We start from the raw sequence: 56,604 nt of genomic DNA, 5'->3' as shown, positions 1-56,604 counted from the left end.
GGCTGCATATTTTATTCACGTGAAACGTTTGCGGATACGATATTCATTAACAAACTTTCTTTAATATTTCGATAATTTCAGTTAAATCAGACGATATTTGGCGGATATTTTAATTTTGAAATACCTGGCGATACGGATGCGGGGCAAAACGTAACGTGTTGCTACGGGCGCGCTCGTAACGACACGACGTAACGTCCCGTTACGCGCGTAGAATCGTCCGACGAAAGCGCAGGTTCCCGGCTTGTGCACCGGAAACATCCCTCTACGCAATTCGAGTGAACGGACTTCGGGAGCACCTATGTCATCTCGCACGTATCTCGTCACCGGCGCATCGCGCGGCATCGGCTTCGCGGTCAGCGCATGGCTCGCGCGGCGCGGCCATCACGTCATCGGCCTCGCGCGGAATGCGCAGGGCATCGACTTTCCCGGCGAATTGCTCGCGTGCGACCTGGCCGATGTCGAGCAGACGGCGGCCATCCTGGCACGCATCGGTGAGCGGCACGATGTCGACGGCATCGTGAACAACGCCGGCATCGCGTTGCCGCAACCGCTTGGCAAGATCGACTTCCCCTCGCTGCAGGCCGTATTCGATCTCAACGTGCGGGCCGCGATCCAGGTCACGCAACACTTTGCGGATGCGATGAAGGCACGCGGCCACGGACGTATCGTCAATATCTGCAGCCGCGCGATTTACGGCAGTCTCGATCGCACCGCGTATTCCGCCGCAAAGAGTGCACTCGTCGGCTGCACGCGCACGTGGGCGCTCGAACTGGCCGACCATGGCGTGACCGTCAACGCGGTGGCGCCGGGGCCGATCGAGACGGAACTGTTCCGGCAGACGCGGCCCGTCGGCAGCGACGCCGAACGCAAGGTGCTCGCGACGATTCCGGCGCGCCGGCTCGGCACGCCCGACGATGTGGCCGCGGCGATTGCATTCTTCCTGTCGGACGAGGCCGGCTTCGTCACCGGGCAGGTGCTGGCCGTGGATGGCGGCGGCAGTCTCGGCGGGCGCAGTTGAAGCATCGGACGCCGAAGATGCCGTAGGCACGCGGCCCGGCGGCGGCCGGTTTCGGCGCGCATCGCGGGCGCGCGCATATGCGTGTGCTGATGGCTGGCATTCGTCCGGCGCGCATATTCCGCCACTCCGTTAGCATGTGACGAATCGGACTTTGGGTGCTGCGCGCCCGACGCTAAGATCGCCGATCCCGTAGATCGAGCGTTCCAGAACAATGAAAAAGTCCGCGTCGCCGTTGCATGCTTTTCGTTTCCGTGTCGTCTGCGCCGCGATTGCCGGCGCGCTGTCGCTCTCATCGTGCGGCGGCGTCGACAGCGATACGCCGTCGCCACAGACGAACACCACGCCGCCGCTGGCCGCGAAACGCCCGAACATCCTGTACATCATGGCCGACGATCTCGGCTATTCCGACATCCATGCATTCGGCGGCGAGATCGACACGCCGAACCTCGACGCGCTCGTCGCGTCGGGCCGCATCCTGTCGAACCATCACACGGGCACCGTCTGCGCGATCACGCGCGCGATGCTGGTGTCCGGCACCGACCACCATCTCGTCGGCGAAGGCACGATGGGCGTACCGACCGACGAACGGCGCGGGCTGCCTGGCTACGAGGGCTACCTGAACGATCGTGCGCTGTCGTTCGCACAACTATTGAAAGATGCCGGCTACCACACGTATATCGCCGGCAAGTGGCACATCGGCTCGGGGATCGTCGGCAGCGCGACGGGCAGCGGGCAGACGCCGGACCAGTGGGGCTTCGAGCGCAGCTACGTGCTGCTCGGCGGCGCGGCGACGAACCACTTCGCGCACGAGCCGGCCGGCTCGTCGAACTACACGGAAGACGGCCGCTACGTGCAGCCTGGCCAGCCCGGGCAGCCGGGGGGCACGGGCGGCAGCCCGGCCGTGTTCTATTCGACCGATTTCTATACGCAGAAGCTGATCTCGTACATCGATTCGAACCAGCGCGACGGCAAGCCGTTCTTTGCGTACGCGGCCTACACGTCGCCGCACTGGCCGCTGCAGGTGCCCGATCCGTGGCTGCACAAGTACGCGGGCGTGTACGATGCCGGCTACGACGCGATCCGCAACGCGCGGATCGCGCGGCAGAAGGCGCTCGGCCTGATCCCCGCCGATTTCAAGCCGTTCGACGGCCTGCCTGAAACGACGGCCGCGTCGCCCGCGACCGCGAACAACGGCACGGCCGGTGCGAAATACATCAGCGCGGTGCATTCGGCCGCGGACGGCTACAGCGACTACGGCCCCGGCAAGGTCGACAAGCTGTGGTCGAGCCTGTCGCCGGCCGAGCGACGTGCGCAGGCGCGCTACATGGAGATCTATGCGGGGATGGTCGAGAACCTCGACTACAACGTCGGCCGCCTGATCCAGCATCTGAAGGACATCGGCGAATACGACAACACGTTCATCATGTTCCAGTCGGACAACGGCGCGGAAGGCTGGCCGATCGACGGCGGCGCCGACCCGACGGCGACCGATACCGCGAACGGGCAGGCGCCGATCTATTCGACGCTCGGTACCGACAACGGCAAGCAGAACGCGCAGCGCCTGCAGTACGGGCTGCGCTGGGCCGAAGTGAGCGCGTCGCCGTTCCGGCTCACGAAGGGCTATTCGGCCGAAGGCGGCGTATCGACGCCGACGATCGTACGCCTGCCGGGCCAGACGCAGCAGTTGCCGACGCTGCGCGCATTCACGCACGTGACCGACAACACGGCGACCTTCCTCGCGGTCGCGGGCGTCACGCCGCCGTCGCAGCCGGCGCCGCCGCTCGTCAACACGCTGACGGGCGTCGACCAGAACAAGGGCAAGGTGATCTACAACAACCGCTACGTGTATCCGGTCACGGGCCAGTCGCTGCTGCCGGTGCTCACCGGCACGGCGACGGGCGAGGTGCATACCGTGCCGTTCGGCGACGAAGCGTACGGCCGCGCCTACCTGCGCAGCGCCGACGGCCGCTGGAAGGCACTGTGGACCGAGCCGCCGCTCGGGCCGCCCGACGGCCACTGGCAGCTGTACGACCTCGCGTCGGATCGCGGCGAGACGACCGACGTGTCGGCGCAGAACCCGTCGGTGATCAGCACGCTCGTCGACCAGTGGAAGACCTACATGGGCAACGTCGGCGGTGTCGAGCCGCTGCGTCCGCGCGGCTACTACTGAACCGGAGCGACACGATGCGGTTCCGGTTCTGGACGATCGGCGCGGCGCTGGCCGCCACGCTGTTCGCCGCCGCGTTCGCGGCCGGCTATGCGAATCCCGTCGCGCCGGCGGGCGGTGCCTTCGACGACGCGAATCGCGGCCGTGCGCTCGTGCCGCTCGGCTCCGAGCGGCAGTGCGAGCGCTATTCGGGGCTGCCGGCCGGGTGGCGCGATGACCCGAAGGCCGGGATGGTGCACTTGCGCGGCGGCGCGTTCGTGTTCGGCAGCACGCGCGGCTACGCGGACGAGCGCCCGGCGGGCGACGGCCGCACGCGTGTCGGCGGGTTCTGGATCGACCAGACCGACGTGACGATCGCGCAGTTCGCCGCGTTCGTGCAGGCGACCGGCTACGTGACCGAGGCCGAGCAGCAGGAGGGGGCGGCGGTGTTCCATGTGCCGACGCGCGACGAAATGAACGCGCGCGACCTGGCGTGGTGGACGTGGGTGAAGGGCGCGTCGTGGCGGCATCCTCGCGGGCCGGGCAGCGGCATCGACGGGCTCGGCAACCTGCCGGTCACGCTCGTCACGCAGCGCGATGCGCTCGCGTATGCACGCTGGCTCGGCCGCGACCTGCCGACCGAGGCCGAATGGGAATACGCGGGCAAGGCCGGCCGCGACGACGCATCGCTCGACGCGGCGCCGCGCGACGCGCAGGGCAAGCCGGCCGCGAACTACTGGCAGGGCGTGTTCCCGGTGCTCGACACGGCCGAGGACGGTCATGCGGGGCTCGCGCCCGTCGGATGCTATGCGGCGAACGGGTTCCGGCTCTACGACATGATCGGCAATGCATGGGAATGGACCAAGGACGCCTATACAGGCCCGCACCAGTCGCATACGAACGGCGACACGGCGGCCGTCGCGCCGCCCACGCGAAAGCACGATACGCCGATGGTCATCAAGGGCGGCTCGTTCCTGTGCTCGCGCGATTACTGCGTGCGCTATCGCGCGTCGTCGCGCGAACAGCAGGAAGCCGATCTCGGGGCGTCGCATATCGGGTTTCGCACGATTCTGAGGGATGCAACATGAGGCGCGTCGTGCAGGGCGTGGGCGCGTGGCTGGTGGTCGCGTGCGCGGTCGTTCATTCGGGTTGGAGCGTTGCCGCCGAATCGGCCGCGCCGGCCGTGCGCGTCGGCGTGACACGCGGCGTGCATGCGCAGATCCTGGACGAAGTGAAGCGGGTCGCCGCGTCGCGAGGATTGGGCATCGATGTCGTCGAATTCGCCGATGCGACGCGCATCGACGCGGCGCTGGCCGACGGCCGGATCGACGCAGCCAGCTTCGAGGACGCGCAGCAGCTTGCCGCGACACGCGCGCAGAAACGCTACGCACTGACCGAAGTCGCACCGACGGTCACGCTGCCGATGGCGCTCTATTCGCGCAAGCTGAAGAGCCTGAACGACCTGCAGCCCGGTGCGACGGTCGCGATTCCCGCCGATCCGCGCGGGATGGCGCGCGCGCTCGTGCTGCTGCAGAACGACACGCTGGTGACGCTGCGCGAGCGCGTCGGCCTGCATGCGACGCTGCGCGACGTGACCGGCAACCGGCTCGGGCTGAAGCTCGTCGCGCTGCGTCGAGATCGTCTTTACGCGGCGCTCGACACGACCGCGTTCGTCGCGATCGACAGCGACGATGCCGCGCGCGCCGGGCTGCAACCCGCACGCGACAGCATCAGCATCGAGGATGCGCGCTCGCCGTATGCGAACGTGCTGACGGTGCGCGAGGCCGATCGCGCGAAGCCGTGGGTGACGCAGCTCGTCGCCGCGTATCACTCGGACGACGTCGCGCGCTTCATCCTCACGCGCTACCAGGATTCGGTGCGGCGGCCGTGGTAGACACCTGGCTGCTTGCGTGCAATGCATGCGGACGCTGCTGCAACAGCGCGCCGACGTTGTCGCTGCGCGAACTGTTCCGGCATCGGCATCGCTTCGTGGGTGCACTGACGATCCGTCGCGTGCCGAAGCGGCGGATCGGCGAGCGCTGGCGTGCGGGCGGCCGCGAGCACGTGCTCGATGCGGACGATGTCGCGGCTGCCGATGCGCTGGCGGAGCGGTTGTTTCATCGCAGCGGCGGTGCGGGTGCCGAATGGATCGCGCTGACGCTGCAGGGCTACGACTATCCGTCGCTCGGCCGCTGCGCGGCGCTGGCCGACGATGGCCGCTGCAGCGTGCATGCGGACAAGCCGTCGATCTGCAGCGCGGTGCCGCTCGATCCGATGCTGCCGGATCGCTTGCAGTCCCGCGTGCTGGCCGCGCGGCGCGACGATGCGGCGTGGCTCGGTGCGAACTGCATCGTCGAAGCGGGGCCCCCACACGCTGCCATTGCATCGTCATTTCCGATTCCGCTGGTGACGGCCGGACAGATCGCAGACCGTGCGGCGCTCGACGCGCATCGCGATGCGCTCGTGTTCGAGCGCGCGGTGTGGCGGGATGCGGTGTTCGCGTCATGGGTCGGCGGCGGGCAGGACGTGCATCGCGCGTTGTCGCGGGTTGCGCCCGGCGGCTACCTGACCGTGTCGATCGTGCCGGTCCTGCTGGCCGTTGCATCGGTGTCCGCGCATTGCCACGCGCTGTGCATGGCATTCATCGACGCGCAACGCGCGTTGATCGGTACGAACATTGACGCAGCACTCGCGCGCCGGCACGCCGACGACCGGCCCGCGACGCGCGAGTTGCGCGGCTTCGCACAGGCGCTTGAACGTGCCCGGCACGCACTGGTCGCGCTGCCGGCGCCCGCGGCCGGCATGCGTGAAGACGCACCGCGCATCGACGCGTGGCTCGCCGACCGGCCCGACCTCGATACGCTCGCCGCGTAACGATTGCGGCCCACCGCGCGTGCCTTACAATCGGCGCTCTTTCAATCGCTTTCGATGGAGCGGGCATGTACGCGTCGACCTTCATTTTCCGTGCCGGGCAATACGACGACGAATTCCACCGGCTCGACCGGCAGATCGCCGACATGGCGCGCGCGACGCCGGGCTACCTCGGCGAGGAAACGTGGGAGAACGCCGAATCGGGGCTGATCCAGAACGTCTACTACTGGGAGTCGGAGGCGGCGCTGCAGCAACTGATGCAGCACCCGGCGCATCTCGAGGCAAAGGCGAAGCAGGCGCGCTGGCTGGACGGCTATCGCGTCGTGATTTCGAAGGTGTTGCGCGAGTATGGTGACGGCAAGCTCACGCAGCCGCACGCGGGCCAATCCGCGTGAATGCCTGTCTGATTCATTTCTTTCGCATTACGGATAAATAACAAGGTGCCGAGCCTGGAAACCCGCGTACGCACGCGGGTTCCCGCGGCATCGCGTGCAATCAATTCTTCATCAAGCATGGCTAAGGTGGCGGGGCTTCACGTCGTCAGTCTGTCCACCAACAACGTCCTCACTCGATGTCGTACGGAGCCTTGTCCATGCCGAATTTCGCCTTGTCCGCGAAGCGCCGCCGCGCGCTGCGCGATCGTGCCGTTCCCGTCTTTGCACTCACGCTGATCGCCGCGAGCATCGGCGCGCAGGCTGCCCCGCATGACAACGACGGCGACAGCCGTTTCGAGCCGGGTTTCGTGCCGGGCTTCCTGGTCCTCAGCCGCAGCGTGTACGACAACGTGTCGAGCAACGTGCAGCCCGGCGCGATCCTGCCGCCGAACTGCGCGAAGACCACCGGTGGGTGCGGCACGGCTGCTGGCGCACCGAACGACGGCACCTATCCGTACGTGTGGAACAACGACCGTTACGACGGCAGCTTCGGCATTACGTCGCGCATCTTCCTCGACCAGATCACGCCGGCCGGCGGCGTCGTCAGCACGCTCGAAGTGCCGAACAGCCTGCACAAAGGCTTCGCGCACGACCAGATGGTCACGAGCTTCAGCTCGAAGTCGGAACTCGGCCTGCACCTGTCGCTCGACGGCAGCTACCTGACGTTCATGGGCTACGTCGCGCCGGTCAACGCGATCGACGTGTCGAACTCGAACACGCCGCTCGCGGTCGATACGACGAATCCGGACGGGCAGAACGTCTATCGCACGATCGCGCGCGTCGATCGTCACGGGCATTTCCGCTTCACCGAAACGAATGCGTACAGCGGCAACAACGGCCGCGCGGCGATCCTGAACAACCGCGACGGCCATGACCTCTACTACACGTCGGGCAACGCCGGCAACGGCTCGAATCCGCAACCGGACAACGTGATCCTCGGCGCGGGCGCACAGCTCATCGACGGCGCGAAGCATCACGAAGCGCAGCAGGATCCGGGCGTGCCGACGCCGCTCGCGAGCTTCTCGGTCACGGAACTCGGCGCGAAGGCCGACAAGATCGGCAAGGACGACAACTTCCGCGGCATCGCGGTGCACGACAACGTCGTGTACTACACGAAGGGCAGCGGCGGCAACGGCGTGAACACCGTGTACTTCGTTGATACGACCGGCACCGCTTGCCCGTCGGGCGTCGGCGTGCCGTCGCCGAAGGCCGTGCTGCCGACGGCGCCGCTCGCGTACAACGCGGCCACGCTGCAGACGGCGGGCCTGCCGAACAACATGTGCGTGCTGGCCGGCTTCCCGACCACGCCGAACAAGACCGCGACCACGCTCTCCTATCCGTTCGGGATCTGGTTCGCCGACGCGAACACGCTGTATGTCGCGGACGAAGGCGACGGCTACACGGGCGGCGCGGACCTGTACACGCATGCCGCTGCGCAGACGACGGCGGGCCTGCAGAAGTGGGTCTACGACGCGGCCGCGAAGCAGTGGAAGCTGGCTTATACGCTGCAGAACGGCTTGAACCTCGGCCAGCCGTATTCGGTCGCCGGCTACCCGGCGGGCAACAACTCGGCGACGGGCCTGCCGTGGGCACCGGCGACGGCCGGCCTGCGCAACCTGACGGGCCGTGTCGAACGCGACGGCACGGTGACGATCTGGGCGATCACGTCGACGGTCAGCGGCAACGGCGACGTCGGTGCGGATCCGAACCGGCTGGTGGCGGTGCGTGACGTGCTGAAGAACACGAGCGCGACGACGGCTGCGCACGAGCAGTTCGCCGTGCTGCGGACTGCGAAGTTTGCGGAAGTGCTGCGGGGTATCGAGTTCGCGCCGGGCACGGATACGGGGCGGTGGCACTGAAGAGGGTGAGCGCCCGGCTGGCTGACGCCGGGTGACACAGGCACGGCCACGCGTTTCCGTGGCCGTGCCCTTCGACTTTGTCGTGGCGCGGATTCAGTCGGTGCGTTGCGCTTCGCCGTCTTTCGCATCCACCTGCGCCGTGCGCTGCCAGATCGGGAACATCGCATTCTTGACCGACGTCTGCGCGTCGATGACCTTGCGGTGATCGATGCCCGGCAGGTCGAGCAGCCGGTCGACCGCCGCTTTCGCGCCTTCGGCGTCCTGCGGGAACCCGCACGCGAACTGCTTGTTCGTATCGAACAGGATCCACCAGACGGACGACATGTACGGCCCCTGGTCGTTGGTTTCGATCACGACCGCACCGAGGTCGGACAGTGCGATTCCGTGCGTTGCGCCGTTGTGATCGGTCGCCTCGATACGCGTATCGGTCGCGGTCACGGCCCAGTGGTCGGGCGGGATGGGCGAAACGGGCGGTGACGGCGCGGAGTCGGCAAGCTCGGCGGCGTCCATCGCATCCATCGGATCAATTGCGTCCATCGGATCGATCGCATCGACCGGGCCATCCGGCGCCATCACGGCCACCGGCGCGACCGCGTCCTTCTTCCCGCGCCCGCCGATCCACGGCAACGCGGCACCGCCGGCCATCGCCGCCATCCACAGGTAGTACCCGAGGCCGAACGCGTGGATCGGCTTGAAGTCCGGGCCGGTCGGTATCGTGTGCCATCCGAGCGCGAAGGCCGCGGCCACGGCGAGCAGCGCGGACACGATGCGGTTCGGCTTGATCAGCGCAACGACCAGCAGCGGGTTGCCGAGCCACGCGAATTGCAGATCGAGGATCGCGAGCGGGCCGATTACGAGCACCATGTAACCGCGCCACCAGTGCACCGCGCCGATCGCATTCGGCGGTTCGGCGGCGGCCGGCAGCAGCAGTGACGCGACGTACAGCGCGACGATGACGGCGCGCGCGAGGTTCAGGCGAGCGGAAGCGGGGCGAGTCTGCATGTTGCCTTCTTGTTGTGCAGGGGCGTGCGAAGCGGTGCATGCCGGACGGCCGTGCCGGCATTCACGACGCGCGGGGCGCACGCGTCGCAGGCGATTGTGGGCGATTCGCGCGGCGATGTCGAATGCGTACCGGAAACCCGGCCTCGGCCTCCGCCGGCCCGCACCGCATCAAAGCGCTTCGACCAGCAACCGCTTGCTCTTCTCGCAATACTCGTGACACGCGGCCCGCGCCGCAATCGACGCGCCATGCACGAATCGCGGCGCGTCGGCCCGCCGCGACATCGACACGACGATCGACGGCGGCGACGGCTGCAGCGGCAGCTCGACGACTTCGCCGCTTTCGATCAGCGCATCGACGAACAGCACCGGAATCGCGGCCACGCCGAAACCGTCGCGCACGAGCTGCACGATCACCGAGATCGACGGCGACCCGGTGATGCGCGTGTCCGACAGCGGCACGCCGTGCGCATGCGCGAGCGTGCGGACGATATCTTCCAGCGCACGATGAGGCGCGGTACCGCGCCCGTAGGTGAGAATCGGCTGGCGCAGCACCTGCCTGGCGAGCCCCGTGCGCGTGTTCGGCAGCAGCCCCTTGCGCGCGATCCAGCGCACCGGATAGTTCGCGAGCGCATCGCACACGACCGACGCCTCGTCGCTGCCTTCCACGCGGATGATCAGGTCGAGCTCGCCGGCCATCAGCCGGCGCTGCAGCACGACGCTGACGTCGACGGTCAGGTCGATCTCGAGCTGCGGATAGTCGGCCGCCAGCCGCCGCATGTAGTGCGGCAGCCAGCTGTGCACGACGGTCTCGATCACGCCGAGCCGCAGCTTGCCGCGCAGCGCGCTCTCGCCGGACGCGGCGGCCTGCAGCTCCTGGGTCGCCTCGACCACGGCTTTCGCATAGCCGAGCAGGTATTCGCCGTTCGGCGTGAGCCGGAATTCGCGGCTGTCGCGGTCGACGAGTACCGTCTGCAGTTCGTCCTCGAGCGCCTTCAGGCGCTGCGAGATCGCGGCCGGCGTCGCGTGCAGCGCGGCGGCCGTCGTGCGGAAGTTGCGCAGCTTCGCGAGCGTGACGAAGGTTTCGAGAAAACGTGTGTTCATGGCGGTCGGACGGAGGGGGGTGGCGCACTTTGCCGGTGAGGAAAAGTGAACGGAGCCGGGGAAAACCCCAAGATCCGTTAAGAAATTCTATACACGAAGCGCAAAAAAACTCGTTGGCGACAAAATTTTTTCTTTTCTATTCTTCGCCGTATCCGATGACACGCCACCGTCATCCTGCCGACACACCGATCTGCCACAAGCCTTGACCACCATGACGCCTTCCGAATTCCGCCAGTCCGTGCGCCACGGCGCGTTCCGCGGCCCGACCGCAGGCCACTGCGGCCCGTACGCGCAAGCGAACCTCGCGATCCTGCCCGACGCGTATGCGCACGATTTCCTGCGCTTCTGCCAGGCGAACCCGAAAGCCTGCCCGCTGCTGGGCGTCGGCGAACCGGGCGCGTTCCGGGTCGACGCGCTCGGCGAGGATCTCGACATCCGCACCGACGTACCGAGCTACAACGTCTACCGCGACGGCCGCCTGACCGAGCGCGTCGAGTCGCTGGAAGCACTGTGGCGCGACGATTTCGTCGTGTTCGCGATCGGCTGCTCGTTCTCGTTCGAGGACATGCTGGCCCGCGAAGGGATCGGCCTGCGCCACGTCGAGGAGGGGCGCAACGTGCCGATGTACCGCACGTCGATTCCGAACCGCCGCGCGGGGATCTTCGGCGGCCAGCTCGTCGTGTCGATGCGGCCGATGCGCGGCGCCGACGCGATCCGCGCGGTGCAGATCACGAGCCGGTTCCCGGGCGTGCACGGCGCGCCGATCCATCTCGGCGATCCGCGCGAGCTGGGCATCGCCGATCTGAACACGCCCGAATTCGGCGACGCGGTGACGATCCGCGACGGCGAGCTGCCGGTGTTCTGGGCATGCGGCGTGACACCGCAAACCGCGCTGATGGACGCGAAGCTGCCGATCGCGATCGCGCATACGCCCGGCCACATGCTGATGACCGACATCACGAACGCGTCGCTGGCCGTATTCTGAGCCCGGACGACGACGATCAGCACCCCATACCGCACGCACGATCGCCCTTTGACGGCGCATAACGACAGGAGCACCACCATGGAAAGCAAGACCCTCGCGGCGAATGCCGCGGAGCCCGCGAGCCCCGAGCGTAACGGCCTGTTCTCGTGGTACGCGGACGCGCAGCCGCGCGAGCGCCGCGCGTTCTGGAGCTGCAAGGTCGGCTACATGCTCGACGGAATGGACACGCAGATGCTGTCGTTCGTGATCCCGACGCTCGTCGCGACCTGGGGCATCTCGCTCGCGGACGCCGGCTTCATCGGCACGATCACGCTACTCGCGTCGGCGCTCGGCGGCTGGATCGCCGGCATCCTGTCCGACCGGATCGGCCGCGTGCGCACGCTGCAGCTCACCGTGCTGTGGTTCGCCGTGTTCACCGCGCTGTGCGGGCTCGCGCAGAACTACCACCAACTGGTCGCGGCGCGCGCGCTGATGGGCTTCGGCTTCGGCGGCGAATGGACGGCCGGCGCGGTGCTGATCGGCGAGGTGATCCGCGCGCGCGACCGCGGCAAGGCGGTCGGCCTCGTGCAGTCGGGCTGGGCGATCGGCTGGGGGCTGTGCGCGCTGCTGTATGCGCTGCTGTTCTCCGTGCTGCCGGCCGAGCAGGCGTGGCGCGCGCTGTTCCTCGTCGGCCTCGCGCCCGCGCTGCTGGTCGTCGCGATCCGCCGCTACGTGAAGGAGCCGGACGTCTACGAGAAGGAGAAGGCCGCGCAGGCGAAAGTGGCCGATGCGCCGCGCCTCACCGAGATCTTCGCGCCGAAGCTGATCACGACGACGCTGCGCGCGGCGCTGCTGACGACCGGCGCGCAGGGCGGCTACTACGCGATCACGACGTGGCTGCCGACCTTCCTGAAGACCGAGCGCCACCTCACCGTGATGGGCACCGGCGGCTATCTCGCGATGATCATCTTCGGCTCGTGGGTCGGCTACCTGGCGAGCGCGTACCTGACCGACCGCCTCGGCCGCAAGCCGAACTTCATCCTGTTCGCGGTCGGCTCGATGGTGATCGCGTTCGCGTACACGTCGCTGAACCTGACCAACGCGTCGATGCTGTGGCTCGGTTTCCCGCTCGGCTTCTTCGCATCGGGCATCTTCTCCGGAATGGGCGCGTTCCTCACCGAACTGTTCCCGACCCGCGTGCGCGGCTCCGGCCAGGGCTTCTGCTACAACGTGGGCCGCGCGATCGGTGCGCTGTTCCCGTTCCTGATCGGCGCGCTGTCCAAGCAATACGGGCTCGGCATGAGCATCGGCATCTTCGCGGTCGCCGCGTACGGCGTGGTGATCGTCGCCGCGCTGACGCTGCCCGAGACACGCGGCCGCGAACTCGACGCCGCATAAGCGGCGAGGGCGGCCGGCCCTTCGTTTTTCTTCCCCTTTGATCGACCCCGTGACACGGCGCGCGACGCGCGCCGTGCGGCGGTGTTCGTCCCTCGACTCAATGACGCATCGACCCGACATCATGACTGACCGACACCTTTCCCCCGTTCCCTCCGACGCCGCACGCTGGCAATTCTGGATCGATCGCGGCGGCACGTTCACCGACATCGTCGCGCGCCGGCCCGACGGCACGCTCGTCACGCACAAGCTGCTGTCGGAGAACCCCGAGCAGTATCGCGACGCGGCCGTGGCCGGGATCCGCCACCTGCTCGGCCTCGCGGCCGGCGAGCCGATCACGCCCGAGCGCGTCGACATGGTGAAGATGGGCACGACGGTCGCGACCAACGCACTGCTCGAACGCAAGGGCGAACGCACCGCGCTCGCGACCACGCGAGGCTTTCGCGACGTGCTGCGCATCGCGTACCAGAACCGGCCGCGCCTGTTCGACCTGGACATCGTGCTGCCCGACGCGCTGTACGAGACCGTCGTCGAGATCGACGAGCGCATCGGCGCGCACGGCGACATCGTCGTGCCGTTCGATGCGCAGGGCGCCGACGCGTCGCTGCGCCGCGTGTTCGACTCGGGCGTGCGCGCACTCGCGATCGTGCTGATCCACGGCTATCGCTACACCGCGCACGAACGTGCACTGGCGGAGCTGGCGCGCCGCATCGGCTTCACGCAGGTCTCGGTGTCGCACGAGGTGTCGCCGCTGATGAAGATGGTGTCGCGCGGCGATACGACGGTGGTCGACGCGTACCTGTCGCCGATCCTGCGCCGTTATGTCGAGCAGGTCGCGCGCGAAATGCCGGGCGTGAACCTGCAGTTCATGCAGAGCAGCGGCGGGCTGACGCGCGCCGACGCGTTCCAGGGCAAGGACGCGATCCTGTCGGGCCCGGCCGGCGGCATCGTCGGGATGGTGCGCGCCGCGCAGGCGGCCGGCTTCGAGCGCGTGATCGGCTTCGACATGGGCGGCACGTCCACCGACGTGTCGCACTACCACGGCGAGTTCGAGCGCGTGTTCGAGACGCAGGTGGCCGGCGTGCGGATGCGCGCGCCGATGATGAGCATCCATACGGTGGCCGCGGGCGGCGGCTCGGTGCTCGGCTTCGACGGCGCGCGGCTGCGCGTCGGGCCCGAATCGGCCGGCGCGAACCCGGGGCCGGCCGCGTACCGGCGCGGCGGCCCGCTGACGGTGACCGACTGCAACGTGATGCTCGGCAAGATCCAGCCCGATCACTTCCCGCGCGTGTTCGGCCCGCAGGCGGACGAACCGCTCGACCGCGACGGCGTGGTCGCGAAGTTCGCCGCGCTCGCCGACGAGATCCACGCGGCGACCGGGCGGCGCGAGACGCCGGAGGCGCTTGCCGAAGGCTTCCTGGAAATCGCGATCGGCAGCATGGCGAACGCGATCAAGAAGATTTCCGTGCAGCGCGGCCACGACGTGTCGCGTTACGTGCTGACGACGTTCGGCGGCGCGGGCGGCCAGCACGCGTGCGGCGTGGCCGACGCGCTCGGCATGACGCAGGTGTTCGCGCATCCGCTCGCGGGCGTGCTGTCCGCCTACGGGATGGGGCTCGCCGACCAGACCGCGATGCGCGAGCGCGCGGTCGAGGCCGTGCTGTCGGACGATTCGCTGCCGGCGCTGAATGCCGCGCTCGACCGGCTGGCCGACGAGGCCGTCGGTGCGCTGCTCGAACAGGGCGTGCCGCCGGAGCGGATCGCGACCGAGCGGCGCGTGCACCTGCGCTACCAGGGCACCGATTCGGCGCTCGACGTGCCGGCCGGCAGCGTCGTGGCGATGCAACAGGCGTTCGAGGCCGCGTACCGGCAGCGCTACGCGTTCCTGATGCCGGGCACGCCGCTCGTCGCCGAACTCGCGTCGGTCGAGGCGATCGGCCGCTCCGACGCGCCGGTGGAGATCGCGCCGCTCGCGCCGCGCAACGAGGGGAGCGGCGACGACGCCGCGCTGCGCGCCCATTCCGCGGTGCGCTTCTATTCCGGCGGCCAGTGGCACGACGCGGCGCTCTACGTGCGCGACACGCTGCTCGCCGGCGACGGGATCGACGGCCCGGCGATCGTCGCGGAGAAGAACGGCACGACGGTCGTCGAGCCCGGCTGGCGCGCGCAGATGACCGCGCAGGGCAACCTCGTGCTGACACGCACGACGCCGCTGCCCACGCGCCGTTCGCTCGGCACCGATGCCGACCCGGTGCGGCTCGAGATCTTCAACAACCTGTTCATGTCGATCGCCGAGCAGATGGGGCTGCGGCTGCAGAACACCGCGTACTCGGTGAACATCAAGGAGCGCCTCGACTTCTCGTGCGCGATCTTCGACGGCGACGGCAACCTGATCGCGAACGCGCCGCACATGCCCGTGCACCTCGGCTCGATGGGCGAGAGCATCCGCACGGTGATCGAGCGCAACCGCGGCCGCATGCGCGACGGCGACGTGTTCATGCTGAATGACCCGTATCACGGCGGCACGCACCTGCCGGACGTGACGGTCATCACGCCGGTGTTCGCGGACGGTTCGGACACGCCGCTGTTCTACGTCGGCTCGCGCGGCCATCACGCGGACATCGGCGGCACGACGCCGGGCTCGATGCCGCCCGATTCGACGCATATCGACGAGGAGGGCGTGCTGATCGACAACTGGCAGCTCGTGTCGGCCGGCACGCTGCGCGATGCGGACACCCGCGCGCTGCTCGCGTCGGGCCGCTACCCGGCGCGCAACGTCGAGCAGAACATGGCCGACCTGCGCGCGCAGGTCGCCGCGAACCAGAAGGGCGTCGACGAGTTGCGCCGGATGGTCGCGCAGTTCGGCCGCGACGTCGTGCTCGCATTCATGGGGCACGTGCAGGACAACGCGGAAGAAGCGGTGCGGCGGGTGATCGGCGCGCTGCAGGACGGCGCGTACCGCTACCCGCTCGACAACGGCGCGGAGATTCGCGTCGCGATCCGCGTCGACCGGGCGGCGCGGCGCGCGGAAATCGATTTCACGGGCACGTCCGCGCAGCTCGACAACAACTTCAACGCACCGAAGGCTGTCTGCATGGCCGCCGTGCTGTACGTGTTCCGCACGCTGGTCGGCGACGACATCCCGCTGAACGCCGGCTGCCTGAAGCCGCTCACGGTGGTCGTGCCCGCGCGCTCGATGCTGAACCCCGAGTATCCGGCGGCGGTCGTGTCGGGCAACGTCGAGACGTCGTCGGCGATCACCAACGCGCTGTACGGCGCGCTCGGCTGCGTCGCGTCGAGCCAGGGAACGATGAACAATTTCACGTTCGGCAACGATCGCTACCAGTACTACGAGACGATTGCGGGCGGCAGCGGCGCCGGCGACGGCTTCGCGGGCGTCGGCGCGGTGCAGACGCACATGACGAACTCGCGGCTCACCGATCCGGAAGTGCTCGAATGGCGCTACCCGGTACGGCTCGACTCGCACCGGATCCGCGCCGGGTCGGGTGGCGGCGGGCGCTGGCGCGGCGGCGACGGCGCGGTACGGCGAATCCGCTTCCTCGAGCCGATGACTGCGTCGATCCTGTCGAACAACCGGATTCATGCGCCGTTCGGCGCGGCGGGCGGCGAGGCCGGCTCGCTCGGCCGCAACACGATCGAGCGCGCGGACGGCACGGTCGAGGCGCTCGACCATATCGGCCGCGCGCAGATGGCGCCGGGCGACGTGTTCGTCGTCGAAACGCCGGGCGGCGGCGGATACGGCGCGGCGGGCTGAGCCGTCCAACCGGCGCGGACGGCATTGCAACGGACAATGGAATAAAGTCGCGCATTAACGCACGAAAGGAATCAAAATCGACAGAAAGTCGGGTCGCCGGAACGCGATCCGACCCTGTCGCCACGGTCTTGTAACAGGGCTGTCCCGGAATCCTGGAATCAGCCGCAAACGCCCGCCTGGCGGGGCGCTCAGCCCATCTCGCCGAACCCGTTGCGCACCGCCGCAACCGCGATTGAGCCGTCTGCCAATCATGAAAAATCCGGCTTGCCAATCGAGTCCCGATTCCTTGACACTCCGCTCTAAATGTGAGTGCCAATCCTGATCGTCATTTGATAAGATGGCTCTCATCATTCGTTAGGCAGCACCTGCGCGCATCATGCGCGAACGCCGGGTCGCATTAGCTGGAAACAAGTACGGGACGAGGCCCATCATCACGGCAATCACGGCCGCCCTGCCGGGCGCGCGCGACGCGCGCGGTCGGCCGGGCAGCCGCGGTCGGCCGGCTCGCTCCGTCTACACTGTGCGTTTTTTCTGGATCGGGGCGTCTCCATGGATGACGAAAACGATAGCGCGGTGCTCGAGGCGCATGTCGGTACGCGCAGCCCCTGCTGGCGTCTCGGCAGCGACAGCAATGCCCTCGAACTGGCGGCCGTCCGCGGCCTGACCAACGTCGCCGTTGCGCTGACGGGCGAACAGGCCGCGTGCATCCGCGCGCTGACCGGCGTCACGTCGCACCTCGTGCTCGACATCACGCTGTTCGGCGAACCGGTCAAGCTCCACCTCGTCGGCAGGAAGATCGACACGACCGACTGGGCCGGCACGGCTTGCGCCTATTCCGATGCCGAATCCGTCGCGGGCGATCTCTCGCACGGGCTCGCGTTCGCCGAGCAGGTCGTGTCCGAAGTGAATTCGCTCGTCGTGATCCTCGACCGCAACGGGAGGGTGCAGCGCTTCAACCGCCTGTGCGAGGAAGTGACGGGCAAGCGCGAGGTCGACGTGATCGGCCGCAGCGCGTTCGAGCTGTTCATGAGCCCGGAGCAGGGCGAGCAGTCGCGCACCAACATCACGGGCTTTTTCGCGAGCAACCACTCGTTCGCGGTCGAGCGCTACATCAACACGGTCAACGGGCCGCGCCTGTTCCAGTTCCGCAACAAGTTCGTGCAGAGCGGCAGCGGCGTCGAAGAACAGTTCCTGATCTGCTCGGGCATCGACATCACCGAGGAGCGCCGCGCGCAGCAGCGGCTCATCGAGCTCGCGAACACCGACGTGCTCACCGGGCTGCCGAACCGCCATGCGATCAGCGAGCGCATCCACGCGGCGATCGCCGCCGAGACCGCCGCGACGCGCGGGCAGGTCGGCATCCTGTTCCTCGATCTCGACAACTTCAAGCGCGTCAACGATCACTACGGGCACATCACCGGCGACCGGTTGCTGCAGGACGTGTCGAAGATCATCAGCGGCTGCCTGCCGTCCGGCGCGACGCTTGCGCGGCTCGGCGGCGACGAATTCCTCGTGCTGTTCGAGCACGGCACGCGGCCGCTGCTCGAAGCGACCGCGCAGATCATCCTCGAACGGCTGCGCACGCCGATTCATCTCGGGCTGATGGAGGTCTACACGAGCTGCTCGATCGGCATCGCGATGCATCCGCAGCACGGCGATTCGCTCGAGACGCTGATCCGCAGCGCGGATACCGCGATGTACGTCGCGAAGGAAGAGGGCAAGCATACGTACCGCGTGTTCTCGCTGGAGATGAACCAGAAGGTCGCGAAGTACATGTGGCTCGACACGAACCTGCGCAAGGCGCTCGAAGAAGAGCAGTTCGTGCTGCACTACCAGCCGGTCGTCGATATCGCGACCGGCGACGTGCACGCCGTCGAGGCGCTGATCCGCTGGCAGTCGCCCGACCGCGGGCTCGTCGCGCCGGTCGAGTTCATCCGCTTCGCCGAAGAGTCGGGCCTGATCGCGCCGCTCGGGCGCTGGGTGATGCGTACCGCGGCCGCGCAGGCCGCTGCGTGGAAGGCGAAGGGGCTCGGTATCCGGATCGCGGTGAACGTGTCCGCGCGGCAATTGCAGGACATGAACATCGTGCACCAGTTGGCGTCGATCCTCGATGCCGCGGGGCTCAAGCCCGGCCTGCTCGACATCGAGCTGACCGAAAGCTGCTTCATCGAGGACGAGGATTCAGCCAACGGGCTGATGCGGCAGTTCCGACAGCTCGGCGCGGAGATCCATCTCGACGATTTCGGCACCGGCTATTCGTCGCTGTCGCAGTTGTCACGCCTGCCGCTCGACGTGATCAAGCTCGACCGCAGCTTCATCACGGGCATCGACCGCAATCCGCGCTCGCAGGCGCTGGTGCGCTCGGTCGTGTCGCTCGCGAAGGCGCTGAATTTCGCGGTGGTTGCCGAGGGCGTCGAAACGCATGCGGAAGCCGAGTTCCTCAAGCAGCTCGACGTCGATCATGCGCAGGGCTACTACTACGCCCGCCCGATGCCGGCACAGGCGTTCGAGGCGTGGCTCGCGGAGACGAGAAAGCTCAGGCTGATCGCCTGAGCTTCGTTCACGAACGGGCGCCGCCGGCCAGCGGTGGCGCCCGTCGCATTACACCGTGCGCAGCTTCGACACGCGCCGGTTCTGCAGCATCACGAGGCGTTCCATGTACGCGAGATCCTTCGGCTCGATCGTGAACGCCGCATGCACCCACGCTTCCGTGATGTCCATCAGCTCGGAGCGCGTCAGCTGGAACACCCGCTCGCGCGCGCGCAGCATCGCGCGCACGCCGTTCAGCTTCGGCTTCATCACGTCGATGAAGGTGCGCGTCGCGAGATACGCGTCGCCCGCGTCGAACGTCTGGTCGATCAGGCCGCGATCCTCGTACCACTCGGCGGCGTGCGCTTCACCGGTCGCGATCAGTTGCTCCGCAATGCCCCGATCGGCCTTGCGCGCGACGAGCGAATAGCCGCCCATGCCCGGGAACAGGTTGAACGCGATCTCGGGAAACCCGAGCTTCACGCCCTTCTGCGCGAGCATGTAGTGATGCGCGAGCGCGGCCTCGAAACCGCCGCCGAGCGCGCTGCCCTCGACCATCGCGATCGAGATCGCCCCGGTGCCGAAGCCCGTGTAGATCTCGTACACGCCGTCGATGCAGGAACGCGCATAGGCCATCAGCAGGTCGCGCTTGCCGCTGCGGATCGCGTCGACGAAGAAGCTCAGGTCGCCGCCGACGTTGAACAGCTCGGGAACGAGCGAGCCCGTCACCCAGAAGTCGAACGGCAGGCCCGAGTCGCGTGCGACGCGTGCGAGATGGATGATGTCGGTAACAAGTTGCTGGTTGAAGCACGGCCGCGGCTCCGATCGCAGCATCATCCACATGACATTACGGCCCTCTTCGTAAAAGGCAGTCAGTTGCGTGAGTTCGCCGGCTTCGTAAAACGGGCGGCACGCGGGATGGGATTGGAGTTGCATGGTATGTCCTCGTGAGATGTGGTTTTTGAAGACCGTCGCGCCCGGTGCCGTGCGGGAGGCGAGTGACCCGCCGGGCGCCGCGCGCGAGGCATCGCCATTGTTGCGCGCGCACATTCGGCGTATCTGTGGAGTGGGTCACCGGAAAGCCGCGCGGGCCCATGCAGGACGGCGGTCGAGGACAAACGGCCGACGCGCGGGGAGCGCCCGGCCGGGCCGGTATCGCGGCGTTCCGGACGCGACGACGGAATGCGGGCATGCCGCATGACGGCAAACAGGCGAACGGCGCGGCAATGCCGCGTGCGACGCAGGCAGTCGTAACCGCGCATTGGCAATGCGGGGAGCCTTTTGCGACCGCTCGCCGTGCAGGGTATTCACGGGTGCCGACGGGTATCCGGCAAATTTTTTGCGGCGTTAGAATCGCGCGCCCGTTCATATCTGCGCGCCCCGTTCCGCATGCAGGGACGCAGATCTCCTCCGCGGCAGGCATCCGACGGAACTTGCCAGAGTCGGTCGGCTTCGGCCAACATTCGCATCCGGCACGGCCGCGCGTTCCGAGCGTGGCCGGCATGGAGGAGAACACGCATGTCAGATAAACATCGGGTCCTGGTGCTGGACGACGATCCGGAAGTGCGCGCCTGGTTGAGGGTCGTGCTGGAAGAGGCCGGGTTCGACGTATCGACCGCCGATAGCGCGGCGATGATGCAGCAGCAACTGGCCGCCGCGTCGCACGCGCTGGTCATCCTCGACCTGAAGCTGCGCGGCGAGGATGGCCTGACGGTGGCGCGCGAGCTGCGACGCCGGTCCGACGTATCGATCATCATGATCAGCGGGCTGGGCGACGAGACGGACCGCGTGCTCGGCCTCGAAACCGCGGCGGACGATTTCATCACGAAGCCGGTGTCCGGGCGCGAGCTGATCGCGCGCGTGCGCGCGCAGCTGCGCCGCACGACCGAGCTGTCGATGCCGCGTCCCGCACCGAACGGCGGCGGCCCGCGCTTCTGCTTCGACGGCTGGACGCTCGATTTCGCCGCGCGGACGCTGACGCACGGCGGCAATCCGTGCGCGCTGACGCAGGGCGAATTCGAGTTGCTCGCCGCGATGGTGCAGCAGCCGTCGCGCGTCTGGTCCCGCGACCAGTTGCTCGAACATACGCGCGGCTTCGGCATCGACGTGTACGACCGGACGATCGACGTGCTGATCCTGCGCTTGCGCCGCAAGATCGAGCCGAACCCCGAGCAGCCGACCTATATCCGCACGCAGCGCGGCATCGGCTATGTGTTCGCGGTACCCGTCGTGCGCGTGTGACGCGATGCGGACGACGTTCAGGCTGTTGCCGCCCTGGAGTGTCCGGGCCAAGCTGATCGCGACGTTCCTGCTGCTGTTCGGCATCACGCTCGCGGTCGTGGTGGTCGGCGTGCTCGGCATGCGCGCGAACCAGAACGCGCTCGACGAGTATGAAGCGAACGTCGTGCCGGAGATTGCCCGCGCGCTCGAGTTGTCGGACAAGGTCGCGCAGCTCGCCGCGGTCGCGCCGAGCATGATGCTGACCGATTCGCCGGACTTGCTTCACAACGACACCGAGCTGCTGCGCGGTCTGCTCGGCGACATCCGGCGGCTGTCGCCCGGCTTCGGCAAGCAGCCCGGCCCCGCCGCGAAGGCGGGCGAACAACTCGCGGTGATCGACGATCTCGACGCGATCGACCAGGATCTCGCCCGGCTGCTGATCGTGTCGGGCCGGCAGCGGCAGCTCAAGGAGGAGTTGAGCGACCTGCGCGTCGCGAACGACCGCATCGGCGACAGCATCGCGCGCGACAAGAGCGTGATCGCGCAGCGCGCGCCGACGCTGCTCGAGATCTGGGCACGCACGGCCGGTGCGCTGCAGGCGGCGAACGCAGCGGAGCTCGGTAGCGCGGAAAGCGACAACGAGGCGCTGTGGCTGCGCGTGCGTGAACGCGGCGAAGACCGTCGCCAGCCGGCGCTTGCCGACGCGCTGCAGCGCCTCGATGGCGGCGCGCGCAACGCGTTCGCGGTGCGCCGCGAGTTTTTGTCGAGCGAAGCGCAGACGGGCTATCTCGTCACGCTCCTGCGCGGCCACGCGGATCACCTGAGCGGCAAGTCGGCGCGCTACGTCGAGCGGTTGCGGCAGATCGCCAGCGAGCGCAGCGACAAGGTGCGCAAGGTCGCGGTCTCCAGCCAGTCGGGCCTGTTGCTGCTGGCTGTCGCGGGCGTCGCCGTGGCGCTGCTCGGCGTCGCGTATGCGAGCCGCATCCTGCACAAGCTGCAGGCGATGACGCGCGTGATGACGCGACTCGCGAAAGGGATCACGTCCGACCAGATGCCGTCGACGCATCGGCCGGACGAAATCGGCGAGCTGGCGCGTGCGTTCGAGGTGTTCCGCACCAACCTGATCGAGAAGGAGCAACTGACCCAGGGGCTCGAGTCGCAGCGCCGCCTGCAGGAGTCGGTGCTCAACTCGATGAACGACGGGGTGTCCGTCCACGACACGCACGGCAGCTTGATCGCGTGGAATCCGACCTTCGCGACGCTGCTCGGGATCGACCCGGGCGCGCTGCATGCGGGCCTGTCGCTCGCGACGCTGCGGCAGGCCATGCATCAGCCCGCGCGCTGGCGCCAGGTGTCGCGCGAGACCGCGACCCAAACGTCGGACGGCGCGCGCATCGCCGCATCGGCCGAGCTGCACCTGCGCGACCACCGGACCCTCGAATTCCACTGCCAGCCGCTTCCGGACGGTGGATGGGTGGCGGTCTGCCGCGACCTGACGAGCCGGCGCGCGGTCGAGGCGGAGTTGCGCCAGGCGCAGAAGATGGACGTGCTCGGCCAGCTGACCGGCGGCGTCGCGCACGATTTCAACAACTTCCTCGTCGCGATACTCGGCAACCTGGAGCTGCTGCTGCCGCGGCTCGACGGGCAGCAGGACGCGCAGACGATGGCCGAGCGGGCGCGCCGCGCGGCCGAACGCGCGTCGAGGCTCACGCGGCGGCTGCTCGCGTTCGCGCGGCGCCAGCCGCTGCAGGCCGAACGCGTGTCGGTCAGGGCGATGCTCGCGGAGATGCTCGATCTCGTCGAATACTCGGCGGGCCAGCGCGTGGCCGTCGTGCTGGAGCCCGCCGCCGACACGATGTGGGTGAACGTCGACCGCGGCCAGCTCGAGAACGCGATTCTCAACCTCACGCTCAACAGCGCCGCCGCGATGCCGGACGGCGGGACGCTGGCGCTGGCCGCGCGCCGCGAACCGGCGGCGGACGGTGCCGCTGCGCCGCATGCGATCGTGTTGAGTGTCACCGACACGGGCTGCGGAATCGCGCCGGTGCTGCTCGACAAGGTGATCGAGCCGTTCTTCACGACCAAGGCGGCCGGCGAGGGGAGCGGCCTCGGGCTCAGCAGCGTCTACGGCTTCGTGCGCCAGAGCGGCGGCGATCTGCGCATCCACAGCGAGGTCGGCCAGGGAACGCGTGTCGAACTGTGGCTGCCCGAGTGCGCGCCGCCCGAACGGCGCGGCGCGCCGGCCGTCGTCGCGGCCGCGCCCGTTGCCGGACGGGCCGGTGCTCGCGTGCTCGTGGTGGACGACGATCCCGAGGTGCGCGACACGGCGCTCAGCCAGTTCGCGGCGCTCGGCGCGCGGGCCGACGCGGTGGCGACCGGCGACGCGGCATTCCGCTGGCTGGCCGAGCACGGCCCCGTCACGCTCGTGCTGTCGGACATCTCGCTCGGCGCGGGCGGCAGCGGTATCGCGTTCGCCGCGCGGCTCGCCGAGCGCTGGCCGGCGCAGCGCGTGGTGCTCACCTCGGGCTTGCCGCCCGAGATTCATCAGACCCATCCCGACTGGCGCGCGGACCTGCCGTTCGTGCCGAAGCCGTTCGATCTGGCGGCACTCGCCGCGCTGCTGGCCTGACGCGCGACGGCGATTGTTTCGATTGTTAATGGCGCGCCGCGTTTCCGAAATTTTCGATTAACCGGACTGGAGTCTCATAGACCCACGGCACCCGGCGACGCGCTCGCGACACCGCGGCGCGCGATTCGAACGATTCGAAAAAAACTGGAGACACCGAATGACGAAGCTCAAGGCAGGTTTGCTGACGATGGCGCTCGCGATGACGGCCGCCACGGCCGGCGCGACGACGCTGCGGATCGCATGTGGCGCAGCCGGCGTCGACCAGGACATCTGCCAGGTCTCGGCGAAGCGCTGGGCCGAGAAGACCGGCAACGAGGTCGAGTTCATCAGCATGCCGAATAACTCGAGCGAGACGCTGGCGCTCTATCAGCAGTTGCTCGGTAGCGGTTCGGACAAGATCGACGTGATGCAGATCGATACGGTCTGGCCGGGCATCCTCGCGAATCACCTGATCGACCTGAAGCCGTACAGCAAAGGGCTCGAAAGCCAGTCGTTCCCGAGCATCGTCGCGAACGATACGGTGAACGGCAAGCTGGTCGCGATGCCGTGGTTCATCGATACGGGGCTCCTTTACTACCGCAAGGACCTGCTCGACAAGTATCGCGTGAAAGTGCCCGCAACGTGGGACGAACTCGACGCCACCGCGCGCAAGATCCAGTCGGGCGAGCGCAGCGCCGGCAACGAAAAGGTCTGGGGCTACGTGTGGCAGGGGCGCGCGTACGAAGGGCTGACCTGCGATGCGCTCGAATGGGTCAGCAGCTACAACGGCGGCACGGTGGTCGACGACCAGGGGCGCGTGACGATCGACAACCCGGGCGCGATCAAGGCGCTCGAGCAGTCGGCGAAATGGGTCGGCACGATCAGCCCGAAGGCCGTGCTGAACTACGGCGAAGAAGAGGCCCGCGGCGTGTTCCAGGCCGGCAATGCCGTGTTCATGCGCAATTGGCCCTACGCGTGGGCGATCGCGAATCGTACGGGCAGTCCGATCAAGGGCAAGGTCGGCATTGCGCCGCTGCCGAAGGGCGGCGCCGACGGCCGCCCGGCCGCCACGCTGGGCGGATGGCAGCTCGCCGTGTCGCGCTACTCGCCGAACCCGAAACTGGCCGCCGATCTCGTGATGTACCTGGCGAGCGCGGAAGTGCAGAAGATGCGTGCGATCCAGGGGTCGTACAACCCGACGCTTCCGGCGCTCTATCGGGACAAGGACATCCTGCAGGCCAATCCGTTCATGGCCGACCTGCTGCCGACCTTCAGCACGGCGGTCGCACGGCCGTCGACCGTGACCGGCGCGAAGTACAACCAGGTCAGCAACCAGTTCTGGAACGCTGCGCACGACGTGCTCGCCGGCAGCGACACCGCATCGGGTGCGCTCGCACGGCTCGCCGGCTCGCTCAAGCGGCTCGCGCCGGGCGGCAACTGGCACTGAGCGCCGCGGCGCGCACTTGATCGATCGGGCCGGCCTTTGTAGCGTGCCGGCCTGACAGGAGACATCGAATGAGAACCGGAAGCATCGAGATAGATAGTACTCCTGCATTCGTGCAGGTGCCCGCCCGGTCCCGGGCCGGGCTCGCCCACGCGCGTCGACGCCAGGCGTGGCTGCTGGTGACGCCTGCACTGCTCGCGCTGGCGGCCATCGCCGGCTGGCCGCTGCTGCGCACCGCGTGGTTCAGCCTGACCGACGCGCAGCTGTCCGACTTGTCGCAGCGTCATTTCGTCGGCCTCGACAACTATCTCGGCGCAGCGGGCGTGCTGCGCGATCCGGCCTGGTGGCAGGCGGTCGGCAATACCGTTCTGTTCGCCGTCGTGTCGGTGGTGCTCGAGACGAGCACCGGCCTCGGCGTCGCGCTGCTGCTCGACGTGCCGTCGCGGCTGCGTACGCTGCTGCGTGCGGCCGTGCTCGTGCCGTGGGCGATCCCGACCGTCGTCTCGGCGAAGATCTGGAGCTGGATGCTCAACGACCAGTTCGGGATCGTCAACGCGATGCTGATGTCGATCGGCGCGATCCATGAGCCGCTCGCGTTCACCGCCGATGCGCAGCTCGTATTCCCGACCATCGTGCTCGTCGACGTGTGGAAGACCACGCCGTTCATGGCGCTGCTGATGCTCGCCGCGCTGCAGACCGTGCCGCGCGATTGCTACGAGGCCGCGCGCGTCGACGGCGTGCCGCGCTGGCGCGTGTTTCGGTCGGTGACGCTGCCGCTTATCCTGCCCGGCGTGCTGGTCGCGATGATCTTCCGCTCGCTCGACGCGTTGCGCGTGTTCGACCTGATCTACGTGATGACGTCGAACAGCCGGATCACGAAAAGCATGTCGGTCTATGTGCGCGAACAGTTGATCGATTTCCAGCAGGTCGGGTTCGGTTCGGCGTCGGCGATGCTGCTGTTCGCCACGATCGTGCTGTTCACCATCGGCTACATGGCGGTCAGCCGCCGCCGGATGCAGGAGGCGTGACATGAAGAAGCATCCGCTCGACATCGCGATTCACGGGCTGCTGTCGGCACTCGTGCTGGTGATCGCGCTGTTCCCGTTCATCTACATGATCGGCACGTCGATCAAGCACGGCGACGCGTTGTTCGATACCTCCCTCTTCCCGGCGAGCCCGTCGCTCGACAACTATCGCCAGCTGTTTCGCGACCAGCCGTTCGGCGCGTACCTGCTGAACTCGGCGCTCGTCGCGGGCGGCGCGGTCGCGCTGTCGCTCGCGGTGTCGGTGCTCGCCGCGTATGCGCTCGGCCGCGTGTCGTTCCGCGGGCGCGGGGTGCTGATGATGTGCATTCTCGGCGTGTCGATGTTTCCGCAGGTCGCGATCCTGTCGGGCCTGTTCGAGCTGGTCCGCGCGCTCGGCCTGTACGACCACCTCGGCGCGCTGGTGCTGTCCGATCTGATCTTCACGCTGCCGTTCACGATCTGGATTCTCGTCACGTTCATGCGCGAGTTGCCGCGCGAGCTGGAGGAGGCGGCGCTGGTCGACGGCGTCGGCGTGTTCACGCTGATCTTCCGGATCTTCCTGCCGCTGCTGCGGCCGGCGCTGGCGGCGACGTCGCTGCTCGCGTTCGTGTCGGCATGGAACGAGTTCCTGTTCGCGCTGACCTTCACGATCTCGTCGGAGCAGCGCACGGTACCCGTCGCGATCACGATGATCTCGGGCGCGAGCAGCTATGAATTGCCATGGGGAACCATCATGGCGGCGTCGGTCATCGTCACGGTGCCGCTCGTGCTGCTGGTGCTGATGTTTCAGCGGCACATCGTCTCCGGCCTGACCGCCGGCGCGGTCAAGGGTTGACGCGTATCGACCCGATTAGGATCTAGAGGGAAAACATGAGTCAGATCAAGTTGAATGGCCTCCACAAGCAGTTCGGCACGGCCCCCATTCTCAGCGACGTGAATCTCACGATCGAGCCGGGCGAGTTCTGCGTATTCATCGGCCCGTCGGGCTGCGGCAAGTCGACACTGCTGCGTATCGTCGCCGGCCTCGAGGAACAAAGCGCGGGCGACGTGTGGATCGATGGCCGCTGTGTCAACACGTTCGCGCCCGCGCAGCGCGACATCGCGATGGTGTTCCAGAGCTATGCGCTCTATCCGCACATGTCCGTCTACGAAAACATGGCGTTCGGCCTGCGTCATCTCCGCTTGCCGAAGGACGAGATCGACCGGCGGGTGCGGCTCGCGTCCGAGTCGCTGCGCCTCGGCGAGCTGCTCGAACGCAAACCCGGCGCACTGTCGGGCGGCCAGCGGCAGCGCGTCGCGATCGGTCGCGCGATCGTCCGGAAGCCGAAAGTGTTCCTGTTCGACGAACCGCTGTCGAACCTCGATGCGGCGCTGCGCGTGAAGACGCGCGTCGAGATCGCGAAGCTGCACCGCAGCCTCGACAGCACCAGCATGATCTACGTGACACACGACCAGGTCGAGGCGATGACGCTCGCCGACAAGATCGTGCTGCTGCGGCCGCTCGAAGGACGCAACGGGATCCCGAGCATCGCCCAGATCGGCACGCCGCTCGATCTGTATCACCGTCCGGCGAGCCAGTTCGTCGCCGGTTTCATCGGTTCGCCCGCGATGAACTTCCTGCCGGCAAGCGTTGCGGCGGCGGGCAGTACCGAGGTTCGCGCGCTGGCACGCAACTACCCGCTCGACGCCAGCGTGTCCGGCGACGGCCTCGAGGCGGGCACCGGCGTGACGCTCGGCATCCGCCCCGAACACGTGCGGGTTGGCACCGGTGCCGTGACGGGTCAGGTCGCGCACGTCGAGCAGATGGGCGAACACACCTATCTGTATCTCGACACACCGCTGTGCGGCCAGCCGATCGTTGCGAAGACCGATGCCGGCGACGTGCGGATGGGTGACCGCCTGCGCGTCGATCTGCCGGCCGACGCGTTGCACCTGTTTCATCCGGACGGCCGCGCGGCGGCACGTACGCCGCGCGAGCCTGCCGCGCCGGCGCTCGCGGTCGCCTGAGCGGCACACGGCGAATCCAGCCACAGGTTTCAGGCGGCCACGGCGCATGGCCGCTGTCGAATTGGCGCCAACTCATCGATAAAGGATAGTCATGCTAAACAAGAAGCTTTCAGTGATCGTGTGGAACGAGTTCGAGCACGAACGGGAAAACGCGGGAGTCCGCGCGATCTACCCCGACGGCTTGCACCAGGTGATCGCCATGGCGCTCGCCGAGACGCCGGCGCTCGGACACGGCGCGTTGCCGCTCGAGATCGGCACCGCGACGCTCGACCAGCCCGAGCACGGACTCAGCGAAGCGCGGCTCGCCGCGTGCGATGTGCTGATCTGGTGGGGGCACAAGGCGCACGCGAAAGTCTCCGACGAGATCGTCGAGCGCGTGCAGCGACGCGTGCTCGAAGGGATGGGCCTGATCGTGCTGCATTCGGGGCACTTCTCGAAGATCTTCCGCCGCCTGCTCGGCACGAACTGTTCGCTGAAGTGGCGCGAAGCGGCCGAGAAGGAGCGGCTGTGGGTCGTGGAACCGTCGCATCCGATCGCGGCCGGCCTCGGCGAGTATTTCGAACTGCCGCACGAGGAGATGTACGGCGAGCGCTTCGACATCCCGCAGCCGGACAGCACCGTGTTCATCTCGTGGTTCGAGGGCGGCGAAGTGTTCCGTTCGGGCTGCTGCTGGGAACGCGGCCACGGCCGGATCTTCTATTTCCGCCCCGGGCACGAAGCCTACCCGACCTATCACGACCGAAACGTGCAGCGCGTGATCGCGAACGCGGTGCAGTGGGCCGCACCGCGCGTGACCCTCGCCGACCGTTGCCCGAATTCGCCGCCGCTCGAGACGCTCAGCGAGAAGAGCAAGCAGTTTGCGCACGTCGGCATCCAGCAAAGCGCAGGAGACCTTGCATGAACGACGATTACAAGGTCGAGCTGCCGGAAGCGGCGGCGATCGCACGCGGCCGGCGCCTGCGCGTCGGCGTGATCGGGCTCGGGATCGGCCGCAAGCATATCGAAGGCTGGCGCGAGCATCCCGATGTCGACGTGGTCGCGATTGCCGATCCCGACGAGAAGCGGCTCGCGAAGGTAGGCGACACGTTCGGCATCGACGCACGCTACGCGTCGGCCGACGCGATGCTGGCAGCCGGGAAGCTCGACATCGTCAGCGTGTGCACGCCGAACAAATTCCATCGCGAGCTGACGCTCGCCGCGTTCGACGCCGGCTGCCACGTGCTGTGCGAGAAGCCGATGGCGCTGAACGCGGACGAGGGGCGCGAGATGCTGATCGCCGCGCAGCGCGCCGGCAAGCGGCTGATGATCAATTTCTCGTACCGCTTCAGTGCTCAGTCGCGCGCGCTGAAGGCGCAGGTCGAAAGCGGTCTGTTCGGCGATTTCTATTTCGGACGGACGGTCTGGCATCGCCGCCGCGGGATGCCCGGTTTTGGTGGCTGGTTCGGCACGAAGGCGCTGGCGGGCGGCGGGCCGCTGATCGATCTCGGCGTGCATCGCCTCGATCTCGCGCTGTGGCTGATGGGCTATCCGAAGCCCGTGTGGGTGATGGGCAGCACCTACGATCCGATCGCGCGCGAACTGGCCGCCCGCGCGGGCAAGACGTTCGACGTCGAGGATCTCGCGGCCGCGCTGATCCGGTTCGACAACGGCGCGACGCTCGCGCTCGAGGCGTCATGGGCAACCAACATCCAGGAGGCGGAGCTGATGGAAACCCGCCTCCTCGGCACGCGTGCCGGGCTGCTGCAGAAGAACCTGAACGAGGGCTACACGTTCGATGCGCACGTGTTCATCGAGCAGAACGGCGCGCAATTCGACATGCGCCTGAATCCGCCCGCGGAAGGCGCGCATTCGGCGATGTACGACTACGCGGAAGCGATTCTGTGCGACGTCCCGCATCCCGCCCCCGGCGAGGAAGGGCTGATCGTGATGGAAATTCTCGACGCGATCTATGCGAGCGCGGCCGCGGGCGAGCCGATCCGCATTCATGCGCCGGGACCGGCGGCCGCCGACGTGCCGCCGGTGCTCGATCTCGACTCGCGAGCTGAAGTCGCAGGCTGAGTTCGCACGGGGCCGGCGCGCGGATCGTCCAGCGCGCCGGCCGGTCGGCAACATCGCGGACGACGCAGCACACACACCTATTCGATGACGCCGCGCATCGCACGCGGCGCACTGACAACGTTTGGAGACACGTTCATGATCGACGAAGCAGGCTGCGCCGTGCGCGGCCCCGCACGCACCCCGTTCAGGCTCACGCGGCTTGCCGCCGCGTTCTCGCTGGCCGTCGCGTCGGCCGCGCTGCATGCGGCGCCGGACCCGACGACGACGGTCGCCGCGGACAGCGCGCCGGGCGGCCTCTCGCAGGCCACCGGCGTCGTGCCGGCCGACACGAGTGCCACCAACGTGGCGACGCCGACGCCGTCGTCGGCCTGGAACCAGCTGACGCCGTGGACGCAGTTCCATGGCTATCTGCGGGCCGGCGTCGGTACGAGCGACGGCCATTCGCAGGCCTGCTTCCAGTTGCCGGGCGCACAGAGCAAATACCGGCTCGGCAACGAGTGCCAGATCTACAGCGAACTGGAGATCGACCAGACGCTGTACAAGTTTTCGAACGGCATGCAACTGTCGGCAGTCGGCATGGCGAGCCTCGTCAACGATCTCGACCGCACGCCGACCTTCGACGGCAATCACGGAAGGATTCGCCTGCCGCAGTCGTACGTGCAGCTCACGAACTTTCCGGGGCTCGACGACATGCGGATCTGGTTCGGGCGCATCTACTACCGGCGCAACGACGTTCACATGAACGACTTCTACTACTGGAACCCGAGCGGCCTCGGCGCGGGCGTCGAGAACGTGCCGATCGGCGGCGGCCTGAAACTCAGCTATGCGCTGTTCCGCGAAGACTACATCGACCAGCCCAACTACGCGACGCGCCACGACCTGCAACTGTCGGGCGTGCGCCCGAACCCCGGCGGCGAACTGCAGTTCGGGCTGTCTTACATCCCGGCCCGCGCGCCGGTGCTGAATGCGGGCGGCATGCTGCAGGACGCGCATAGCGGCTGGTCGTTCACGGTCCAGCACGTGCAGACCAACCTGCTCGGCGGCAAGAACAAGCTCGCGTTCCAGTACGGCGTCGGTCCGGGCACGGGCCTCGGCTACACGGGAACGCTGACCAACGACAACCGCTACAAGAGCCTGCGCGTGCTCGACGCGTTCGACTGGCAGGTGACGCGCGACTTCGGCGGACAGGTGGTCGGCATCTACCAGCGCGACATCGCGCCGTCGGGCGGGTCGCAGACCTGGGTATCGATGGGCGTGCGGCCGGTGTATGCGTTCACGCAGCACATCAAGCTGCAGGGCGACCTCGGACACGATCGCGTGACGCCGTCCGGCGGCCCGACGCGCACGCTGCTGAAGGCGAGCGTCGCGCTGACGCTCGCGATGGACCGCTCGTTCTGGTCGCGGCCCGAATTCCGCGTGTTCTACACGTATGCACGCTGGAACCAGGCCGCGCAGGATGCGGCGGCGCCCGGGGATCCGCTGTCGACGACGGGGATTTTCGGCACGTCGCGTACGGGTTCGACGGTCGGCGCGCAGGTCGAATGGTGGTGGTGAGCGCGATGACGGAACCTTGTACGACGATATCGATGGGGGCCGACGCCGCGCCGTTCTCGCGCATCGTGTTCGGGATGTGGCGGATCGGCGACTGGGCGTTGTCGGTCCGCGAGCGTCGTGCGCTGATCGAGGCAGCGCTGGAACTCGGCGTGACGAGCTTCGACCATGCGGACATCTACGGCGACTATACGGCCGAGGGCCTGTTTGGCGACGTGCTGGCCGATGCGCCACACCTGCGCGAACGGATGCGGATCATCACGAAGTGCGGGATCCGGCTCGTCTCCGCGCGCCGGCCCGCGCACGGGATCAAGCACTACGACACGCGGGCCGCGCATGTCATCGCGTCGGTCGAGCAGTCGTTGCGCGCGCTGCGCACCGACCGGCTCGACTTGCTGCTGCTGCATCGGCCCGATCCGCTGATGGATGCCGACGAAGTCGCGACGACCTTTGCCGCGCTCCGGCGCGACGGAAAGGTGAGCGAATTCGGGATATCGAACTTTACGGCCGCGCAGGCAGCGTTGCTGCAGGACCGGATGGCGGCGCACGGGATGTCGCTCGCGACGAACCAGGTCGAATGTTCGCTGCTGCATCTCGCGCCGCTCGACGACGGCACGTTCGACCAGGCGCAGCGCTGGCGCTGTCCGCCGATGCTGTGGTCGCCGCTCGCGGGCGGACGCCTGTTGACCGATGCATCGCCCGTCGCGACGCGCGTGCGCGCGACCGCGGCGCGGATCGGCGACGCGCATGGCGTGTCCGCGACGACGGTGCTGTTCGCGTGGCTGCTCGCGCTGCCGTGCCGGCCGCTACCGATCGTCGGGTCGGGCCGGATCGCGGCGCTGCGCGAAGCGGTCGAGGCAACCCGTATCACGCTCGGGCGCGAGCACTGGTTCGAGCTGCTGAGCGCGGCGCGCGGCGTGGAGGTGCCATGACCGTTGCGATCGACAGACGAATGACATTTCGGGAGATACGATGAGCGAAGCGACCATGAATGGCCATCCGGTTGCGCCGTGCGGCGTGCGCGCCGGCGAACCCCGCTTGCTGGCGGACATCGGCGGCACGCATGCGCGCTTCGCGCTGGAGACCGCGCTCGGCGGGATCGGCGACGTGCGCGTCTATCGATGCGGCGCCCATGCCGGTGTGGACGACGCGGTGCGCGCGTTCCTGCGCGACGCGGGGGGCGTGCGGGTGCGCGACGCGGCGATCGCGATCGCCAATCCCGTGGACGGCGACATGGTCAGCATGACTAATCATGACTGGCGCTTCTCGATCGACGCGACGCGCCGCGCGCTCGGATTCGAAACGCTACGCGTCTTCAACGACTTCGCGGCGCTGGCGATGGCCGTGCCGCATCTGTCCGCGGGACAACGGCGGCAGGTCGGCGGTGGGCACGCGGCGCCCGCGGGTACGATCGGCGTGCTCGGCGCCGGAACGGGGCTGGGCGTCTCGGCACTCGTGCGCGCGGGCGACACATGGGTGCCGTTGTCCGGCGAGGGCGGGCATGTGTCGTTTGCGCCTGCCGACGCACGCGAGGCCGACGTGCTGCACTACGCGCGGGTGCGTTGGCCGCACGTATCGTTCGAGCGGCTGGTCTCGGGCCCCGGCATCGCGGTGATTCACGCGGCGCTCGCGGCGCGCGACGGCGACGACACGCCCGAGGCCGACGCGACCGATACGGCAGCCATCATCGATCGTGCGCTCGACGGCGACGCACGCAGCGTGGCGACCCTGGAGTGCTTCTGCGGCATGCTCGGCACGTTCGCGGGCAATCTGGCTCTGACCCTCGGCGCGACCGGCGGCATTCATATCGGAGGGGGCGTCGTGCCGCGCCTCGGTGCATGGTTCGATGCGTCGCCGTTTCGTGCCCGCTTCGAGGCGAAGGGGCGCTTTGCCGGTTATCTCGCGAAGATTCCGACCTTCGTGATCACCGCACCGCATCCGGCCTTCGTCGGCGTGTCGCGCCTGCTCGCCCGCGCGTTGGGCGAGGCCGGCTGACGCGTTGCACGGGCCGCCGAGTCGTAGCGCGACGGTAGCCTTCCCGACGCGCATCGATCGGATGGCAGCTCGCGTTGCCGCGCAAGCTCGTCCTGTTGCATGCCGATCGACCGTGCCGCCGCCGCGGGCAACACGCGCGTGCCGCGGCCGCACTGTCATGTCCGACCTGTGGGGCTGTAGCCCGACTGTCTGAAACGTGTCGGCGTGCTGAAAGCAATCCGGCCGTGCGCGACGCCGCCTTATGGAATACGCCGACTGGAAGTTGTCCCGGAACTCATTTACTTTTAGAACAGTTGCGCCGATGCGTCGGGCGTTCCGGAGGAGTCATGACCGCATTCCAGAAAGTGTGGCAGTTGCTCGTCGGAAAACCGCTCGACCCGCTCGATCCGCGCACGCGGCATGCGATTGCCGTGACGCCGCTGCTGGCCTGGGTCGGGCTCGGCGCCGACGGGCTGTCGTCGTCGTGTTACGGCCCGGAGGAGGCGTTTCTCGCGCTCGGCCAGCACCATGCGCTCGCGCTGTTCCTCGCACTCGCGACCGCGGCGACCGTGTTCATCATCGCGCTCGGCTACAACCAGGTGATCGAGCTGTTCCCGACCGGCGGCGGCGGCTACCGCGTCGCGACGGCGCTGCTCGGGTCGAAGCCGGGGCTGGTATCCGGCGCGGCGCTGCTGGTCGACTACGTGCTGACCGTCGCGACGTCGCTCGCGAGCGGGGTCGACGCGTTCTTCAGCCTGCTGCCGGTCAGCGCGCAGGCGTTCAAGCTCACGACCGAGATCGTGCTGATCCTGATGATGACGGGGCTCAACTTCCGCGGGATGCGCGAATCGATCATGGTGCTGCTGCCGATCTTCATCGGCTTCGTGATCCTGCACTTCGGGCTGATCGTGTATGGCGTCGCCGTGCACGGCAGCAGCCTCGCGATGGTGGTGCCCGACGCCGTGCACGAAGCGCACGGCATGTCGCAGTCGCTCGGGCTGTTCGTGCTGCTCGCGCTGCTGATGCGCGCGTTCTCGCTCGGCGGCGGTACCTATACGGGCCTCGAGGCCGTGTCGAACAACGTGAACATGCTCGCCGATCCGCGCGTGCCGAACGGGAAGGTGACGATGTGGTACATGTCGACGTCGCTCGCGTTCACGGCCGGCGGCATCATCCTGCTGTACATGCTGTGGCACGCGAAGCCCGTCGACGGCGAGACGCTCAACGCGGTCGTGTTCGGCAGCGTGATCGACCATCTCGGGCTCGGTTCGGCGTTCGCGCGCCACGCATTGCTCGCGGCCGTGCTCGCGTTCGAGGCCGGGCTGCTGCTGGTCGGCGCGCAGACGGGCTTCCTCGACGGCCCGGCCGTGCTGTCGAACATGGCGTCGGATTCGTGGGTGCCGCGCCATTTCCGCGACCTGTCGGGGCGCCTCGTGCGGCAGAACGGCATCATCGTCGTCGGGCTGTCGAGCCTGCTGATCCTGTTGTGGACGCACGGCAACGTCGACGTGCTCGTCGTGCTATACAGCATCAACGTGTTCCTCACGTTCAGCATGTCGCTGCTCGGGCTGTGCACGTACTGGTGGCATCATCGCAGCCAGCAGGGCTGGTTCAAGCACTTCTTCCTGTCGGCGCTCGGGCTGAGCGTGACGGCGACCGTGCTCGTGATCACGCTGATCGAGAAGTTCACCGCCGGCGGCTGGCTCACGGTGCTCGTGACGAGCGCGGTGATCGCGCTGTGCTTCATGATCAACCGCCACTACGCCTATACGCGCGCGCAGCTCGCCAAGGAGGACGAGCTGTTCTCGGGCAAGGCGCCCGCAATCGACGAGGCCACCGCGCCGGGCAAGCCCGACCCGTCGCAACCGACCGCCGTGCTGCTGGTCGGCAAGCATCGCGGCGCGAGCATGCACGCGCTGCTGTGGGTCAACCGGCTGTTCCCCGGCCACTTCCGCAACGTGATCTTCCTCGCGGTCGGCGAAGTCGACGCGAAGGCGTACGACGGTCACGAACATCTCGAACGGCTGCGCCACGCGATCACCGAATCGCTCGACTACTATGTCGCGCACTGCCGCCGCAACGGGATCGCGGCCGACTACCGGATCGCGTTCGGCACGAATCCCGTCGTCGAATTCATGAACCTCGCGTCGTCGACGCTCGACGAGTATCCGAACTCGGTGTGCTTCGCGAGCAAGCTGATCTTCCGGCGCGTGAATTTCCTCACGGCCTGGTTGCACAACCAGACACCCGTCGAGCTGCAGGCGCGCCTGCACGTCGAGGGCAAGCAGATGGTGCTGCTGCCGATGAACGTCGGGTAGCGGTGCACGTCGCGTGCCGCGGCGGGTGATGGCATCGCCGCGCGGTTACGTGCCATTCAGGGTCTGTACGCTTGAATACATCACAATGTGATATAAAATCGAATCAGGCCTTCGAGTCATCCCGCCTCCACGCCACATACGAACCCGGCCGCGCGACGCGCGCATCGTGCCGGGCGAACGTCCGGTTCAGAAGAACGGGCGGCGCTTACGCGCAGCGGGATGGCCACGGGGCCTCGCCGCGACCGGCGGCACGATGCGCCGTACGGTACGCGGCGACGACAAGGGGAAATGACGATGCTGATCACGTTTCGCTCCTCCGCCGCACCCGATATCGTGATGCTGCGCGATCTGGCGCAGTATCTGCTCGGGCTGGTCGGCAAGGGGCTGGACGTTCGCGGCGTGATTTCCACCGACGAGCTGCCGGGTGCGATCGCGCGGCTCGAACAGGCCATCAGGGACGATGCGGCGCGCGAACGCGCACACGAGCATTCGACGCAGGCGCTGCGCGACGACGTGTCGCCGCATGCGGGCGGGCTCGCGCAGCGCGCGTGGCCGCTGCTGGACATGATGCGTGCGGCCCACGAACAGGGCCGGCACGTGATGTGGGGCGTGTAGGCGCGCATCGCGCGTGCCGCCCGCGGTACCGGACCTCCGCTGAAAGGCCGGCGGCATGCGCATCGAACGACGCGCGGCCGCCGGCCGATTTTTTTTTGCGCGGTGCGATCGCGTGATGACGCGATTACGGATGACGATGCGTATGCGAGCGTGACGAGCGTCGCGCGGGCCGGTGCAGCAGCCGGTCGCGCGTGCGGTCGCGGCCGCGCCCGGCCGTGAAGAACAGCACCGCGAACACGAGGAGCGCGAGCAGCACGAACGCCTGGACGATACCGTGTTCCATGTCGCCTCCGGTACGACGAGGGACGAAAGGCGCCGCGGCCGGCCGTCAGCCGGCGGGCGTGAAGGTGCCGGCGAGCATCGTGTCGATGAAGCGCTTCGCCAGCGCGATCGAGATCCTGACCGCGTCCGCGTCGTTGCGGAACACGTGATGTTTCGGGTCGAGCAGGTGTGCCTCGTGGCATCCGCGGGCGTCGCGCCAGACCACGACGGCGAGCGGCTCGTACAGCGCGCCGAGTTCGAGCCCTTCGCCGGCTACCGGGTCGACGAGCGCGACCGCGCGAATCCCGCACTGGCGATAGGTCAGGCAGAGCGGCGAAGCCATGACGGCCTCCGTGGCAGGCGCCGGCCGTTCCGGCCCCGCGCGGCGCGTGATCGGACGAATGGGCGCCGGACCGTGTTCACGTCAGCATCGGTATCGCTTCGATCAGCGCGATGCCGAGCAATGCGCCGAGCGCGGCGCCGACCAGTCTCGGATGCCACCGGAGATGCAGCGCCGTCAGCAGTGCGCCGAACAGGACCAGGCCCAGCAGCGTGAACGCGATCACGAGGTAACCCATTTCGAAGTCGCTATTGATGATCGCCATGATGTCTCCTTCCCCACGTCGGCACGTCGTGTCCGGTAGAGCGTCATTCCGTCGACGTCGCACGCATGGGCGATCTGACTGAATTATATGTCGCAGCGTGATACAAAAAAGCCCGCTCGCCCGGGACAGGGTGCACGGGGGCGGCATGCCGGCGTGGCGCAGCGGGTGATGCCCGCGAGGCCGGCACGCCGCCGCGCGGCTTGACGCTCGCCGGCACGTCACCCACACTGGTTCGCACGACGGGCACGCGGCGCGCGAGCCGTCATGGGCGCGTCATGCGGATCGATCCGTCCGCGCCGGCGCGCGGCCCTGGCGCCGGGCAATGCACACGCGGAGAGCTTCGACGTGGGGTTTTTTCCTTCCGGATGGACCGGCCGGCTGCTCGCCTGCGCCGTCGCGCTCGGCGCCGGCGCGGCCATGGCCGATGTGCGCGACAACGGCAACACACTCGACACGGGCGGCGACGCGCCCGTCACGCTCGTCAGCGATGTCCACGAATTCGTGATCCAGCACGACGGTTCGCTCGACGAGCACGACGATTCGACGCTGCGCGCGAACAACGCGAACGGCATCGACGCGGTCGCGCAGCGCTACGTGTGGTTCGACAAGAATCTCGAGAAGGTGGACCTGCTCGCGGCCGAGACGATCGACCGCGACGGTGTCGCGCATCCGGTCGGCGCGGACGGCATCCGCGACGTGCAGGAGCCGCGCTCGGCCGGCGCGCCGACGTTCCAGGACGGGCTGTTGCGCACCGTCGTGTTTCCCGGCGTCGAAGCCGGGTCGAGTACGCGCGTGGCGTTCCGCAAGACCCGCACGAAGCCGGTCAACCGCGGCTACTTCGGCTATACCGTGGAGCCGTCGCGCGAGCCGGTCGACAGCCAGCGGCTGATCTTCGACGTGCCGGCCGACATGCCGCTGTACGCGGATGCGCGCGGCTACGTCGCGCTGCCGCCGGTCACCGCGAACGGCCGCACACGCTACGAATTCGACTACCGGCACGGCCCGTACGACCGCATCGAGAATGGCGCGGTCGGCTACGCGACCTACGGCGACCGGCTCGTCGTGTCGACGCTGCCCGACTATGCGGCATTCGCCGCGCGCTACCGCAACGCGGCCGTCGATCCGGGCACGGACGATCCGGCCGTTGCGCAACTGGCGCGCACGCTCACGGCGGGCGTGGCCGATCCGCACGACAAGGCGCGCATCCTGTACGACTGGGTGCAGGCGAACATCCGCTACGTCGGGCTGTTTCTCGGTGAAACCGCCGCCGCGCCGCATCGCGTGACGGACATCCTGCGCAACCGCTACGGCGACTGCAAGGATCATGTCGCGCTGTTCGGCGCGTTGCTCGCGGCGGTCGGCATCCGCAGCGAGCCGGTGCTGCTCAATCTCGGGTCGGTCTATACGCTGCCGTCGGTGCCCGGTTACGGCGGCGGTGCGATCAATCACGCGATCACGTGGCTGCCCGATCTCGCGCTTTACGCGGACACGACGACGGCCGGCATCGCGTTCGGCTACCTGCCGCCGATCGTGATGGACCGTCCCGCGCTGCTCGTCGACACGGGCGTGCTGTCGCGCACGCCGGCCACGCAGCCGCGCGGCCGCATCGCGCGGGTCGAGATCGATGCGGCGGGGCCGGGGGCCACGCGTTTTCATGCGTACATCGAGGACGACGGCTGGACGGCCGAACTCGAACGCAACCTGTTTCGCCGCGCGACGCCCGACCTGATCGCGCAGCTCGCGAACAACCGTCTGCGGCAAAGCGGCCTGCGCGGCCGCGCGCACCTGTCGACCAGCGACCGGCGCGTGACCGACGGGCCGTTCGACGTGACGATGTCGGGCACGCTCGATCATTTCGTGTGGCCCGACGGCACGACCGCGTTGCCCGCGCTGTCGAGCCTGACGGGCGGCATCGCGACGCAGGTCGAGAGCTGGCTGGCCGAGCCCGTGCGCACGCAGCCATGGGGCTGCATCGGCGGCACGTTCGACGAGACCGGCCAGATCGCGCTGCCGGCCGACGTCGCGGTGACCGATCTGCCGACCGACGCGGCCGTGCACGACCGCTTCGTCGACTTCACGTCGCATTACGTATTCGACGCGGCCGCGCGCGTGGTGCAGGTCACGCGGCGGATGACGGCGAACTTCGGCCGTCAGGTGTGTACGCCGGACGAATTCACGGCGCTGCGTGCATCGCTCGAGCGCATCGAACGCGACACGCAGGCGCAGATCGTCGTGCGGGCAAAAGGGCGTTGAACGGGCAGGGGAAGTGAGCGCGTCGATGTCATCGGTCGACGTGCAGGAGGGACATCATGACTGAGCGGGACTACGAGATCGCCGATCTCTCGAAGGATTTGCTGGGCCGGATCGTGCAGGGCACCGTGGCGAGCGGCGCGGTCGTGGATGCGGAGCAGTGCGCGGCGCTTGCCGTGCAGTGTGCGACGGCGCTGATCGACAAGCTGGAAGCGCGCAACGGTTGAGTGGTCGGGTTCATGCGTTGCGCGCGCATCGCTCACCGGCCCGGTATCACGGGCTGGTCGCCAGCGTGCCGCGAACGGTCGCGCGCTGACGCTGACAGTAGCGCCCGAGCCCGACAATGCCGACGAGGGAGACGAACGACAGCAGCGTGAAGAACGCCGCGAGCGGCAGCCATTGTCCGCGAAACTGCTGCGCGAGCATCGTACCGATCAGCGGCGTCGTACCGCCGGCGACCATCGCGCACAGCTGGTACGCGATCGAGATGCCGGAGTAGCGGACGCGCGTCGGAAACGCCGGGGTCATGAAGCCGGCGATGACCGCGTAGATCGCCGACAGCGTGACGACCGAAAACGAAATGCCGGCAACGATCGCGACGGGGTTCTGGGTCTGAACGAGCAGGAACATCGGATAGGGTGTCAGCATCGACAGCACGGCCGCGCAGGTGAGGAAGCGCGTCTCGCCGAAGCGTTGCGCGAGCAGCGCGGAGACGGGCTGCGACAGCAGCTGGATGAGGGTGACGACGAACAGGCAATCGAGAATGAACGACTTCGACATGCCGAGGTAGGTCGTCACGTACGAAATCATGAACGTATTCGTGAAGAAGAATCCGGCCGAGCCGATCGTCGTTGCCGCGGCGGCCAGCAGGATCGGTACCCACGCGGTGCGCAGCACTTCGGCGACGGGGTACTTGGCCACGGCGTTGGTATCGCGCACGCGTTCGAATTCGGGCGACTCCTTCACGCCGAGCCGGATCGCCATCCCGACGAGCAGCAGCACGAAGCTCGCGAGGAACGGCAGGCGCCAGCCCCAGCTGACGAAGCTGTCGTGGTCGAGCGACGTGACGAAGCGGAACGCGAGCAGCGACAGGATCAGCCCGGCGGGGCTGCCCATTTGCGGGAACGACGCGAAGAACGTCTTGCGGCCGGCCGGCGCGTGTTCGCTCGCCATCAGCACGGCGCCGCCCCATTCGCCGCCAACCGCGATGCCCTGCAGGATCCGCAGCAGCACCAGCAGGATCGGCGCCCAGATGCCGATCGTCGCGTAGCCGGGCAACAGGCCGATGCCGGTCGTCGCAATCCCCATCAGGAACATGGTGAGCACGAGCATTTTCTTGCGGCCGATGCGGTCGCCGAGGTGGCCGAACACGGCGCCGCTCAGCGGCCGCGCGACGAAACCGACAAAAAAGGTGCCGAACGACGCCATGGTGCTCAGGAAGTGGTTGCCGCTCGGGAAGAACACGTCGCCGAGCACCAGCGCGGCGGCGGTCGCGTACGTGTAGTAGTCGTAGAACTCGACGGCGGTGCCGATGAACGCTGCGGTGGCGGCGCGCACGGGCTGATGCGTGTGGGGGGCAGGTTGAGACATGGGCTGTCCTGTCGTTCGTATGAGGGTGCCGGCCGTGCCGCGGTGTTCTGTCGGGCGTGGCCCTGGCGTGCCGCAATGCGGTTTATCCGTCGCCGATATGCGTGCGTAAAATTCTGTTTTTTAATTCCGAGCATTAGCGGCGTTTATGCTCGCCGCCTGCGCATGCGCGTCGGCTACGCGCCGGCATTGTGCGTGGCGTTCGAGCAGCCGGCGCGCATTGTTCGCGTCGGGCGCATCGATGCGCCAGGGGGCGGCGGCGTGGCCGGATGCCGATTGCGCGCGATAGGCATCCAGCAGCGCGCGCGCCGCGTGCGCGTCCGCATCGGACGGCGTCAGCGCCCGGTTGATCGCGTCCACATGCGCGGCGAACACCGCGCATTTCGACCGGAAGCCGAGCCCGGTCGACGTGTCGAGATCGTGCGCGAGGACGTCTGCCGCGAGGTAGGTGCAGGGCAGGTCGATCGGCTGGCAGCCGGCCGCGATGCATTCGATCAGGAAGCGGCTGCGCGCATGCAGCAGTTCCAGCCCGTCACGCGTGCGGCGCGCGCCGAAGCTTGCCGCGAGATCCTCGACCGCCAGCATCGCGTGACGGATGCGCGGGCTCGCGGCGAGCATCGCGCCCAGGTGCACGAGTCCGCGGGCCGACTCGATCGTCGGCACGATCTCGGTCGAGCTGTCCGGCAGGCCGTGCCGCGCTTCGAGCGCCGTCAGCGCGTCGGCGAGCCGTGCGAGCTGCGCCGGCGTTTCCGCATGCGGCAGGAAGATCGCCCCGGGGCGGCCGCGCATCACGCCTTCGAGATCGTCCTGGCCGTCCTGCTCGAGCGGATTGATCCGGACCGCGCCGAGCGCGCCGCAGGCGGCCGCGTCGCCGAGCAGCGAGACGATGCGCTGGCGCGCGGCCGGCCGGTCGGCAGGCGCGGTCATTTCCTCCAGGTCGGCGACGATCGCGTCGGCGGACGTGCCGAGCGCGGTGGCGTGAGCGGCGGCATCGGCGCCGGGGACGAAGAGCCATGCGCGTCGCAGCGCGGCAAGCGGTCGGTCAGGGTAGCGGGTCACGGTCGGGAGCAGTGTCGGGGTCGGAAAGGGGGCCGGTTGTGCGTGGCGTAACGTGAGGATCGGCCGCTTACACGCGCGCCGCACGTGCGAGCATCGCGTGCAGCAGCACGTCCGCGCCGCGTGCCACATCGGCCGGCAGCGCGTCTTCGGCTTCGTTGTGGCTCAATCCGCCGACGCACGGAATGAACACCATCGCGGTCGGGCAGTGTTTGGCGAGATGGATCGCGTCGTGTCCGGCGCCGCTGATGATGCGCTGGTTCGGATAGTCGAGCGTGTCGACCGCGCGCTGAACGGCGTCGACGCAGGCCGGATCGAACGGCGTCGCCGGGCTGACCCAGTGTTGCCCGATCCCGACCGACACGCCGCGCCGCGCGGCCACTTTGCCGAAACGTGCGCGCACGGCGGCTTCCATGTCGGCGATCGCCGCGTCGTCCGGATGGCGCAGGTCGACCGTGAACGTGACGTCGCCCGCGATCGTGTTGCGCGACGCGTTGCGGATCTGCCATTCGCCGATCGTCGTCAGTCCCAGCGGGAAGTAGTCGGCGGCGATCGCCTCGAGTTCGGCCGCCATGTCGGCGGCGGCAAACAGTGCATCTCGCCGGTACTGCATCGGCGTCGTGCCCGCATGGGCGGCTTGCCCCGCGACGCGCACGTCGAGCCAGCGGATCGCCTGGCCGCCCGTGACGACGCCGATCGGCACGCCGTTTTCCTCGAGCACCGGCCCTTGTTCGATATGCGCTTCGAAATAGGCGTCGAACGGCGCGCCGGGCACCGCGCGCTCGCCCGCATAGCCGCTCGCGCGGAGCGCATCGGCGACGCTTGCGCCCGCCGCATCGCGTGACGCGAGCGCCGCGTCGAGCGGCATCACGCCGGTGAACGCGGCGGAGCCGAGCATCGCGGGCGTGAACCGCGCGCCTTCCTCGTTGGTCCACACGACGATCTCGATCGGCCGTTCGGTGGCGATCCCCGCGTCGTTCAGCGTGCGCACGACCTCGAGCGCGGCGAGTACGCCATACACGCCGTCGAAGCGCCCGCCTTCCGGCTGGGTATCGAGGTGGCTGCCGCTCGCGACGGGCGCCGCGTCCGGCCGCAGGCCCGCGCGCCGCGCGAACAGGTTGCCGACGCGATCGACGGTGAGCGTGAGCCCCGCGTCCCGGCACCACGTCTCGAAGCGCGCGCGGCCGGCCGCGTCTTCGTCGGTCAGCGCGAGGCGGCGCACGCCGCCTTTCGCGGTCGCGCCCACTTGCGCCATGTCCATGAGGCTCTGCCAGAGCCGCTCCGCATTGATCTTCAGCATCGTCGAGGTTCCTGATCGGTCGGCCGCCCACGCGGCCGGTGTTCATCGTGTCGTCTTTATCGAAAATCAAAAACAATTAGTCCAATTTTTAATCGTTATCCTGAGTATAATTTTCACGAATGATGAAGCCGCGAGACCCGTGATGAGCAAAGACCGCCCCGACACCTACCTGAACGACCGCCTCGACTGGAACCTGCTGCGCACCTTTCTCGCGATTGCGCGCGAGCAGAGCGTGAGTCGCGCGGCGATGCGCCTGCACCTCACGCAGCCGGCCGTGAGCCAGGCGTTGCGGCGGCTCGAGGAGCAACTCGGCCTGCGTCTCGTCGACCGCCACGGGCCGCGCATCGAGGTCACGCAGGCAGGCATCGAGGTGCAGCAGATCGCCGAAGACATCTACGGCACGATCTCGCGGCTGTCGCTTGCAGACGTCGATCGCGATCACGACATCTCGGGCACCGTGCGCATCGGGATCGTCAGCGGCATCGACTTTCCCGCGTACGACGATTTCCTCGCCGAGTTTCATCGCACCTATCCGCGCATCGAATTCGAAAGCCAGGTGATGCGCAGCGCCGACGTCGTCAACAGCCTGCAGCAGCGGGCGCTGACGCTCGGGCTGACGCCGCGCCGCGCGCTGCCGAAACGGATCGACGCCCGCGTGTTCCTGCGCCAGCATTACGCGCTGTTCTGCGGGCGCCACCATCCGCTGTTCGGGCGCGACGGCCTGCGCACGGCCGACCTGGCCGGCCTGCCGTTCGTGTCGTTCACCGGTGACAAGGTCGGCGATCACATGTCGCCGCTGACGATCTTTCGCGACGAGATGGGGTTCACCGGGCGCGTGATCGCGTCGTCGTCGAGCATGGCCGAGGTCAAGCGCTTCATCTTCGCGGGGCTCGGGATCGGCTGCCTGCCCGAGCACATCGTCCGGGACGACATCGCGCACGGACGTTTCCAGCGCCTGCCGCCCGACGAAGGCGTGGCCGACGTCGACATCCACTTCCTGTGGTCGCAGGACCGCAAGCTCAATGCGGCCGAGGCGGCGTTCGTCGACGCGCTGAACGCGTTTCTCGACCGCCAGGAGGCGCCCGACGCACCGGCCGCGCCGTGACGCGGCGGCACGCGGCCGCCGGCGGTCAGTAGCCGCGTGCGACATCCACCACGTTGCGCAGCGGCTCGCCGTCCAGCAGCCGCTGTACGTTCTGCGCGACCTGCTGGCCGATCGTGTCGGAGCTGGCGACCGACGCCATGTGCGGCGTGACGATCAGGTTCGGCGCGCGCCAGAGCGGATCGTCGGCGGGCAGCGGCTCGACCGGGAACACATCGACGAGCGCGCCGCCGAGCTGGCCGCGTTCGAGCGCCGCGGCCAGATCGGCGACGACGAGATGCTCGCCGCGTCCGACGTGGATCAGCTTCGCACCGGGCTTCAGCCGATCGAACGTGGTCGAATTCAGGATGCCGCGCGTTTCATCCGTCAGCGGCAGCAGGCACACGAGGATGTCGGTGCCGGCGAGAAACGCGTGCAGGCCGTCGTCGTGCTCGAACAGGTCGATACCGGGCAACGCGCGTGGCTGGCGCGCCCAGCCGCGAACTGTGTAACCGCGTTGCTGGAGATCGACGGCGACACGGCTGCCGATCTCGCCGAGCCCCATGATGCCGACCGTGCATTGCGACGGATGCGCCTGGTCCGGGCGAAACCAGCGCGCGGCCTGCTGGTTGCGCATCGCGAGGTCGAGCCGGCGGTGGAAATGCAGCACGCCCCAGGTGACGAACTCGCTCATGCCGCGCGCATGCTGCGGATCGACGACACGGCACAGCGGCAGTGCGGGCAGCGCGGGATCGGCGAGGATGTTGTCGACGCCGGCCGCGATGCTGTGGACGAGCCGCAGGTTCGGCATCGCGGCGAGCGCGCCATGAGGCGGATCCCAGCACGCGGCGATTTCCGCGTCGACCGCGCCCGGTTCGCCGTGCATCACGACGTCGAAGGCTGGCGCCGCACGCCGGATCGATCCGACGAGGTGCGACATGTCATAGCTTTTACTGAGGAGTGCGATTGTAGTCATCGGAAGCAGTGGCAGAGGCCGGCACGGAGGGCCGGCGCATGACGAAGGAGTTTCAGCAGCGGTAGTCGGACGCGGGATCGTCGATCAGGCGCAGCGCCGCGCGCCACGCGGTGTCGGCGATGTCGGCCGAATCGTCGCGCGTGAATTGCGCGGCCGTGCGCCGGCAGACGTCGGCCGGCGGCACGATCAGCTTCGCGCCGCCGGCCATCGCCTGCACCTGCGCCTGGCACGCGCGTTCGAGGAAGTAGATTTCGTGGAACGCCTCGGCCGCGGTGGCACCGCCCGCAAGCAGGCCGTGGTTGCGCAGGATCATCGCCTTGTGCGTGGCCAGGTCGCGCACCAGCCGCTCGCGTTCGGCGAGGTCGAGCGCAATGCCCTCGTAGTCGTGATAGCCCAGCTTTTCATGGAACTTCAGCGCGTGCTGGCTGATCGGCAGCAGGCCGTGTTCCTGTGCGGACACGGCGATGCCTGCCGCGGTATGCGTGTGGACGACGAAGTGCAGGTCGTCCCGCGCGGCATGAACCGCGGAATGGATCGTAAAGCCCGCCGCGTTGACGCGGAACCGTGCCGGCTCGCTAGCCGCGCGCGGGTCGATCACGTTGCCGTGCGCGTCGATCTTCACGAGATCGGACGCGCGCATCTCGTGGAACAGCACACCGTAGCGGTTGATCAGGAAAGTCGGTGTGTCGCCGGGCAGCCGCGCCGAGATGTGCGTGTCGATCATGTCCGTCATGCGGAAATGCGCGACGAGGCGGTACAGTGCCGCCAGGTCGGTACGGATCGCCCATTCGTCGGGCGGGCAGTCGTGCGCGCCGGCCGGCAGGCGTGCGTCTTCGAAGGATCGCATCGGTGTCTCTCCATGTTCAGGCATTGATGGCGGGGTAGTGTTCGCCCGCGCGGGGCGGCCCGTCAATTTCATTGTGCTAATGCGGATCATTAGCGCGGCGAATGGTCGTGCTGCGCGGTGACGGACAGCACGTCGGATACCGGTTCGCCGGCCCGCAGGCGGGCGAGCAGCGCCGGTTCCGCGCGATCCGACGCGAGCGCGGCGTCGATGACGGCGGCGAGCGTCGCCGGGTCGGCGAACAGTACGCCGTTGTCGTCGGCCATCACGATCGAACCCGGCGCGACCGTCACGCCGCCGCACTGGACGGAGCGGCCGAATGCGCTGGCGCCGTCGTCGAGGCGCTTGGTCGTCAACGCGCTCGTGCCGCGCGCAAAGACGGGCAGTCCGATCTGCCGAAGCTCGTGCAGATCGGTCGCCGCGCCATCGATGACGATACCGGCCGCCCCCGTGCATTGCGCGGCCGTCGCGGTGACCGCGCCGACACACGCATGCATGTGGTCGCCCTGCATGTCGATCACGAGCACGTCGCCCGTCGCGAGGCGGGCCAGCGCGCGATTGACCGCGACCGCGTCAGGGCTGCGCAGTTGCAGGGTGACCGCACGGCCCACCAGCTTGACGCCGGGGACGAGCGCACGCAGTACCGGTTGTGCGAAGCCGGTTTCGAGGACATGGCCGAGCGTCGGCAGGCTCACGTCGCGCAGTTGCTGCACGAGCGACGGATCGAGGGCGGGTGTCACGGGATTCACCGTTCGGCTGGCCGGATTCATGCGCGTTCCCCGACCGGTTCGTCGCGGTGCGCGTGCGCGGACAGGTCGCGTTTCAGCGTTTCCGTGAGCAGCAGGAGCGCGAGCGCGGAGACCAGTGCGGACGCAACCATGTACCACGCGACCGACGAGCCGCGCCCGGTCGCGGACAGCAGCGCGGTCGTCACGATCGGCGTGGCGGCGCTGCCGAGCAGGCCCGACAGCATGTAGCTGACCGACAGCCCCGAATAGCGCACTTCGGTGCCGAACAGTTCGGCGAGGAACGTCGCGATCGGCCCGTAGTTGGCCGCGAACGCGGTCATCATCAGCAGGTAGCCGGCGAGCGCAAGCGAGAACTCGCGGCTGTCGAGCAGCCAGAACATCGGAAACGCAAACAGCGCCTCGGCGAGAATGCCGCCGAAGATCACGGGTTTGCGGCCGATGCGGTCCGACAGGCGGCCGAACAGCGGCAGCATCGCGATGCAGAGCGCGCAGGCGATCAATGCGATCGACAGCATCGCGCCGCGCGAGTAGCCGAGTGTCTGCGTACCGTACGTGAGCCCGAACGCGACCATCAGGTTGAATGCGGTGCCGGTCGACATCGTCGCGACGCCGCCCAGCACGACCTGCTTGCCATAGCGGCCGAGCACCGCGGCGATCGGCAGCTTCACCTGCGCGGCGGATTCCTTGACCTTCGCGAAGGTCGGCGTTTCCGTCGTGTTCAGACGGATATACAGGCCGACACCGACGAGCAGCGCGCTCGCGAGAAACGGAATGCGCCAGCCCCACGCGAGCAGCGCCGCGGGCGACAACATCGCACTGCTGACGAGGAACGCGAGGTTCGCGATCAGCGTGCCGGCGGGCACGCCGACCTGCACCCACGAACCGAACAGGCCGCGTTTGCCGGCGGGAGCATGCTCGACCGCCATCAGTACCGCGCCGCCCCATTCGCCGCCGAGCGCGAGCCCCTGGACGATGCGCAGCGTCAGCAGCGACACGGGTGCCCAGATGCCGATCGCGCCATAGCCCGGCAACAGGCCGATCGCGAACGTCGCGCAGCCCATCAGGACCAGCGATACGAGCAGCATCGACTTGCGTCCGAGCCGGTCGCCGAAATGGCCGAACAGCGCGGCGCCGACGATGCGCGCGAGATACGCGGACGCGAAGGTGCCGAATGCGAGCAGCGTACCGACGAGCGGCACGAAGCTCGGGAAGAACACCTTGTTGAAGACGAGCGCGGATGCGGTGGCGAAGACGAACAGGTCGTACCATTCGACCGTCGTGCCGATCACGCTCGCGATGGCGATGCGCTTCAGGTCGTTGGGCGCAGCAGGAAGGGCGGGGGATGAGGCGGCGGGACGAACCGTGGCCATGGCTTTCTCCGGGGTGGGGCGGTCAGCGTTGAGATGACGGGCCGCGCGGCGTGCGCGGCAGGTGCGCCTTTATCGGAAGCCAAAAACAATAAGTAAAAGTGCGTTTTCTGATTCTTTGTATTAACGACGTTGATGATGCATCCGGTGGTTGCCGGCGATGTTCAGTGCGGGCTGACCACCTCGCCGTCCGCGCGCACCGCGCCCGGCGGCTTGCCCACCACGCGCTTGAACGCGCGGCTGAACGCGGCGAGCGAGCCGTAGCCGAGCCGGTACGCGACGGCCTCGATCGTCTCGTGGTCGCGCGTGATCCATTGCGCGGCGAGCCGCATCCGCAGCTCGGTCAGGTAGCGCACCGGCGTCATCCCGGTGGCCGCGAGAAAGCGTTCGGCGAACACCGAACGTGACACGCCGGCTTCGGTGGCGAGTTCCGCCACGCTCCAGTTACGGCCCGGGTCGCGATGCAGCGCGACGATCGCGCGGCCGAGCTTCGGCTCGCGCAGCGCCTGCACCCAGCCCGTCGCATCGCCGCATCCGCACTCGACCCAGCCGCGCACGATGAACGCCGCGACCACATCCGCGAGCCGCGCGAGGATGCCCGCGAAGCCCGCGCGCGCCGAGCACGCTTCGCGCTCCATCGCGTCGAGCATCGGGCGGATTTCCGGGTAGCGCGCGAGCAGCGTGCCGACGTGCATGAACTCGGGCATCGTGCCGACCAGCGGCTGCATGCCGCCGAGATCGAGCTCCATGCACGCGCTGAAGATCAGCGCATCGCCGGCGCCCGGCTCGGTCGCCGCGCAACCGGCGGGCGACACGCCGGCCGACGCCACCGACGCGACCGTATCGCAGATCTTCGCGACCTCGAAGCCGTTGATCTCGCGGCACGGTGCATCGGGGTCCGACACCAGCGCGTGCATGCCGCCGTGCGGCAGCAGGATCGCGTCGCCGGCCTCGAGCCGCATCGTGTCGCCCGACGCGTCGCGCAGCAGCACGGGGCCGCGCCCGACGAAATGGAACTGCGCGCGGCCCGTCACATGGCCGAAGTTCAGCCCGAACGGCCGCGCGACCTGGATGCGGCGGTACTGGACGCCGCTCAGGCGCATCCCCAGCAGCAGCTCGCTGACGAGGTCGTGCACGTCGGGGATGGGAGGCAGCAGGGGCTCGGACATATCGAGATTCGGACGATCGATCAACAAGAACGGATTGTATGTCATAGACCGTCCTGACGTGGTTCCTTACGATACGCCCTCATCAGTACTTTCCCTAACCGACACGGAACCACGCATGAATCCCGGAATCTCCACGGCCGCCTCGACGGCGGCCCCCCGCGAACCGGCCTGGGGCGCGGTATTCGCGATGACGCTCGGCGTCTTCGGGCTCGTCACGGCCGAATTCCTGCCCGCGAGCCTGCTGACGCCGATGGCCGACAGCCTCGGCGTGACCGAAGGCGTGGCCGGGCAGGCCGTCACGGCCACCGCGACGGTCGCGCTCGTCACGAGCCTGCTGATCTCGGCGCTGACCCGCACGATCGACCGGCGGCGCGTGCTGCTCGTGTTCTCGGTGCTGCTCGTCGCATCGAACCTGGCGGTCGCGTTCGCGCCCAACCTGACGACGCTGCTGATCGGTCGCGTCGTGCTCGGCGTCGCGCTCGGCGGCTTCTGGACGATGGCGACCGCCACCGCGATGCGGCTCGTGCCGACCGCGATGGTGCCGCGGGCGCTGTCGATCATCTTCAGCGGCGTGGCGGTCGCGACGATCGCGTCCGCGCCGATGGGCAGCTATTTCGGCCACCTGATCGGCTGGCGCAACGTGTTCCTGATTGCGGCCGCGCTCGGCGGCCTCTCGTTCGTGTCGCAGATCCTCACGTTGCCGTCGATGCCGCCGAGCGGCACGACGCGGCTGCGCACGCTGATCGACGTGCTGCGCCGGCCGACCGTCGGCCTCGGGATGTTCGCGACGATCCTCGTGTTCACCGGGCATTTCGCGTTCTTCACGTACCTGCGGCCGTTCCTCGAACAGGTCGCGGGCGTCGGCGTGAACGGGCTGTCGGCGATCCTGCTCGGCTACGGCATTGCGAACTTCGTCGGCACGTCGCTCGCCGGCCGCGTGCTCGAACACCGGTTGCGGCCGATGCTGATCGGGATGCCCGCGCTGATGGTCGTGCTCGGCGTCGCGCTCGTCGCGCTCGGCCGCGCGCCGATGGTCGACGCGGTGCTCGTCGCGTTGTGGGGGATGGCGTTCGGCGGCGTGCCCGTTGCGTGGTCGACGTGGGTCACGCGCACCGTGCCCGATGAAGCCGAAAGCGCGGGCGGCCTGATCGTCGCGGCGATCCAGCTCGCGATCGCGACGGGCGCGGCAGCCGGCGGCGTCGTGTTCGACGCGAATGGCGCGGCCGGCGTGTTCATCGCCGCGGCCGTCGTGCTGGCCATTGCGGTCGCAACGATCGTGACCGGCGTGCCGAAGCGTGTCGGCGTGGTGCCCGAGCTGGCGGAGTGACCGGTGCCGGCGGGCCGCCCGGCCCGCCGCTCAGCGCACCGGGGCGTGCGCGTCGAGCAACTGCCGGTGGCGCGCTTCGGTCGCGTCGTCGGCGGGGAACATGCACTCCATGCGCAGCTCCTGCGCGGCGGCGCTTTGCGGCGTCCCCACCGTCGTGACCAGCGAGAAGTAGCGCAGCACGACGCCTTCGTGCACGAAGCCGATCGGGATGACCGGCAGCGACGGCGCGGCGGCCGGCGCCGGCGGCGTTTTCCAGTCGCGCGGCGCATCGGGGCTGGCGAGCAGGTCGTCGAGCAGTTGCCGCGTGTCGTCGTCGATCACGCGGCCGACCGATTCGCGATGCACGCGTTGCAGCAGGCTGCGCGACACCGTATCCCAGTCGGCCACGAACGGCCGCATCCCGTGCGGATCGAACATCAGGCGCAGCAGGTTGCGCGGGCCTTCGCGCGCGGCCATGTCGATGAAGCAGCCGAAAAAGCGCGGCGCCGCGTCGTTGCTCATCAGCACGTTCCAGTGGCGGTCCATCACGATCGCCGGAAACGGATCGTGCTGGCGCACGACCCGTTCGAGCGCGCCGATCACCCCCTGCATTTCCTGCGCATCCCACGGCGCTTCCGAATACACGGGCGCATAGCCGGCCGCGAGCAGCAGCGCGTTGCGCTCGCGCAGCGGCACGTCCAGAGTTTGCGCGAGCGTCAGCAGCGTGTCACGGCCCGGCACGCTGCGCCCGCTTTCGATGAAGCTGATCTGGCGCTGCGAGATGCCCGCGTCGAGCGACAGGTCGAGCTGGCTCACGCCGCGCACGTCGCGCCAGTAGCGCAGCAACTGGCCCAGTTCGTGCGGCGGCGCGTGCGGTTCGCGGCGGCTGGCGTTCATCGTGCCTCCCAGGGCGTTCCGTGAGCGACCGATCGACTATATCGGACTCACGCGGCGTTCGCATGCCACGCAAATGCGTCGAACGGTGCTTCGAGCGCGGGCCGTGTCACGCTGCCGACGTAGTTCGTGATCGTCGATGCGGCGACCACCGCGATCACCTCCAGCAACTGTTCGTCGCTGAAGCCGGCGTCGACGAACGACTGCCGGTCGGCATCGGGCAGGCGGCCGCGGGTGTCGATCAGCTTGCGCGCGGTGGCCGACAGCGCGGCCAGTTTCGCGTCGCGGGGCAGGGCGCCGTGGCGGATCGCGTCGACGTCGGCGTGGGTCACACCCTGTTTCAGCGCAAGCGCGGTATGGAACGCGACCGGCCATTCGCTCGCGTTCGTGACCGCGTTGGTGAGCAGGAGCGTCTGGATCTGCGGCTCGGTGAGGCTGCTCGCGTGCACGCGCTCGAACAGGCCGATGAAGCCGTTGATCAGCACCGGCGACGCGGCCATGGCCGCCGCGATGTTCGGGACGATGCCGAAGGTTTGCTGGAGTTGCTGGAGGACGGGCTTCGATGCGGCCGGTGCCGAGTCGATGGTGTGAAGCGGATAGGCGGACATGATGTCTCCGGGGTGATGCACGCCGCCGGAATGGCGGCGCGACACCCGAAGCGTAGGAGCGGCCGTGTCGCGCGCCAATTACATGGGATGTAATCGTTCGATGCGCGCGCGAGGCCGGCCGCTCCGCGAAGCTGTCAGCTGCCTTGCCTGACCATCTCCGCCAGCGTCTTCATCGCCTGCAGGTACGGATACGGCCCGTGGCTGATGCGGGCCACGCCGTATTCCGCGAATTCTGCGAGCGTCGGCGTCTCCGTGACGCGCATCACGTTCACCGGCAGCGGCGATGCGGCCGTCAGCGCGCGAATGAGCGCCGGCGAGCGCAGCCCCGGCACGAACAGGCCGTCGGCACCGGCCGCGGCATAAGCACGCGCGCGGGCCAGCGTGGCGTCGAGCAGGCGCTCGTCGTGCGTGTCGGCCGGCGCCTTGAAGAACACGTCGGTGCGCGCGTTGATGAAGTAGTCGGCGCCCGCGCGATCCGCGGCCTGCCGTGCCGCCGCGAGACGGGCTGCGGCGGCGTCGACATCACGCAATTCGCCCGTCGCCGGGAAGCTGTCCTCGAGGTTGCAGCCGATCGCGCCGGCCTTGATGCTGAGCGCGATCGTCTCGGCGACATCCTCCGGCCGCTCGCCGTACCCGCTTTCGAGATCGACGGTGACGGGCAGGTCCGTCGCGCGCGTGATCCGCTCGAGCACATCCATCATCAGCGCGCGCGGCATCTGCTCGCCGTCGACGAAACCGTTGGCCGCCGCAACCGACCAGCTGCCGGTTGCCAGCGCGACGGCGCCCGCGTCCGCCGCCGTGCGCGCGCTGCCGGCGTCCCACACGTTGAACAGCGCCAGCGGTTGGCCCGCGCGGTGAAGCGAACGGAAATACGCGCCTTTCTCGTTACTGCTCATGCTTGCGTCTCCTTGTGAAAAACCGGATCGGTTGTCGTGCCGAACGATACTGCCACCGTATCGAGCGCCGCGAGGAAATCGCGCGCGTCGAACAGCTCGCCGAGACTGCGCACGCCGCCCGACACCACGGTATTGCCCGCGATCAGGCGCACGGCCGCCTCGACGATGATCGGTGCGCTGACCGCGTAGATGTCCTGCCCGGACGCCGTCGCGCGGTGCGTCGTGCCGCCCTGCACGACGATCGCGTCCATCGCGAATTGCTGCGCCGAGCGGCCCAGCGCGTCGGTCGGCTCGGGCGGCGGCGTGGCCGTATCGCGCACGTCGCGCAGCGCGACGGTGGCGAGCCACGATTCGATCGTATCGATGCGCAGGTGACGCGACAGTGTCATCACTTCCGAAAACGGCAGCAGCGTCACGTCGACGCGGCCGATCGGCGACGGGAACGGCCATGCGCGCTCGCGTGGAGTCGACGGCACCGGCGTCGGCTTCCCGTCCTTCTGCACGACGCGCACCGCGCGATTGCGTTCGCCCGTCACGCGCGTGCCGCGCGTCGGGTGCCAGCGGTCGAGCCCGGTCGCGATATCGACGCGCTCGATCGGCTGGTGCTGGTCCACGACGGCGGTGACGAGCAGGTCGGCCAGGCCGCCGTAGAACGCCGCGGCCGGCACGATCGTCACGCCCGCGGCACGCGCCCGCGCATCGCCGTGTTCGGCCAGCGCCAGCACCGACGGCTGCTCGGCGGTCAGGTCGAGATAGGGAATGCCGGCCCGCAGCGCGGCATCGGCCAGCGGCAGCGCGGTATCGAGGTACGGGCCTGCGCAGTTGATCACCGCCGCCGCGCCGCGCAGCGCGGCGTCGAGCGCGGCCGGATCGTCGATCGCGGCGACGCGCGCGAGCGTCGCGTCGCCGCCGTCTTCCGCGAGCCGCGCGGCATCGCGGCCGATGCGGATCGCGCGCAGGCCGCGCCGTGCCAGTTCGGCGACGACAAACCGCCCGGTATGACCCGTGGCGCCATAGACTGCAACCGTCATTCGATCATCCATGATCAACTCCGATACAGAACGGTCTGTTTTATAGTACAGACCTGTAGCGTCGTCAAGCACGCGGTGCTATGATCGGATCACTGTTGCGGGAGTGAGCGGCCAGCACGGCCGGGTCGGGATGAAAAAGGAAACAGGGTCACCAGGGAACGTGCCGGATACGCGTGAGCGCATTCTGCAGACGGCCAGCGAGCTGTTCTACCGGGAGGGTACGCGCGCGGTCGGCGTGGATCTGATCGTCGCGCAGGCGGGCGTCGCGAAGACGAGCCTCTATCGTCACTTCACGACGAAGGACGACCTGATCGAAGCGTTCCTGCTGCGCGAGGACGCCGATTTCTGGGCGCATTGGGATGCGGTGGCCGCGCAATACCGGCGCACGCCGCGCGAGGAGCTGGACGCGCAGCTGCAATGGATCGGCGAGCGCATTGCGCGCCCCGGCTATCGCGGCTGCCCGCAGATCAACATCGCCGCCGAATATGCGGACGGCAACCATCCGGCCCGCAAGGTGGCCGTCGCGCACAAGCAGGAGCTCCGGCGCCGGCTGACCGAACTGGCGGGGGCGATGGGCATCGACGAACCGGAAACCTTCGCATTGCGGCTCGCGACCGTCATCGACGGCGCGCTGAGCAGCGGGCAGGCGCTGCATGCGCACGGGCCCGTGGCCTTCCTGCAGGAATTCGCACAACTGCTGATGCCGAAAAAGGGCCGGAAGTAAGCGCGCCCGCCGCCGGGATGCGCGCGCCGGTTCAGTCGCGCGCGGGCGGATCGACCGGACCGACCGACAGCGCGCGCAACTGGCCGCGCAACTGATCGACTTCCCCTGGCGCGAACGGCCGTTCGATCTCGGCATGCGTCTGCTGCCACAGCGGAAACGCTTCGGCCAGCAGGTCGTGGCCGGCCTGCGTCAGTTCGAGCAGGCGGCTGCGCCGGTCGTCCGGGTCCTGCATGATCGTGACCAGGCCGCGCCGCTCGAGCGGCTTGAGCGCGGCCGTGAGCGTGGTGCGATCCATCGCGAGCAGCGACGCGACCGATTTCATCGGCGCCGGCTGCGGCCGGTTCAGCGACATCAGCAGCGAAAACTGGCCGTTGGTGAGATCCAGCGGACGCAGCACATCGTCGAAAATCCGCGCAAGATTGCGCGCCGCGCGCTGCATGTGCAGGCACAGGCAGCAATCGCGCACCATCAGCGTCGTTTCGAAAGGGAGCTTTTCTTTTCGTGCCATGTTGCAATTGTGTTGATATCAACCTATCTTGTCAAGGTCGAGGCGCGGCAGCCCGTCGCGTCCGTCACCGAAGGGGACAGCATGAGTGCTCAACAGCAGTTGTATCTCGCGGTTTTTCTCGGGACCAAGGATAGCCCGGCGATGAAGGCCTGGATGGCGATGCCGGAAGAGGAGCGGCACACGCGCGAGCGCGACGGCATCGCCGCATGGCATGCGTGGGTCGACCGGCATCGCGACGCGATCGTCGAGATGGGCGGGCCGCTCGGCAAGACGAAGACCATCGATGCCGCCGGCGTCACGGACACGGCGAACGCGATGAGCGGCTTCACCGTCGTGCGGGCGGCGTCGCACGACGCGGCGGCCGCGCTGTTCGAAGGCCATCCGCATTTCACGCTGTTCCCGGGCGTGGCGATCGACGTGATGCCGGTGCTGGCGATTCCCGGCGCGTGAACGCCGAGCGAGGCCACGCGTCGCGTAT

The 56,604-nt window shown here is 68.3% G+C and carries 48 protein-coding genes and 1 pseudogene; 30 read left to right on the top strand and 19 right to left on the bottom strand.

Annotation, left to right across the window (positions count from 1 at the left end):
* Positions 1-298: 298 nt before the first annotated feature.
* The 7 genes from BDI24065_RS16505 (at position 299) to BDI24065_RS16475 (ending at position 8,328) form a co-directional block, all read left to right on the top strand.
* Entirely contained in the window at positions 299-1,018 is a 720-nt protein-coding gene (locus BDI24065_RS16505; protein WP_175032176.1) for an SDR family oxidoreductase, read from the top strand.
* Positions 1,019-1,229: 211 nt separating this feature from the next.
* Positions 1,230-3,188 (top strand): arylsulfatase, encoded by a 1,959-nt coding sequence (locus BDI24065_RS16500; RefSeq protein WP_175032175.1) that lies wholly within the window; start codon positions 1,230-1,232, stop codon positions 3,186-3,188.
* Positions 3,189-3,202: 14 nt separating this feature from the next.
* A complete protein-coding gene (locus BDI24065_RS16495; protein WP_175032174.1) occupies positions 3,203-4,252 on the top strand; it encodes a formylglycine-generating enzyme family protein in 1,050 nt (349 codons plus the stop codon).
* Positions 4,249-5,058, top strand: coding sequence for a MetQ/NlpA family lipoprotein (locus BDI24065_RS16490; protein ID WP_175032173.1), 810 nt, complete (start codon positions 4,249-4,251; stop codon positions 5,056-5,058). The genes BDI24065_RS16495 and BDI24065_RS16490 overlap by 4 nt, the downstream gene beginning before the upstream one ends.
* Positions 5,052-6,038 (top strand): YkgJ family cysteine cluster protein, encoded by a 987-nt coding sequence (locus tag BDI24065_RS16485; protein WP_175032172.1) that lies wholly within the window; start codon positions 5,052-5,054, stop codon positions 6,036-6,038. The genes BDI24065_RS16490 and BDI24065_RS16485 overlap by 7 nt, the downstream gene beginning before the upstream one ends.
* Positions 6,039-6,103: 65 nt before the next feature.
* Positions 6,104-6,430, top strand: a complete 327-nt coding sequence (locus BDI24065_RS16480; RefSeq protein ID WP_059521737.1) for an antibiotic biosynthesis monooxygenase family protein — start codon at positions 6,104-6,106, stop codon at positions 6,428-6,430.
* A gap of 197 nt (positions 6,431-6,627) precedes the next feature.
* A complete protein-coding gene (locus BDI24065_RS16475) occupies positions 6,628-8,328 on the top strand; it encodes a hypothetical protein (protein WP_175032171.1) in 1,701 nt (566 codons plus the stop codon).
* 93 nt (positions 8,329-8,421) lie between these two features.
* Here the strand turns inward: BDI24065_RS16475 and BDI24065_RS16470 are convergent, their stop codons facing one another.
* Together BDI24065_RS16470 and BDI24065_RS16465 are read right to left on the bottom strand one after the other, a co-directional pair.
* Positions 8,422-9,330, bottom strand: coding sequence for a hypothetical protein (locus BDI24065_RS16470; protein WP_175032170.1), 909 nt, complete (start codon positions 9,328-9,330; stop codon positions 8,422-8,424).
* Positions 9,331-9,498: 168 nt separating this feature from the next.
* Positions 9,499-10,431: a LysR family transcriptional regulator gene (locus BDI24065_RS16465; protein WP_175032169.1), complete on the bottom strand. Its 933-nt coding sequence runs from the start codon at positions 10,429-10,431 to the stop codon at positions 9,499-9,501.
* A 211-nt stretch (positions 10,432-10,642) separates the two neighbouring features.
* Between BDI24065_RS16465 and BDI24065_RS16460 the strand changes: the two genes are divergently transcribed.
* From BDI24065_RS16460 to pdeR, 4 genes are all read left to right on the top strand, one after another.
* Entirely contained in the window at positions 10,643-11,416 is a 774-nt protein-coding gene (locus BDI24065_RS16460) for a putative hydro-lyase (RefSeq protein WP_175032168.1), read from the top strand.
* A 78-nt stretch (positions 11,417-11,494) separates the two neighbouring features.
* Entirely contained in the window at positions 11,495-12,793 is a 1,299-nt protein-coding gene (locus BDI24065_RS16455; RefSeq protein ID WP_175032167.1) for an MFS transporter, read from the top strand.
* A gap of 121 nt (positions 12,794-12,914) precedes the next feature.
* Positions 12,915-16,565, top strand: a complete 3,651-nt coding sequence (locus BDI24065_RS16450; RefSeq protein WP_175032166.1) for a hydantoinase B/oxoprolinase family protein — start codon at positions 12,915-12,917, stop codon at positions 16,563-16,565.
* 549 nt (positions 16,566-17,114) lie between these two features.
* Positions 17,115-19,118 carry a cyclic di-GMP phosphodiesterase gene (pdeR, locus tag BDI24065_RS16445; protein ID WP_175032165.1) on the top strand — a complete coding sequence of 668 codons (2,004 nt, stop codon included), beginning with the start codon at positions 17,115-17,117 and terminating at the stop codon, positions 19,116-19,118.
* 48 nt (positions 19,119-19,166) lie between these two features.
* On the opposite strand, the gene BDI24065_RS16440 is transcribed toward pdeR, so the two are convergent.
* Positions 19,167-20,030: a crotonase/enoyl-CoA hydratase family protein gene (locus BDI24065_RS16440; protein WP_175032164.1), complete on the bottom strand. Its 864-nt coding sequence runs from the start codon at positions 20,028-20,030 to the stop codon at positions 19,167-19,169.
* 582 nt (positions 20,031-20,612) lie between these two features.
* Here BDI24065_RS16440 and BDI24065_RS16435 point away from each other — a divergent pair.
* The 13 genes and pseudogenes from BDI24065_RS16435 (at position 20,613) to BDI24065_RS16375 (ending at position 36,914) form a co-directional block, all read left to right on the top strand.
* Positions 20,613-21,335: a winged helix-turn-helix domain-containing protein gene (locus BDI24065_RS16435; RefSeq protein ID WP_175032163.1), complete on the top strand. Its 723-nt coding sequence runs from the start codon at positions 20,613-20,615 to the stop codon at positions 21,333-21,335.
* Positions 21,336-21,339: 4 nt separating this feature from the next.
* Positions 21,340-23,943: an ATP-binding protein gene (locus BDI24065_RS16430; RefSeq protein ID WP_175032162.1), complete on the top strand. Its 2,604-nt coding sequence runs from the start codon at positions 21,340-21,342 to the stop codon at positions 23,941-23,943.
* A 157-nt stretch (positions 23,944-24,100) separates the two neighbouring features.
* Positions 24,101-25,369, top strand: coding sequence for an ABC transporter substrate-binding protein (locus tag BDI24065_RS16425; RefSeq protein WP_175032161.1), 1,269 nt, complete (start codon positions 24,101-24,103; stop codon positions 25,367-25,369).
* 68 nt (positions 25,370-25,437) lie between these two features.
* Positions 25,438-26,394: a carbohydrate ABC transporter permease gene (locus tag BDI24065_RS16420; RefSeq protein WP_175032160.1), complete on the top strand. Its 957-nt coding sequence runs from the start codon at positions 25,438-25,440 to the stop codon at positions 26,392-26,394.
* Position 26,395: 1 nt separating this feature from the next.
* Positions 26,396-27,226 carry a carbohydrate ABC transporter permease gene (locus BDI24065_RS16415; protein WP_175032159.1) on the top strand — a complete coding sequence of 277 codons (831 nt, stop codon included), beginning with the start codon at positions 26,396-26,398 and terminating at the stop codon, positions 27,224-27,226.
* 35 nt (positions 27,227-27,261) lie between these two features.
* Positions 27,262-28,398, top strand: coding sequence for an ABC transporter ATP-binding protein (locus tag BDI24065_RS16410; protein WP_175032158.1), 1,137 nt, complete (start codon positions 27,262-27,264; stop codon positions 28,396-28,398).
* Between the two features lie 91 nt (positions 28,399-28,489).
* Positions 28,490-29,299: a ThuA domain-containing protein gene (locus BDI24065_RS16405; RefSeq protein ID WP_174960689.1), complete on the top strand. Its 810-nt coding sequence runs from the start codon at positions 28,490-28,492 to the stop codon at positions 29,297-29,299.
* The gene (locus BDI24065_RS16400; protein WP_175032157.1) at positions 29,296-30,456 is read left to right on the top strand and encodes a Gfo/Idh/MocA family protein; all 1,161 of its coding nucleotides are present in this window, start codon (positions 29,296-29,298) and stop codon (positions 30,454-30,456) included. Before BDI24065_RS16405 ends, BDI24065_RS16400 begins: the two co-directional genes overlap by 4 nt.
* 135 nt (positions 30,457-30,591) lie before the next feature.
* Positions 30,592-32,010 (top strand): maltoporin, encoded by a 1,419-nt coding sequence (locus tag BDI24065_RS16395; protein WP_217481820.1) that lies wholly within the window; start codon positions 30,592-30,594, stop codon positions 32,008-32,010.
* A gap of 5 nt (positions 32,011-32,015) precedes the next feature.
* Positions 32,016-32,939: an aldo/keto reductase gene (locus BDI24065_RS16390; protein WP_254609774.1), complete on the top strand. Its 924-nt coding sequence runs from the start codon at positions 32,016-32,018 to the stop codon at positions 32,937-32,939.
* Between the two features lie 55 nt (positions 32,940-32,994).
* Positions 32,995-33,987, top strand: a pseudogene (locus BDI24065_RS16385) (glucokinase); the annotation flags it as partial.
* A gap of 341 nt (positions 33,988-34,328) precedes the next feature.
* Positions 34,329-36,299 carry an APC family permease gene (locus BDI24065_RS16380; protein ID WP_175032154.1) on the top strand — a complete coding sequence of 657 codons (1,971 nt, stop codon included), beginning with the start codon at positions 34,329-34,331 and terminating at the stop codon, positions 36,297-36,299.
* A 294-nt stretch (positions 36,300-36,593) separates the two neighbouring features.
* Complete coding sequence (locus tag BDI24065_RS16375; protein ID WP_043179198.1) at positions 36,594-36,914, top strand: DUF1840 domain-containing protein; 321 nt, start codon at positions 36,594-36,596, stop codon at positions 36,912-36,914.
* Positions 36,915-37,038: 124 nt separating this feature from the next.
* Here the strand turns inward: BDI24065_RS16375 and BDI24065_RS16370 are convergent, their stop codons facing one another.
* The 3 genes from BDI24065_RS16370 to BDI24065_RS16360 all read right to left on the bottom strand — a co-directional run bounded on the left by BDI24065_RS16370 (position 37,039) and on the right by BDI24065_RS16360 (position 37,780).
* A complete protein-coding gene (locus tag BDI24065_RS16370) occupies positions 37,039-37,197 on the bottom strand; it encodes a hypothetical protein (protein WP_175032153.1) in 159 nt (52 codons plus the stop codon).
* Positions 37,198-37,242: 45 nt separating this feature from the next.
* Positions 37,243-37,518: a hypothetical protein gene (locus BDI24065_RS16365; protein ID WP_175032152.1), complete on the bottom strand. Its 276-nt coding sequence runs from the start codon at positions 37,516-37,518 to the stop codon at positions 37,243-37,245.
* A 76-nt stretch (positions 37,519-37,594) separates the two neighbouring features.
* Positions 37,595-37,780, bottom strand: a complete 186-nt coding sequence (locus tag BDI24065_RS16360) for a hypothetical protein (RefSeq protein WP_175004594.1) — start codon at positions 37,778-37,780, stop codon at positions 37,595-37,597.
* A gap of 345 nt (positions 37,781-38,125) precedes the next feature.
* Between BDI24065_RS16360 and BDI24065_RS16355 the strand changes: the two genes are divergently transcribed.
* Both BDI24065_RS16355 and BDI24065_RS16350 read left to right on the top strand, forming a co-directional pair.
* Entirely contained in the window at positions 38,126-40,033 is a 1,908-nt protein-coding gene (locus tag BDI24065_RS16355; RefSeq protein WP_175032151.1) for a DUF3857 domain-containing transglutaminase family protein, read from the top strand.
* A gap of 56 nt (positions 40,034-40,089) precedes the next feature.
* The gene (locus BDI24065_RS16350) at positions 40,090-40,257 is read left to right on the top strand and encodes a hypothetical protein (RefSeq protein WP_175032150.1); all 168 of its coding nucleotides are present in this window, start codon (positions 40,090-40,092) and stop codon (positions 40,255-40,257) included.
* Positions 40,258-40,303: 46 nt separating this feature from the next.
* Here BDI24065_RS16350 and BDI24065_RS16345 read toward each other — a convergent pair whose 3' ends face one another.
* The 3 genes from BDI24065_RS16345 to BDI24065_RS16335 form a co-directional block, all read right to left on the bottom strand.
* Positions 40,304-41,620: an MFS transporter gene (locus tag BDI24065_RS16345; protein WP_175032149.1), complete on the bottom strand. Its 1,317-nt coding sequence runs from the start codon at positions 41,618-41,620 to the stop codon at positions 40,304-40,306.
* Positions 41,621-41,740: 120 nt separating this feature from the next.
* Positions 41,741-42,676 carry an HpcH/HpaI aldolase/citrate lyase family protein gene (locus BDI24065_RS16340; protein ID WP_254609773.1) on the bottom strand — a complete coding sequence of 312 codons (936 nt, stop codon included), beginning with the start codon at positions 42,674-42,676 and terminating at the stop codon, positions 41,741-41,743.
* 67 nt (positions 42,677-42,743) lie between these two features.
* Entirely contained in the window at positions 42,744-43,973 is a 1,230-nt protein-coding gene (locus BDI24065_RS16335) for a Zn-dependent hydrolase (protein WP_175032147.1), read from the bottom strand.
* Positions 43,974-44,115: 142 nt separating this feature from the next.
* On the opposite strand from BDI24065_RS16335, the gene BDI24065_RS16330 reads away from it, so the two are divergent.
* On the top strand, positions 44,116-45,078 hold the full coding sequence (locus tag BDI24065_RS16330; RefSeq protein WP_174960704.1) for a LysR family transcriptional regulator: 963 nt from the start codon (positions 44,116-44,118) through the stop codon (positions 45,076-45,078).
* A 25-nt stretch (positions 45,079-45,103) separates the two neighbouring features.
* Here the strand turns inward: BDI24065_RS16330 and BDI24065_RS16325 are convergent, their stop codons facing one another.
* The 5 genes from BDI24065_RS16325 to BDI24065_RS16305 form a co-directional block, all read right to left on the bottom strand.
* The gene (locus tag BDI24065_RS16325; RefSeq protein WP_175032146.1) at positions 45,104-46,030 is read right to left on the bottom strand and encodes a 2-hydroxyacid dehydrogenase; all 927 of its coding nucleotides are present in this window, start codon (positions 46,028-46,030) and stop codon (positions 45,104-45,106) included.
* Between the two features lie 52 nt (positions 46,031-46,082).
* On the bottom strand, positions 46,083-46,877 hold the full coding sequence (locus tag BDI24065_RS16320; protein ID WP_175032145.1) for a class II aldolase/adducin family protein: 795 nt from the start codon (positions 46,875-46,877) through the stop codon (positions 46,083-46,085).
* 89 nt (positions 46,878-46,966) lie between these two features.
* On the bottom strand, positions 46,967-47,614 hold the full coding sequence (locus BDI24065_RS16315) for an RraA family protein (RefSeq protein WP_254609772.1): 648 nt from the start codon (positions 47,612-47,614) through the stop codon (positions 46,967-46,969).
* Positions 47,615-47,640: 26 nt separating this feature from the next.
* Positions 47,641-48,993: an MFS transporter gene (locus BDI24065_RS16310; RefSeq protein WP_175032143.1), complete on the bottom strand. Its 1,353-nt coding sequence runs from the start codon at positions 48,991-48,993 to the stop codon at positions 47,641-47,643.
* A 161-nt stretch (positions 48,994-49,154) separates the two neighbouring features.
* A complete protein-coding gene (locus BDI24065_RS16305) occupies positions 49,155-50,204 on the bottom strand; it encodes an AraC family transcriptional regulator (protein ID WP_175032142.1) in 1,050 nt (349 codons plus the stop codon).
* 70 nt (positions 50,205-50,274) lie between these two features.
* Between BDI24065_RS16305 and BDI24065_RS16300 the strand changes: the two genes are divergently transcribed.
* Positions 50,275-51,486: an MFS transporter gene (locus BDI24065_RS16300; protein ID WP_175032141.1), complete on the top strand. Its 1,212-nt coding sequence runs from the start codon at positions 50,275-50,277 to the stop codon at positions 51,484-51,486.
* A 30-nt stretch (positions 51,487-51,516) separates the two neighbouring features.
* On the opposite strand, the gene BDI24065_RS16295 is transcribed toward BDI24065_RS16300, so the two are convergent.
* From BDI24065_RS16295 to BDI24065_RS16280, 4 genes are all read right to left on the bottom strand, one after another.
* Positions 51,517-52,362, bottom strand: coding sequence for a helix-turn-helix domain-containing protein (locus BDI24065_RS16295; protein WP_175032140.1), 846 nt, complete (start codon positions 52,360-52,362; stop codon positions 51,517-51,519).
* Between the two features lie 47 nt (positions 52,363-52,409).
* The gene (locus BDI24065_RS16290; protein ID WP_175032139.1) at positions 52,410-52,967 is read right to left on the bottom strand and encodes a carboxymuconolactone decarboxylase family protein; all 558 of its coding nucleotides are present in this window, start codon (positions 52,965-52,967) and stop codon (positions 52,410-52,412) included.
* A gap of 134 nt (positions 52,968-53,101) precedes the next feature.
* Positions 53,102-53,863, bottom strand: coding sequence for an isocitrate lyase/PEP mutase family protein (locus BDI24065_RS16285; RefSeq protein ID WP_175032138.1), 762 nt, complete (start codon positions 53,861-53,863; stop codon positions 53,102-53,104).
* The gene (locus BDI24065_RS16280) at positions 53,860-54,906 is read right to left on the bottom strand and encodes a saccharopine dehydrogenase family protein (RefSeq protein WP_175032137.1); all 1,047 of its coding nucleotides are present in this window, start codon (positions 54,904-54,906) and stop codon (positions 53,860-53,862) included. Before BDI24065_RS16280 ends, BDI24065_RS16285 begins: the two co-directional genes overlap by 4 nt.
* A 118-nt stretch (positions 54,907-55,024) precedes the next feature.
* Between BDI24065_RS16280 and BDI24065_RS16275 the strand changes: the two genes are divergently transcribed.
* Positions 55,025-55,618 (top strand): TetR/AcrR family transcriptional regulator, encoded by a 594-nt coding sequence (locus tag BDI24065_RS16275; protein WP_175032136.1) that lies wholly within the window; start codon positions 55,025-55,027, stop codon positions 55,616-55,618.
* 31 nt (positions 55,619-55,649) lie between these two features.
* On the opposite strand, the gene BDI24065_RS16270 is transcribed toward BDI24065_RS16275, so the two are convergent.
* A complete protein-coding gene (locus tag BDI24065_RS16270) occupies positions 55,650-56,126 on the bottom strand; it encodes a MarR family winged helix-turn-helix transcriptional regulator (RefSeq protein ID WP_175032135.1) in 477 nt (158 codons plus the stop codon).
* An 81-nt stretch (positions 56,127-56,207) separates the two neighbouring features.
* On the opposite strand from BDI24065_RS16270, the gene BDI24065_RS16265 reads away from it, so the two are divergent.
* A complete protein-coding gene (locus BDI24065_RS16265) occupies positions 56,208-56,576 on the top strand; it encodes a hypothetical protein (RefSeq protein ID WP_175032134.1) in 369 nt (122 codons plus the stop codon).
* Positions 56,577-56,604: the final 28 nt, after the last annotated feature.

Source organism: Burkholderia lata (assembly GCF_902499025.1).
Taxonomy (GTDB): Bacteria; Pseudomonadota; Gammaproteobacteria; order Burkholderiales; family Burkholderiaceae; genus Burkholderia; species Burkholderia lata_C.
The sequence above is the reverse complement of the archived record's forward strand: the minus strand, read 5'-3'. Positions and strand labels throughout refer to the sequence as shown.

What these genes read in the sequence shown, in the direction of transcription:
- BDI24065_RS16275 (WP_175032136.1), top strand. Translation starts at nt 55,025, where the DNA reads ATGAAAAAGGAAACAGGGTCACCAGGGAACGTGCCGGATACGCGTGAG.
- BDI24065_RS16265 (WP_175032134.1), top strand. Translation starts at nt 56,208, where the DNA reads ATGAGTGCTCAACAGCAGTTGTATCTCGCGGTTTTTCTCGGGACCAAG.
- BDI24065_RS16480 (WP_059521737.1), top strand. Translation starts at nt 6,104, where the DNA reads ATGTACGCGTCGACCTTCATTTTCCGTGCCGGGCAATACGACGACGAA.
- BDI24065_RS16475 (WP_175032171.1), top strand. Translation starts at nt 6,628, where the DNA reads ATGCCGAATTTCGCCTTGTCCGCGAAGCGCCGCCGCGCGCTGCGCGAT.
- BDI24065_RS16455 (WP_175032167.1), top strand. Translation starts at nt 11,495, where the DNA reads ATGGAAAGCAAGACCCTCGCGGCGAATGCCGCGGAGCCCGCGAGCCCC.
- BDI24065_RS16320 (WP_175032145.1), bottom strand. Translation starts at nt 46,877, where the DNA reads ATGCGATCCTTCGAAGACGCACGCCTGCCGGCCGGCGCGCACGACTGC.
- BDI24065_RS16305 (WP_175032142.1), bottom strand. Translation starts at nt 50,204, where the DNA reads ATGACATACAATCCGTTCTTGTTGATCGATCGTCCGAATCTCGATATG.
- BDI24065_RS16270 (WP_175032135.1), bottom strand. Translation starts at nt 56,126, where the DNA reads ATGGCACGAAAAGAAAAGCTCCCTTTCGAAACGACGCTGATGGTGCGC.
- BDI24065_RS16365 (WP_175032152.1), bottom strand. Translation starts at nt 37,518, where the DNA reads ATGGCTTCGCCGCTCTGCCTGACCTATCGCCAGTGCGGGATTCGCGCG.
- BDI24065_RS16435 (WP_175032163.1), top strand. Translation starts at nt 20,613, where the DNA reads ATGTCAGATAAACATCGGGTCCTGGTGCTGGACGACGATCCGGAAGTG.
- BDI24065_RS16310 (WP_175032143.1), bottom strand. Translation starts at nt 48,993, where the DNA reads ATGGCCACGGTTCGTCCCGCCGCCTCATCCCCCGCCCTTCCTGCTGCG.
- BDI24065_RS16400 (WP_175032157.1), top strand. Translation starts at nt 29,296, where the DNA reads ATGAACGACGATTACAAGGTCGAGCTGCCGGAAGCGGCGGCGATCGCA.
- BDI24065_RS16350 (WP_175032150.1), top strand. Translation starts at nt 40,090, where the DNA reads ATGACTGAGCGGGACTACGAGATCGCCGATCTCTCGAAGGATTTGCTG.
- BDI24065_RS16375 (WP_043179198.1), top strand. Translation starts at nt 36,594, where the DNA reads ATGCTGATCACGTTTCGCTCCTCCGCCGCACCCGATATCGTGATGCTG.
- BDI24065_RS16425 (WP_175032161.1), top strand. Translation starts at nt 24,101, where the DNA reads ATGACGAAGCTCAAGGCAGGTTTGCTGACGATGGCGCTCGCGATGACG.
- pdeR (WP_175032165.1), top strand. Translation starts at nt 17,115, where the DNA reads ATGGATGACGAAAACGATAGCGCGGTGCTCGAGGCGCATGTCGGTACG.
- BDI24065_RS16420 (WP_175032160.1), top strand. Translation starts at nt 25,438, where the DNA reads ATGAGAACCGGAAGCATCGAGATAGATAGTACTCCTGCATTCGTGCAG.
- BDI24065_RS16360 (WP_175004594.1), bottom strand. Translation starts at nt 37,780, where the DNA reads ATGGCGATCATCAATAGCGACTTCGAAATGGGTTACCTCGTGATCGCG.
- BDI24065_RS16465 (WP_175032169.1), bottom strand. Translation starts at nt 10,431, where the DNA reads ATGAACACACGTTTTCTCGAAACCTTCGTCACGCTCGCGAAGCTGCGC.
- BDI24065_RS16380 (WP_175032154.1), top strand. Translation starts at nt 34,329, where the DNA reads ATGACCGCATTCCAGAAAGTGTGGCAGTTGCTCGTCGGAAAACCGCTC.
- BDI24065_RS16450 (WP_175032166.1), top strand. Translation starts at nt 12,915, where the DNA reads ATGACTGACCGACACCTTTCCCCCGTTCCCTCCGACGCCGCACGCTGG.
- BDI24065_RS16495 (WP_175032174.1), top strand. Translation starts at nt 3,203, where the DNA reads ATGCGGTTCCGGTTCTGGACGATCGGCGCGGCGCTGGCCGCCACGCTG.
- BDI24065_RS16470 (WP_175032170.1), bottom strand. Translation starts at nt 9,330, where the DNA reads ATGCAGACTCGCCCCGCTTCCGCTCGCCTGAACCTCGCGCGCGCCGTC.
- BDI24065_RS16395 (WP_217481820.1), top strand. Translation starts at nt 30,592, where the DNA reads ATGATCGACGAAGCAGGCTGCGCCGTGCGCGGCCCCGCACGCACCCCG.
- BDI24065_RS16370 (WP_175032153.1), bottom strand. Translation starts at nt 37,197, where the DNA reads ATGGAACACGGTATCGTCCAGGCGTTCGTGCTGCTCGCGCTCCTCGTG.
- BDI24065_RS16490 (WP_175032173.1), top strand. Translation starts at nt 4,249, where the DNA reads ATGAGGCGCGTCGTGCAGGGCGTGGGCGCGTGGCTGGTGGTCGCGTGC.
- BDI24065_RS16330 (WP_174960704.1), top strand. Translation starts at nt 44,116, where the DNA reads ATGAGCAAAGACCGCCCCGACACCTACCTGAACGACCGCCTCGACTGG.
- BDI24065_RS16335 (WP_175032147.1), bottom strand. Translation starts at nt 43,973, where the DNA reads ATGCTGAAGATCAATGCGGAGCGGCTCTGGCAGAGCCTCATGGACATG.
- BDI24065_RS16405 (WP_174960689.1), top strand. Translation starts at nt 28,490, where the DNA reads ATGCTAAACAAGAAGCTTTCAGTGATCGTGTGGAACGAGTTCGAGCAC.
- BDI24065_RS16300 (WP_175032141.1), top strand. Translation starts at nt 50,275, where the DNA reads ATGAATCCCGGAATCTCCACGGCCGCCTCGACGGCGGCCCCCCGCGAA.
- BDI24065_RS16430 (WP_175032162.1), top strand. Translation starts at nt 21,340, where the DNA reads ATGCGGACGACGTTCAGGCTGTTGCCGCCCTGGAGTGTCCGGGCCAAG.
- BDI24065_RS16285 (WP_175032138.1), bottom strand. Translation starts at nt 53,863, where the DNA reads ATGAGCAGTAACGAGAAAGGCGCGTATTTCCGTTCGCTTCACCGCGCG.
- BDI24065_RS16415 (WP_175032159.1), top strand. Translation starts at nt 26,396, where the DNA reads ATGAAGAAGCATCCGCTCGACATCGCGATTCACGGGCTGCTGTCGGCA.
- BDI24065_RS16390 (WP_254609774.1), top strand. Translation starts at nt 32,016, where the DNA reads ATGACGGAACCTTGTACGACGATATCGATGGGGGCCGACGCCGCGCCG.
- BDI24065_RS16440 (WP_175032164.1), bottom strand. Translation starts at nt 20,030, where the DNA reads ATGCAACTCCAATCCCATCCCGCGTGCCGCCCGTTTTACGAAGCCGGC.
- BDI24065_RS16325 (WP_175032146.1), bottom strand. Translation starts at nt 46,030, where the DNA reads ATGACTACAATCGCACTCCTCAGTAAAAGCTATGACATGTCGCACCTC.
- BDI24065_RS16295 (WP_175032140.1), bottom strand. Translation starts at nt 52,362, where the DNA reads ATGAACGCCAGCCGCCGCGAACCGCACGCGCCGCCGCACGAACTGGGC.
- BDI24065_RS16460 (WP_175032168.1), top strand. Translation starts at nt 10,643, where the DNA reads ATGACGCCTTCCGAATTCCGCCAGTCCGTGCGCCACGGCGCGTTCCGC.
- BDI24065_RS16345 (WP_175032149.1), bottom strand. Translation starts at nt 41,620, where the DNA reads ATGTCTCAACCTGCCCCCCACACGCATCAGCCCGTGCGCGCCGCCACC.
- BDI24065_RS16500 (WP_175032175.1), top strand. Translation starts at nt 1,230, where the DNA reads ATGAAAAAGTCCGCGTCGCCGTTGCATGCTTTTCGTTTCCGTGTCGTC.
- BDI24065_RS16280 (WP_175032137.1), bottom strand. Translation starts at nt 54,906, where the DNA reads ATGGATGATCGAATGACGGTTGCAGTCTATGGCGCCACGGGTCATACC.
- BDI24065_RS16505 (WP_175032176.1), top strand. Translation starts at nt 299, where the DNA reads ATGTCATCTCGCACGTATCTCGTCACCGGCGCATCGCGCGGCATCGGC.
- BDI24065_RS16290 (WP_175032139.1), bottom strand. Translation starts at nt 52,967, where the DNA reads ATGTCCGCCTATCCGCTTCACACCATCGACTCGGCACCGGCCGCATCG.
- BDI24065_RS16410 (WP_175032158.1), top strand. Translation starts at nt 27,262, where the DNA reads ATGAGTCAGATCAAGTTGAATGGCCTCCACAAGCAGTTCGGCACGGCC.